Consider the following 57,671-nt stretch of genomic DNA (forward strand, 5'->3'; position numbering starts at 1 on the left):
ATGCGGACCCGCATGTACGGTGGTGTGAGAAGACGGGGGTTAGCCGCCCCCTCTTACTCGATTGTGAAGGACAAGAAGGTTTAGGCATGTTAATTGTCATGTAATTATGAAGAAGGAAGTAAGAGTGCGAACATCAGGGCAGCTAATTCCTGCTTATTCATGGCAGCTTTAGAGTTGAAATCGGTCACGCCGTTCTTGACCGTCACCTCGGGTCCATGAAGCTTCATATCAATGACCGTCTTGACCGCAGACTCTGCCCACTGCGCCGTTCCCGGCGCAAGCTTGACCTTGCTTTCCGAAGCCTGGTGCCCAGAGAGCTGGAGAATACGCGCGATGATTACAGCGGATTCTTCACGGCTGATGGACCGGTCGGGCTCGAATGTGCCTTTGTTCGTTCCGGTAATGACTCCGAGCTCCAGCGCACCTTGGATATCGCCCTTATACGGCGAATCTTCGATATCGCTAAACGCAGCGGGATTCGTGGATGGCGGTAAGCTGAGTTCCACGGCGAGCGCGTGAATGAATTCCCCGCGGGTCACGGATTTAAGCGGTTCGAACGGCTTGCTTGAGTCATCCGTCAGCAGACCAAGCGACTGAAGGTTGTGGATCGGCTTGGCGTAGGGATGGTCGGATGGAATGTCCGGGAACCCTTCCGAAGCCGGCATTTTGGCTGCATAACTGACAGGATTCGCATATTTAAGATATGTTATATTCCCTTGCGCGTTCGCTTGGAAAGCAAGCGGCGCACCCGTGTCGTCGACGAACAGCAGGTCGTCGACCTGTGTTAGCTTATGCTGGCCGGTAAGCCCGTTCTCTATCGTCAAGATACCTTCGGCCGATAGCGCGATACTCGACAGAATCGTTTCGGACCGTAAGTCGGCATACAGGCCTTCGAATTTGGCCAGCTCGGATGCGGCCTGCGGTTTGTAGTCCGCTTCGCCGAACGTGTCCTTTTTGCCGGAGTAGTAGTGGTCCATGAATGCGGTGTACAGATCGTCCCGCAAATTCTGATTCGTATTATAGGTGATGAAGACGCCGGTCTTCTGATCAGGCAGCAGCCAGACGAGCGAGCTGAAGCCGAGGATATCGCCGCCCTTTACAACGACATGCTGTCCGTTCGTTTTGCCCGGAACGAATGGGGCCTCGAAGCCATAGGTGGTGTCCGGCCATTGGCTGTGAATCGACGAATGATACGTGGACATTCCCTTGAGAGCCGCAGGCGACAAAATCACTTCCCCGGTCGGCGCCTTGCCTCCCGTCAAGAATGCGTTCATGAAGCGGGCCATATCACCAGCGGTGGAGATCATGCTTCCCTCGGGAAGATCGCTCGGAGACAACCGGTAGACCGGTATGGCATTACCTGCTGGATCATAAGCGGTCGCCAGGCGTTCCGCGAGCTTATCTGTCATGCTGAAGCTGGAAGAGTCCATGCCCAAGGGCTTGAATATGTGCTTCTCTACATACTCGCTGAACTTCTCACCGCTTACTTGCTGGACAATATAGCCTTGAAGCTCCGAGGCGAAATTATCGTACATGTAAGAGGTTCCCGGTTCGCGGACGACAGGCGGGAAGTTAGCGAATATGGCATCCTTCAAGGCAGTAGGGGTCTGAGAAGGATCGAACAGAAAATTATCCCCGGACGGGTCGCGAACCTCGAACCCGGTTGTATGTGTAAGAAGCATCTCGATCGTGACAGGCTTGTCGAAGGTGCTCTGTACCTTGTAACCGTCCAAATATTTCTCGATGTTGTCCTGCAGCGAAATCTTGCCTTGATCGACGAGCTGCATGATCGCAGCTGCGGTAAACACCTTGGATACCGATGCGATACGGAAAGCAGTCTGCTCATGATCGACTGGCGTATTGGATTCCGTGTCGGTCACGCCGTAGCCCTTGGATGCCAGCACTTTCCCGTCGCGGACGATGTTGACCGCTATTGCGCCGGCTTTGGCTTTCACGTCCGCTTTGGCGAACAGGGCATCGAGGAATGATTCAACTTCCTTCGCATCCTGCGGACCAGTTGTAAGCGCAGGCAGCGATACGGAGGCAGGAGCCTCGTAATTGATGATAGGAGCCTGGAAGGTCGAAAGTGCGGTGGAGCGCGAAAGGGCGGCCGGTGGTTCAGAGGCAAAAACGCTGGCTGGCAGCGTTAGACTCAGGGCGAGTACAGCGGTACAAATACGAGCCGTTCTTCGTGATCGTGTCAATTTCAACATGAAACCTCCTCAAAGTTTGTGAGCCATCCGCCTCCGAAGGGGCGGAATCGAGCAAGACTCTCGTCGAAAGCATAGGCTCAAAGTTTTGTGAGCCATCCGCCTCCGAAGGGGCGGAATCGAGCATGCTTCAATGGCTCATGAAAAGAATTGGCAAGTACAGCCAATTCTATTTTATACGAAGAATAGGCACATGTAACTGGACCTGGGGTTGGGTTTGGTGGCGAATGGTGACGATTGTATGCATCAATGAGGGGGCGCAAGCTAGGCGAACAAGATTGGAAAAGGGCATCCTTTATGATTTCACGATATGATATAGTGAAGTAGAATCGGACATTTACTCATCTTGATATTAGGAGGATATTCAATATGATATCGATAGATTTAACGGGTAAAGTGGCGCTGATCACCGGGGCAACCGGCGATTTGGGACGCGTCATGGTACGGACGCTGGCGAAGGCTGGCGCCGATGTGGTCATCCATTATAATCAGAATGCGGCGAAAGCCGAGGAGCTGCAGGCTGAAGTTGAAGATATGGGCCGGCGCGCGATAATCGTTCAAGCGGACGTGACGAATGGCGAGTCGATCTATGCGATGAAGGATGCTGTAACCGAACAGCTCGGAGCGGTTGATATCGTCGTGGCGAATGCGGTTATTCAATACCAATGGACCTCGATATTGGAGCAGTCTGTGGAGGATTACGCCAGTCAGTTCGAGTCCTGCGTGATGCAAAGCGTCTACTTGTCCAAAGCCTTCGCACCCGCAATGATTGAGCGCAAACGCGGCCGCTTTATCGGCATCAATACGGAATGCGCGATGCAGAACTTCGCGACCCAATCCGCTTACGTGGCGGGCAAACGCGGGATGGACGGGCTGTACCGGGTATTGGCCCGCGAGATCGGGGAGCATGGCATTACCGTTAACCAGGTTGCGCCAGGATGGACGATCAGCGACCGGGACCGCCAGAACAATACGGAGCGCAGCGAAGGATATGAAAGCAAGGTACCGCTGAAGCGCCGCGGCACCGACCAAGAGATCGCTAACGTGGTTGCCTTTTTGGCATCAGACTTGTCCAGCTATATTACGGGCGCGTACATTCCGGTAAGTGGCGGCAACGTGATGCCAACGATTTAAGGATCGCCTGCCACCTGATTAAATAGAATAATCATGCAGAAGCCGCGAATGAAGATCTCCGCGGCTTTTTGTATGTACGATAACGAAATTTACGCCCAAGGTTCACGAAGCGTTCATAGAAACAACCTCCAGCTAGCCCAATCGAGTCATACGGAAAGAGGACGATTGGGGTAAAATACAGATAAGCAGGAATGCAGCAGGAAGGAGCAAGTGCTATGAAAAGCAAGCTTTTGGTCATCGTCACCATGGCGGTGTTGAGTCTAATGACGGGCTGTACGTCCGGAACTGGCGGACAAGGACAAGGACAAGATCCGGCTGCGGTCAAGATCGAGCTGATCAGCGATCCGTCTCCGGCGAGCGCCAAGCAGAATATGAAGCTGATCGCCCAAATTACGGGTCTGGAAACGTATAAGGATGCGAATGTTCAATTGGATGTCCGGAGAGAAAATAACGAGGGACTTCCCGAATTTCTAGAGACGCAGTCCGATGGGAAGGGGCGGTATTCCGCGGACACCATTTTCGAGAAACCGGGGAATTATGCCATCTACATTCATCTGTACCAAGGGGAGCTGCATATTACGAAGCAAAGGCCGCTTGAGGTCAAATAAGGCGATTGAAGCGGGATGTATCGCATTCATGAAGCCATGGCTATTCAGACGGGTCAAGATAAATACGGGATAGTCTGCAGCAGCGCAAGAACGAACAAAGAGACATGTAGCAGGAGGAGATGAAGCTGTTCCTTCTGACGCGTGTCTCTTTGACGTTGCTTTAATATTTCTTCAATATTTCTTCAATGCGTAGGCTGGCGTAGGTGCCAAGTAATTATCCTTCGTTACCTTGCTGACGATGGTCCACGTCCCGCTCTTCGAACGTTCGAGAGTCAGCACGCGATACGTGCCGTCCGGAATCCGGTATGCTTTGATCGCAGTCGCTTTACCGTTCAACATATGCCCAGCTGCTGTGTAGCTGGTGAAGGTTCCGGTTCCCCCCTCGTTCTTCCATACATCCTGCCAAGCTATATCGGAGACAGCCTTCATGTCGGCATCGCTGAGCTGGAAGTAAAACTCCTTCAGTCCGTCCGGCGTTGGTTTCGGCGCATAGTACGTATGGCTGGATGCGAAGACGGCCGGATCGGGATTAAAATAACTCCGCGTTGGCGCCGATGTTTGTTTGCCGTCCGCATATTGCGCCGCATCCCAAGTCGTGTCGAGCACGATCCACTTGCCATCCACATAGGCCTGGTTCCACGCGTGGTAGTAATTCCGGTCGAAGAGCCAAGGGAGCACCTTATCCCATGTGCTGCCGAAACGGGCGATATGGCCGGTTACCACCTGTGTGGGTATTCCGGCTGCCCGCCCGAGCGCGGCGGTCAAATTCGAATAGCCGGCGCAGACCGCTTCTTTGCTGCGCATCACGCTGACAGCGTCCTGCGGCATATTCTTCGTTCCCTGCAAGGTCGCGTAGTCGTACTGAATGTTAGCTGCGACCCAGTCGTGAATCGCCTCCAATTTCTTCATATCCGTCGTGAGCCCGTTGGTGATCTCTTTCGCTAGCGCTTGTATGTCGGCATGATTCGATTGAATGCTCGTGGCGGGCTTCATGTTGTCGCTCACAGAAGGCTTCTCGTACTGAGCTGCATTGAACGTGAATGGCGTCTTCTCGATGTTGACCGTACCGGTTAGCTTATCGTACTTCGCGGATTCGGCGTAGAGCGCGAATACGATCTTTTCCTTCCGGACCTCAGTCGGGCTCATGTATTGATACTTGCCATACGTATCCGCGTACTTGGTGAACAAGTAGCTGTACATGTCACTGTAGGTTTTCGCGTTCTGGAGTGCCGGCGCCTTGATGGTAATCGTCACTTTCTTGCCTGGCTGCTCAAGCGTGGTCTCGGCTGCCTTCACAAGCTCATCGAACGTAGACACTGTTATAGCTGCAGGGTTCGTATAGCCCGGGTTGAAATCTTTATCCGTCAGGCCGCGGTATACGTCACGCAAGGGAGCATAGTTCTTAATCGCATTCCCTTTCAGACGGAGAGTCCTCAATTGGGTTAAATGCTGCAGTGGCGTAATATCCTTGATCTGATTGTTAGAAAAATTGGCCTCGGCCAGCTGCGGCAATAATTCCATGCCGGTCAAATCGCGAATCGACTTGCCGGAAGCGTCCAGAGATAAGATCGCGCCAACGTCGGCTAAGGTCAGATCGCCCTGAGACTTATTCGCCGCCTTACGGACGGCTTCCTCCAGCCCTTTATCCGGGAAGCTTACCGTTTGCGTCAAATCCTTGTCCGTCAAGGTGAAGTCTTTGGTCGTCAGCTTCGATGTCATAGAATAGACGGGCAGCATGGACGCAATTGGGTTGGAGTTCAGGGTGAGCATATACAGGTTCGGAAACTTGGCGAGGAGCGAGATATCCTCGATCTTGTTCCATTCCAGCTGCAAGGCGAACAGCTGCGTCATGTTGGTGAGCGGCGTAATATCCGTAATCTTGTTGCTGCTCAGGTGAAGCGAGCGCAGCGGCAGCTTCGCCAGCGGCGAGATGTCTTCGATTTCATTCCAGCCAGCCTGAAGGAAGGTTAAGCCGGTCATGGTGGACAAGACGGAAATATCCTTCACTTTATTCCCAGTGAAGCTCAAGGAGGTTAGTTTGTTCAGCGGCTTCAGGAACGAAATATCGTCCATGTCGAGGTTGCTTAGAGACAGATCCTCCAGCCAGGTCATTCGCTGAACCTCGTAATAATTGGCCCCTTTGAGATTGGCGAAATAGACGTTCTTGAGCGATTTCATCTTGGTAATGGGGGTAATATCGGTAACGGGATTATCATAGAGCGCGAAGGTGGTAAGGCTCGTCAGCTGCTCGATCCCGTTCAGGCTTCGTATACCGGCATTATTATAGATGCGGAGATGCTGTAAGTTCTTCACATCGTTCTTGCGCAGTACGCCGTCTTTCTTATTGATAGCGCCTCGGACGGAGGCTTCCAAATTGGGATCCGCGAATGTAAGGACCGCATTGTCCGTTTGTGGGGTGGAAGCGGCAGCCGCCTCAGCCGGGAGTGTAATAACGGGACTTGCCAGCAGCGAGGCAATCATTGTGCTGAGAATGATTTTTCGACAGATAAATGTGGTTTTCATCAAATAATTGCTCCTTTTGACTTAAAAGTAATAGTCCAATTGTATCATGTTTTCCATAATTAGGGGTTATTTTTTGTGATTATGCTTTCGATATGGTTGCAGCGGGTAAAGATATATTTGTGCAATAATGACAGTGATGCATCATAACTACTGGGTTATAATGGAATAAGTTTCATGGAAAAGGCGGTATTTGCTTCGTGAGTGATGTCGGTCGGTTTTTAAGCTCTTTCTTTGCCAATATCAGTATTCTGTTTCTGCTTATGTATGCAGCCAGTCTCATTTATAAATATGCCGCTTATCGGCTTTCCCCTCTATGGAAGGAAGTCCTCTTTATCGCACTTGCCATCATTAGCGGATGGACGACGATGCATTACGGATTCCGCTTTTCCGAAACGGTCATCTTCGATCTGCGGTTCCTGGCGGTTATCATTGCGTCCATGATTGTACGGAACCCGTTATCGATCCTGACCATCGGGATCGGTCTTGGTCTTGCGCGCCTCAGTTTCGGCATCAACCAGGCGGCAGTGGTCGGTTGTACGAATGTCATCTTCATGAGTTTGTTATGTACGGCCATCATCGTGTGGGCGAAGCGGAAACAGGTCGGCTTCTATGCAAGAATGACCATCGTAATCCTGGTGGTCAATACGATGAATGTGGTCTATATCGCGGCGTTCGGCGTCATTCCAACGAGAGAATACTTGCTCGAAATGGCGCCGGGCTCCCTGATCATCAGCTTGGTGCTGAGCTTCCTGTACATGTTTATGCTGCGCGAGTTCATGATGGAGGCTAATCGGAAGCAGCAGCTGGAGTTATCGCATATCCGCTTGGAGGAGCAGTACCGTATTTCCGAGGAAAAAGGCGAAGAGCTGCGGCTTGCCAAGCAGAAGCTGGAAGAGAAGAACGAGCAGCTTGTCCTTGCCTCACAGTATAAATCCGAGTTTCTCGCTAACATGTCGCATGAGCTGCGTACCCCGCTGAATGCCATGCTGGTGCTCTCGCAAATATTGGAGGAGAACGCGGAGGGCCGGATGTCTGAAGAAGAAGTCCGTTATGCAGGCCTGATCCATACATCGGGCAAAGGGCTGCTTGGCCTAATTAATGAAGTGCTCGATCTGTCGAAGATCGAAGCCGGCCACATGGATGTCGAGCCGGAGGAGTTTAATGTGCGCGAGCTTCTGCAGCATATGGAGCAGACCTTTATGCCGCTGGCGCTGCAGAAAGGGATCGCACTAAGGGTAACGTATCGCGACGAAATTCCGGAATATATGTATGCGGATCGCGTTCGCTTGCAGCAAATTATTCAGAATATGATGGCGAACGCGCTAAAGTTTACGGAGCAAGGAACGGTACATTTGTCCGCATATCCGGCAAGCAGCCCATCTCATGCCGAACACGGCAGCGATAAGCCGTATGAATGGCTGGCATTCACGGTGGAAGACACGGGGATTGGAATTCCGGCGGAGAAGCAATCCATGATCTTCGAGGCATTCCATCAAGCGGACGGAACAACGAGCCGTAAGTACGGAGGCACAGGACTGGGTCTGTCGATCTCGAAGCAATTCGCTGCGCTGATGGGCGGATTTATTGAGCTGGAGAGTCATGTTGGCCAAGGAAGCCGCTTTACCCTCTACCTGCCTTGGCTGGTTCTGGCTAACGTTAACGACGCGAATAACTCCTAGCCTAAAACATCAGCCCCGGCACGATGCCGGGGCTGATACGCGATATTATGATAATGGCACTACTTGGATAGCTTTTCCTTTGCTTCGCCTACGTTTTCTTGGAATTCGCCTTTAAGCTTGTCTTTCTTTCCCTCGAATTGAAGCGAATGGTTGCCGGTCGCATTGCCGACTTGGTCCTTCACTTCCCCTTTGAGCTTCGACACCTTGCCCTTCACTTTATCACTGAGACCGTCGTTATGTGCTGTCATATGAATCGCTCCTTTGGTAGTAAGGGTGTCCCTCTCTTTACCCTCCCGGGCCTCGCTGTAAACGGGCGGCCGGGGATAGGGGGAGCGGGCAGCAGCTGCAAGACGGTCGCAGCGGTTATGATTTGAGGGCTTGTTTAATGTGATGAATGACATCCGACAGCGCATCCTGCTGCTTGCTCTGCGCCATGCGCCTCACATAGCTCTCCCGATTGCGGTATAGCTGGGATACATTGCTTGCGAGCGTATCCGCAGTCAGATTCTCCTCCTCAAGCACCTGGCAGTAGCCGGAAGTCTCGAACGAACGGGCATTCAATATTTGATCCCCGCGGCTTTGCTCCTTCGTGAGCGGAATGAGCAGCATTGGCTTTCTCAGCGCCAGAAACTCGAAGATGGAGTTTGAGCCCGCCCGCGATATGACGACATCGGTCATCGCGAGTATATCGGGCAGTTCATCGCCGATAAAGGTATATTGCCTGTAGCCGGGTAGATCCAGAGAAGGCTCTAGCTGCCCTTTGCCGCACAGGTGTACGATTTGAAACTCGGCTGTCAGCCTGTTTAAGGCCGCACGTACCGTTTGATTAATTTTACGCGCCCCCAGGCTGCCGCCCATAATAAGCAGTACGGGCTTCGAGCGGGTAAACTGGCAGAAGGCTCTTCCTCGTTCTGCGCTGCCGGCTCCAAGATCATCACGCACGACCGCTCCGACATAGCGGGTTTTGCCGGAACGCAGATGCTTCTCCGTCTCGGGGAAGGTCGTACACACCGCTGCCGAGAACGGAATCGCAATCCGGTTCGCCAGTCCCGGTGTAATATCGGACTCATGAATGAGCACCGGAACTCGGTTCAGCCAAGCGCCGAATACGACGGGGACCGAGACGAAGCCGCCCTTGGAGAAGACGACGTCGGGCTTCTGCTTCCTGATGATCTGATAGGCCTGCATAACGCCGCCGATTACTTTAAAGGGATCCTTCACGTTCTGCCAGTCCATATAGCGTCTGAGCTTCCCGGTAGAGATGCCGAAGTAGCGCACGTCAGGCAGCTCGCCGATCAGCTGCTTCTCGATGCCGTCGTGGGAGCCGATATACGAGACTGCCCAGCCTTCCTTCAGAAAGCGGGGGATTAGAGCCAGGTTAACCGTCACATGGCCGGCCGAGCCGCCGCCGGTAAATAAAATCTTTTTCATCGCGACCTCACCTGTCTATTAATTTCCTGGGATGCCTCTAGTTGCAGCCACCCTGAATGATCCATTACCGCCGCCGCGTCCAGCCGAACACCTTGACGTGGACCAGTCCTTTGCTTGCCCAGTAGGAGGCGATGTACAGCAGGATAAATAGAACGAGCAGGGGCTTGAAGAGCACCCAGCATGCAATCCAGATAATAAGGATATGCCAGCCCTTCAGCTTGCGCAAATAATTCGGAAAAAGCATGATCCGGTAAAACCAGAAGGACTTCTGCAAAATGCCCAAATACTCCTCGCGTATTTGCGCATTGCTTGGATCCAGCCGGATCGCGGAGCCCATGAATTCGGCCGCTTTGCGGTGATCATTCCGGCGCTCGGCGGCCCAAGCGAGATAGAGCAGCGCCTGATCGTCCTCCGGATCCTCGCGCAAGGATGTCCGTTCGGCATCCAAGGATAGTTCATCCTTATTGAGCAGGGCGAGCGTGTAGGCATACACAGCATAATTGAGAGACGAATGATCCAAGGCAATCGCTTGCTCAAGCTGCTCGCATGCCTCCTGCCATTTATTCTTTGTCAGCCAATATTGCCCCTGCATCCGGTAGAGATAGCTATTCTCGGGGAACATCCGCAGCATCTCGGTTATGAGCGTCTCGAAGGCCGGCCAATCCTTGCGTTCATAAGCGATCACAAGGCGGACGCGCCAGGCGCTTTCCAGCTCCGGATCGCGATTCAGCGCCTCGCCGCTCCAGTAAAGGGCTTTGTCGATATCGATAAACTGATAGATGACGGACAGTGCGCCGTATGCGTCTGCGTCGTCCGGATCCTCCTTGAGCCAGGCTTCGGCTTCCTTCAGCGCGTCTTCATAACGATCCCAGTGCAGGAGCTGGTCGATTCTGCTGAGATAGCTTGATTTGAAAGGCAGTGTCGTCGGATTCATTGGTGCAGCCTCCTGATTAACGCAGTCGATGATTCTTCATATAATCGAGCACGCTCTGGTAGTCCTTGTTGGAGTCGCTGAAGGTGGCATAATTCTTCGCCGTTTGAAACCATTCCAATGTGGACGGTCTCCGCTCCTTGGCCGCCGACTGGAGATCGGCCGCCGTCAGCGGCTGGATGCTCCCGGATTGAAGCGAGCGCAGGAGCGCTTTCTCCGAGGCATCCGCGACGAGCTGGTTTAAGTCAGCGCCGGAGAAATTGTCCGTGAGCTCTGCGAGCTTGCGGAAGTTGATTTCTTCCTGAGGCTTGCCGGCCGCCTTCAAGCGGAGAATCGTCTCGCGCTCTTCCTTCTCCGGGGGGGAGACGAACACCAGATGATTGAACCGGCCCGGGCGGCGGAGAGCCGTGTCCAGATACCACAGTGTGTTCGTCGCGCCGATGACGAAGACCTCCTGATTAAAGGAATGCAGGCCGTCCAGCTCAATGAGCAGCTGGTTGACGAGCATCCGCTCGTGATGCTGCCGCATGCTTTGGCGGGCGCCGCCAAGCGCATCGAGCTCATCGATGAAGAGCACGCAGGGCTTCTCGCTGCGTGCCTTCTCGAATAGATCATGCAGATTATGCTCGCTTTCCCCGATATACATCGACAGAATGGCTTGCAGCTCGAGATGGATGAAATTCGCGTTGATTTCGCCGGCGACGGCCCGTGCCAGAAACGTCTTGCCGCAGCCGGGCGGTCCATATAGGAGCAGGCTTCCGCCGGCTTGCTGGCCGAAAGCCTGGAAGATTTCAGGCTGCTGCAGCGGGAGAATGAAGCTCATTCGAACCTTCTGTTTCACGTCTTCCATGCCGCCCACATCGGCGAATGTAACCGAGGGCTGCTCCGCTTCGATGAGCGATTGTTTTTCTTTGTCGAATGAAATGACCTTAAGCTTGGGGCGTTCCCTCTGATCGCGGTCGTCTGGCAATGGGATCTCGTCCTTTCGGTGAAGCCGCGCCTGCGGCTTCTGTGTGCTGTATGTTGTTCTATTCGATTGTATCGGATGAAAAACCTTCTTTAATGATGGTGTTGCGGCCGCAGCCGGCGGAATCGAAAACGAGCGCCGCCGCGATGCTCCTCCATAACGGAGACTGACAATGGGGTTGGAAGGAGGGGGACTTTCGTTTCCATTTGCCGCATGGCCCGAAGCGCTTCCGAAGCGCTCTCCCGTTCAACAGCAACGCGGCATTTATCTTATACATAGCGGTCTTCAGAGTAATCGTATGAGGTGAATGACGAACTATTCTTAAATAAATTTTCAAATTGATGGAAATGAGTTGTGCTTTGATTTTTTTTATGGTATGATTCGGGTAATCGAAATGGAGACCTGAATTCACATATTGTAAAGGGTTAATATTTTTTCGATATTACCTTTTTCAATATGTGAATTTTTGTTTACTGGAGAGGAATAATATTTTTCGGAGGTAATTTACAAATGCAAACAGGTACAGTTAAATGGTTCAACGCAGAAAAAGGTTTTGGCTTCATCGAAGTTGAAGGCGGCAACGACGTATTCGTACACTTCAGCGCAATCACTGGCGATGGCTTCAAGACTCTTGACGAAGGCCAACGCGTTGAATTCAACGTTGTTCAAGGCAACCGTGGTCCACAAGCTGAGAACGTCGTTAAGCTGTAAGACAAACATAAGAGAACTGCCCTTAACTTAACATCAAGTTAGGGGCAGTTTTTTTACCACATAGGAAGACCTGTTTCGTTATGCGGACAGGGCTTCCTATTGTCGAATAACCTGTCTTTAATCTTTCGTCAACCCGAAGCGCTCCATTCCGCGTCACGGTTGATCTAACCAATAATGACTGAGGGGGTTCGTTCCATGTATTCACGAAAAAAACCGTTAGAGGAAATTCCGGAAGAAGTTACCGCAATTTGGTCATGCACCAATGATGGCTGCAACGGTTGGATGAGGGATAATTTTGCATTTGAGACGGAGCCCGCTTGCCCGCTCTGTAGCTCGTCCATGGTGAGTAGTACGAAATCACTCCCCTCGCTAGTCAATCACAACAACCGGCATTAATCCGCAAGCGGTACATTCATGAGGATGATACGGACAAACCGGGGGAACGCGTCACAATGATCATCAATGAAAAAATAAAAGCGTCCGAAGTCCGGTTAACCGGTCCGACCGGCGAAGATATGGGGATCGTCTCGCGTGACGAGGCTCTCGCATTGGCTAAGAAGCTGAAGGTTGATCTAGTCTGCACGTCACTGATGAGCAGTCCTCCTCCCTGCAAGCTTACCCCTCGGGGCGCGGCGAAGCAGGAAGCGCTCCAGGAGAAGCAAGGGGAGCGCCGGAAGGAAAAGCCGGCGGCCGTGAAGGAAATTCGGCTGACTCCGCAAATCGAGGACCATGATTTCGAGACGAAGCGCCGGCAGGCCGAGAAGCTTCTTATCTCTGGCCATGCCGTGCAGCTGGTCGTTCGGCTCCAAGGCTCCAAGGAAGGACAGCAAGCCAAGGAGCTATTGGAACGACTGGTCAAGGAATTATCCGCCGTCGGAACGAAGGAGACGGGAATTCAAGTCAGCGGCAAGCAAGCCGCGGTTAAGCTGCGCACGATATAGAAGGCTGCAGGAGTTCGTTTCTTCCCATGAGGAAGTAATGGGCTCCCGCAGCCTTTATTTGTTATGCCCGCTTATTCATCAGAACCGCTGGGAGCCGGCCAAGCAGACATTTACATTCTCTGAAAAAGAAATTACTCTGAAATTCAGAGTAAATAGGGAGAGTGACCCAATGACCACGGTTATTCAGCTTGAACATGTGCGTAAGCAATACGGCGCTAAGGTCGCGGTTGACGGGATTTCGCTGCAGATTGGCAAAGGCGAAATATTCGGGATCGTAGGCCCCAACGGTGCGGGAAAAACGACGTTAATTGAAATTATCGAGGGGCTGCGGCTCGCAGACAGCGGAATGGCTCTGGTGCTTGGCATGGACATACGCAAGGAAGCGGAAGCCGTCAAGCAGCGGATCGGCGTCCTGCTGCAGTCGACCTCGATTCCCGGGAAAGCGAAAGTGAAGGAAGTGCTCGGCCTGTTTGCTTCTTTCTATGATAAGACCGCGGATATCGATGAGATCTCCCGCATATTCGGGCTGGCAGATAAGCAGAATGTCTATTTCAAGTCCCTGTCCGGCGGATGGAAGCAGCGCGTTTCACTCGCCTTATCCTTGATCAATGATCCGGACATCGTATTTCTCGACGAGCCCAGTATGGGGCTGGATCCGAATGCCCGCAGCGAGATGTGGGCTACGATACAGCGCCTAAGGGATGAAGGGCGTACGATCGTCGTTACAACTCACTATATGGAGGAAGCAGAAGCTCTCTGCGATCGGGTTGCGATTATCGACAGCGGACGCGTCATTGCGCTGGACACCCCCCAGAAGCTGATCACGATGCTGGGCGGAACGAAGGGGATCAGCTTCAGCAATACCGGATCCATTAAGAAAGAAAGTCTGTCTGTGCTGACGTATGTTGTGAATATCGAATGGGAGCCTGCCTTGATTAAGCTGCATTCCACGGACCTGGATCAGACGCTGAAGCAGCTGTTTCAGCTGGCAGCCGATGAGAATTGGATGGTTCGCGGCCTGAAGCTGGAGGAAGCATCGATGAACGATGTCTTTAATAAGTTGACGCTGCAGCAAGGGGTGGGAGTGAGATGAACGCCTATTTAAAACTCATTTCGTTTGATTTACGTCTCTACTTGCGCGATTGGATTACGATATTCTGGGTGCTCATTTATCCCGTTCTCATGCTGCTTATCTTTGGATCCATGTTTGGCGATCAGCCGGGAAGCGCTCCTGGCAGCCGCTACATCGACTACTACGTTCCAGCGCTGTGTGTCATGAACGTGATGTCGGTCTCCGTATTCACGCTTAACATCAATATGATCACCCTGAGGGAGAGCGGTATACTGCGGCGCTTTCGCGTGACGCCCATCCGCAAATCGGCGGTGCTGGCCTCGCATTCGATTCAGGGGCTGCTGCTGGTGCTGGCGGGAGCTGCCGAAGTTATTATCGTGGGGAAGCTGGTATGGGATATTCACATCACGCTTCAAGCGATCCTGCTGCTGGTCGGGTGCATCTTGATCGGGTGCATCGGATTCTTCAGTCTTGGCTTTGCGCTGTCGGGGCTCACGAGTACACCTGGAGCTGCGAGCGGACTGGCCATGGCGATCTTTTTCCCCATGCTGTTCTTATCCGGGATCTCCATGCCGCTTGAATATTTGCCGAAGATTATGCAGGCAATAAGCGAGTGGATTCCAATGACCTATTACGTAGAGCTGGCACAAGGAGTATGGCAGGGCCATTCGATGTTAAACTATGGTCAAGGGCTGGTTGTGCTCGCCATATTCGCAATCGTGTGTGTGTCGCTTGCATTATGGTTATTCCGGTGGGAGAATCGATAGTGTACGCATGACTATTAGGCAGTCTCAGGAGTGGTGTAATTGAGAGAGAATCATGATTTATCAAGATCGTCAAATTCGAACGGACAGATACACACGCAGCAGGAGCCTGGGCAGCAAGGATTGAAGGATATTGAATTTATTAAGCAGCTGATGGCTAAGAACCAGCGGAAGCTGGATCAATCATCCCCTTATTTGTATATATGGGGGACCTACCTGATGGTGGGATATATCGGCATGCAGTTCGATCAGACGCTATGGCCCATATGGTACTGGTCGAGCGGAGCGATCATCGGCGTCATGCTGTCTGCGATCACCGGAATCAGGCAATCCCGCAGCGGCGACGTGCAGGAGGGCGGCTCCTTCGGATGGATGTTCTGGGTGCCCTTCCTGTTCATGATGACATCCGGCGCGTTTATGATGGCGATGGAGATGGTGCAAGCCGAGGATTTATCCGTTTTCTGGTTTCTTCTGCTGGGGATGGCTTACGCGTCCTTAGGCGCCCTGGTGGGGAAAGGACCGGTCATGCTGGGGGCATGGTGCATTCTGCTGGCCATCGTAACCGGACTGTTCTTTCGAGAATATCAGTTCCTCATCTTAGGCTTGCTGGGCGGGGGGAGTAACGTGGCTGCAGGATGGATCCTGCAGCGCAGGAGTAAGCGGCATGAATGAGAATATCTTCGATGCCATCGACGAAACGATACACGCTAAGGCGCGCCTGGGCATCATGAGCCTGCTGACTGTACACCAACAATGCGACTTTGGTTTTCTGCGCAATGAGCTTGGATTGACGGAAGGGAATCTGGGCAGCCATATCCGCGTGCTGGAGCAAGCGGGCTATATCGACGTAGCCAAGACGTTTGCCGGCAAAAGGCCAAGAACCACCTGCAGCGCAACTCAGCTTGGAAGGAGCATGTTTCAGCGTTACATCGAAGGCTTGGAGAAAATCATCCGGATGGCTCAGCTTCCCCCTAAGCAAGAATAAAGGCCGTAAGAGAATTGTGACTTCCGCATATGGAAGCAGGCAATGCTCTTGCGGCTTTTGTTTGTTTCGCGTGCCCAGATGCACGCATCTTCTTTCCGGTGGAATTCCGGTCACGGAAACCTTCGAAATGTCTGAATTGTCTGCTTGCGTAATAATTTTGACCATCCTTTTTTGTAGATATCATTAAAATGAAGAACAAATAAGAGGAGGATGGTAGACATGAATATCGGTTTAATCGGGTGCGGCGCGATGGGAAGAGTATACGTCGATCGATTGATGAGGATGAAGGGAGTTCAGGTAACCGCGATCTGTCATCCCGAGCGGGAGAAAGCAGCCGCATTAGCTGAAGTGCTGCAAGCACGAATCTATGAATCTTACAGCGAAATGATCGCACGTCCGGATATCGATATCATCTGCGTGACTTTACCGACATACTTGCATAAGGAATATGTGCAGCAGGCTCTGGAGGCTGGGAAACATGTCATATGCGAGAAGCCGCTTGCACTGACCGAAGAGGATTGCGCGGAATTAATAAAGACAAGCCGAATAGAAGGGGTTAGATTATGTGTCGCCCATGTGGTTAGATTTTTTCCGGAATATAGGGATGCACGCAGGCGGTTGCTCTCAGGGGAAGTTGGGGCGGTCAAGTCTGTGCGTACAACAAGAGCAAGTCTAATGCCGCTGGAGAACAGCTGGTTTCTGGATAAGCGGAAAAGCGGCGGCGTTGTGTTTGATCTTATGATTCATGATATCGATTACGCGCTTTGGCTTCTAGGCGATCAAATCACGCAGATAAGTGCGGAGATTATCACTCACGAGGGAGTGGAGCAAGTGTTGGCATGGCTCTACTACGCTGACGGAACTACAGTTAGATTAGGGGCTGTTTGGGGTGCGGCTGAATTTCATGCCGGGTTTGATATTACCGGAGATCAGGGGGTTCTTAGTTTCGGCAGCGTCAGAGAGGACATGGAGAGCGGTAATAAGGCGGTTCATGAGAATTTATCGGATCGAGGTGTCATTATCCCTGAGGCATCAGAGCTTGAAGACCCCTATTATTGCCAGTTGTTGAGCTTTATCCGGGCAATCGAAACGAACAGCCCGCTTCCTATAACGGCGGAAGAAGCTTGTTCCGCCGTCAGAATAGCGAATCGGATAGTAGGGGGCATCGGTTCCTAATCCTTTGGAACATCGGACTGAAGGTTGGAGGTTGTTGACTCTCTTGAGTGCTTTAGACGGTATTCGCGGGGCGATAGTCCTTCGATTTTTACGAAAACCCTGGAGAAAGTGCGGAAGGATTGAAAGCCAGTTTCCAAGGCGACATCAAGAATAGACATGTTGGTATTAAGAAGCAGACCGGTTGCTCTTCTGATCCGAAGGCTGTGTAAATAATGAAGGAAAGTTGTTCCCATCACTTCCTTGAACGCTAGACTAATGGCGGAAACGCTGGTATCGAATTGGCTGGACAGTATTTCAAGGGATAAGTCGTTGATATAATGGGTGTTCACGTATTGAATGACATTCCATATCAACTTTTTATTGCGATAATTGGAACTGGGCGGCGTGAGATTATTTCTTCTCTGATGAGCGCGGAAATAGATAATCAGGGCTTCGATCAGCTTGCTGCGAATATACGAATTTTTAGCCAGCTTGTCTTCTAGGTATTCGAACCGCATTTTTTCAAGGCAGGCTCTCATTTCGGCGTAAGGCTGAGGATCGAGATCTACATAGGATGTGGATCCGTCATTCGTGCCCAGAATGATCGTGCCGAAATCCGCCTCCATTGTTGATCCGAACAGCAGGCTTATATCGAACATGCAGCAAATCACTTCTACACCCGTATCATCGCAAAATATTTCGTGCATATCATGGGGGCGTAAAAAAGTGACTGTTCCCGGTTGAAGTTTATGCGGACTCCCATTAATGAATTCGGTCCCGGTTCCGCTAACGACGAGGGAAAGTTCGAGCACGTCATGGTGGTGCAGAGCATAATACTTATGGAGCGTATGCGTTGTAACTACGCAGGAAAACTTGCGGCTTACGGCTCCAGATAAAGATAGAACATCTTCATATTCCGGAAACATAACCATGTCCATTTACCCCCGATTTCTTCTCTGTTTTCTTTCTATTGACCGGGTAAATAAAAAAAATGACCGAATTCTTAGTGGAAATTATTATAACATAGAAATCGGAAGGAGTGATCCTGTGGAGCTTCAATTGAGTGTCGGTACAGCCAAAGTAGATATCACTCCGCCATTCGCCTTGCCGCTGGCGGGTTTTGCCAGCCGGAACAATCGAAAGTTCGAGACCATCAATAGCCGCTTGTACGTACGAACGTTTTATTTCCAACAGTGCCCTTCGGACGGTTCGAAGCTGCTGTCGCTGCTCGTGTCTGCGGATATTTTGTTCTGGTCGGAAGAGCTGGCTGATCAACTGCGCATGCGCATTGAGCGGCAGTGGGGAATCGCGGTAGACGCCATTATTCTACACGCTACTCATACGCACTCCGGTCCGGCCATTTCAATGCGAACAGTTGGGTTAGGAGAGCCTGATCCGGAATATCTCGCTTTTTTGGAGCAGGCGGTAATCCAGAGTGTGGAACAGGCAATAGGCGATGCCGAGCCTGTGAGCATACAGATGGGAAAAGGTGTATCCGAAATCAGCGTGAATCGCAGGAAATGGGATGGAAACCAAATTGTGTTGGCTCCGAACGTCGAAGGAGTGACCGATCCCGAGCTAAGGGTTTACGTCTTTGCTACTTCCGCTGGGAGGAGAAAGGGTGTGCTTACCCATTACGCTTGCCATCCTACGCTATCTGACCGCAATTCGGTATCCTCTGAATTTTGCGGTTATGCGATGGAACAGCTGGAGAGCCGTCATGACCCCTTGACGGTATACGCTTATTTGCAAGGATGCTGCGGCGATATTAATCCTGTTAGGCCGGAATTTGTCGGAGCCAATCAGGATGTCATTTCCATTGTAGGACAAAGGTTTGCAGACGATGTGGAGGCGATCCTATCCGGAGAGCTTGAATGGCTTGAACCCAATGTGCTGACGGGCAGGCGGTCGATTGCAGTACTTCCCTTTGCAGAAATACCGGAGCAGCAAGGCGAGCTCAGGAAGCAAGCCCGATTTGAAATAACCAAGCTAACAATAGCCGATGGGTTAACCTTTATAGCTATGAATGGAGAAATGGTCGTGGAATACGGCTTGTTCTTGAAAAGCTGCTCCCCTGGCCTAGTCCCTCTGGCTTACAGCAATGGAATGATCGGATATATTACAACCGCCAAACAGCTGCAGGAAGGCGGATATGAGCCGATCGAATCCGTCACTTATTTCGGCCTTCCTTGTCCCTTCGACCAAGCTGTTGAGGCGGAAGTAAAAAGACAACTTATGGCTATTATCGACGAACAAACCTAGGAGGAGTAACAGCATGCAGAAGGCAAGATTAGCAGTAGACGGTGGAAGTCCGATAAGAATGCACCCATTTCCCGAGTGGCCGGTTTTCGGAGAACTGGAAGAGAAGCTTATGTTGGAGGCCGTCAGATCGGGGAACTGGGGAGGTGTGGATCCGGATAAAATCAAATTATTCGAGGAAAAGTTTGCCCGCCTGCAGGATGCGAAATACGCCGTAACAGTCAATAATGGCACAGTTGCCATAAGCATTGCCTTACTGGCTGCAGGCGTAGATGCCGGCGATGAGGTCATCATGCCCCCCTATACGTTCATTGCTACGGCTACGGCTGCATTGTTGATCGGAGCTATTCCGGTATTTGCGGACGTAGATGAGTCGATGCTGATCGATCCGGATAAGGTCGAAGCGGCGATCACTCCAGCTACGAAGGCGATTATCGCCGTTCATATTGCGGGCGCTCCGGCCAACATGACCCGGTTACGACAAATTGCGAAAACATACAAACTAGCGTTAATAGAAGATGCCGCACAGGCTGTAGCCGCCAAATGGGAAGACCAGGGGGTAGGAGCTCTAGGTGATCTGGGTACCTTCAGTCTCCAATCCAGTAAAAATCTCAATAGCGGCGAGGGTGGCGTCATTGTGAGCAACGACGAGGAATTGGCCGATCATGTCTGGTCGATTCATAACTGCGGTCGTGTTCGCAATGGTAAATGGTATCAGCACGAGCGTATTGGCTGGAACTTCAGGTTCAGTGAGGTGCAGGCTGCGCTAGCGCTTGCGCAGTTGAGCCGTCTAGAAGAACAGATGGAAGCTCGCCAGCGCAGCGCAAATAATCTGGATGGACTACTGTGCCGAATTGAAGGAATCCATCCCGTTAAGTATGATAGCAGAATTACGAAACATGCGAACCACCTTTATATGTTCAAGCTGGATAGAGACGTTACAGACAGAATTGTTAAAGAGGATTTTATCCGCAAGTTGAATGCGGAGGGGATACCGGTTACGGCAGGTTATGTCCCGCTTAACAAAAACACCGCAATTATCGATCGAATCCACAAGCTGCATGGAGAAGTTAAGTCTAACAGCTGTCCGGTGGCAGAAAGAGCTTCCGAGCATGAATTGCTCTGGTTGCACCAGAACGTTCTTCTTGGATCCGAGAGGGACATGGAAGATATTGCAAACGGTATCAACAAAGTAATTCAATCCTATTTATAGAGCAGTAGATTTAGAAATGAGTGTGGCTTCAATATATTTCGGTTTTAGGGGATTGGCCAAATGCCTTGGAGGATCGCGACCTCAGGCAGATGACCGCCTTGCGAACATAAATCATGAACAACACTAGACGAGAGGGGTATCACAAAATGAAGAAAATTTGGGTTATCGTCATCGCACTCGCACTCATTCTATCCGCGTGTTCTAGTAAGGAGAACACAGGAAACGAGAGCAGTCCGAATAGTGAAGGAAAGTCAACAACTGAAAACAAAAATGAAAGCGGAACCAAAAGCTCGGATTCCGGTAATAAATCCATTGAGGTGCTGCTTTCCCATGCAGAAGCGGAGTATGCCAAAACTGTAAAAGCAGACGATCCCTATATCAAAGAGTTAAACAAGCTATCGGGTTATAATCTCAGTTTTGATTTTCTGGGACATTCCGACTACGATCAACAGCTCTCTCTGCGTTTTGTTTCCGGGGATTTGGCGGATTTGGTCCGGACGCCCAGCATCGATTCCACCATTCACAAGGATGCGGTTGAACAGGGTATCTTCAAAGAATTAGGTCCCTTGATTGATCAGTACGGTCCAAACCTCAAAAAACGCATTCCCGAAACCGCATGGAACAGTCCGCGAGTTCAGAAGGACGGGAAAATTTACGGCATACCAGTTCTTGTCGGAACAGCCAATGACAGGATCGGTTTTATCCGCCAGGATTGGCTCGACAAGCTGAGCCTGAAGCAACCGGAAACGATTGACGAGTGGCTGAACTATTTCGAGCAGGTTAAGGTTCAGGATGTGAACGGCAATGGCGATCCGAACGACGAATACGGCTATACGATGTTTGAAGGAGTGGGTTGGAGCTCGATGTTCTTCGGATCATTCGGCGTTGATCCCGGAACTTGGCACATGCAGGATGGCAAGCTGATTCCTGATATGATCAGCCCCAAGATGAAGGAAGCAATCGCATTTTATCGGATGCTGTACGAGAAGGGGTATGTCAATCGTGATCTGTTCACGAAGAAGGAGGCAGACTTCCGCGCCGATATCTATAACGGCAAGTCGGGAAGCTTTGCTGCCGCCGTCTATCAATACACACCGGACTTCAGTGCAACCAATGCGCCGAAGAAATTCGTTAACGAGCCGGACAAGGTCAAGATCTCGATGGTTGCTCCGCCGGCGGGACCTAGAGGCGAAAGAGGTTTGGGAGCCGTGTCCGATGGCATTTATTTCGTGTGGGTGATTCCAGAAACGGTCAAGAATCCCGAAGAAATCATCAAGTATCTCGATTGGGCATGGAGTGCCCCGGAAGCCGACAAGTTCTTCGCCTATGGGATTGAGGGCTCCAACTATACCGACGAAGGCGGAGAACTCAAATATGATGTTTCGTCTTCCGTTAACGCGGATAAAAATGCATTCCAAATGTTCCAGCTGTCCATCAATCCCCGTGAAATCGGGTTCAACAATGACCTGGTATTAAAGACATTGCCGGAATCGGAAAAGATTATTGCAGGCTATAAGCTCTCGGCGGATATTGCAATGCCGCATGATAGTCTGTATATGCCGCCGCTTGTCACCTTCCAGAATAACCCGGAAATATCTACATGGGGAACGATGTTCGTTGAGATGTTCTCCAAGATCATGACGGGAGATCAACCGATTGATGCCTTCGATAAATTCGCTGCGGACTGGAATAAACGCGGCGGAGATAAAGCAATTGAAGAAGCAACGCAGTGGTACAATGAGTTCCATAAATAACGTTAATTGTGAATTGCGCTGCATGCCGAATACATGCAGCGCAGTTCGCGAATGAAGTAAAGCGGGTCGGTCATCCACAAGAATCGGAAGGTGATGTTATGAACAGGCGATTGGTGTTACGAGACAAGTGGGTACTCATCTTGTTTGCTTTGCCCGGACTGCTCTATTTTTTACTATTCAAATACGTTCCGTTACTTGGAAATGTCATAGCCTTTCAGGACTATAACATCTTCAAAGGGATTTTACACAGCCCATGGGTGGGTTTCGCTCAATTCGAGCGGATGTTCGGATTCGAAGATTTTTATGAAGTGTTTCGCAATTCGATAAAGCTCGGCGTTTATTCGCTGTTGTTCGGCTTCCCTGCGCCGATCATTCTGGCATTGCTGCTGAATGAGCTGAAATCGATGTGGTTTAAGAGAGTCGTGCAAACCGTAGTCTACATGCCTCACTTCCTGTCATGGGTTATCGTCGGCTCCATCCTCATCAATTTGCTTTCCTATGAAGGCATTATTAATACGGTAGCTAGCAAAATGGGTCTGGCAAAGGTTGACTATGTGACGCAAGGAGACACATTTCTTGCCGTACTGATCTCTACGGGGATCTGGAAAGAAGTCGGTTGGGGTACCATTCTCTATCTGGCGGCAATATCCGGCATTAATCCGAACCTCTATGAAGCTGCCATGGTAGACGGTGCAAGCAGATGGAGACAAATGTGGAGCATTACGCTGCCCTCTTTGATGCCGACTATGGTTGTCGTGCTGCTTCTCTCGATCGGACATATTCTGGACGCGAATGTGGAGCAGGTACTGATTTTCCTGAATCCGCTAGTTAGGGATGTGGGTGAAGTATTCGATACGTATGTTTATACTTTCGGTTTGGTAGGCGGACAGTACAGCTATACAACGGCAATTGCCCTGTTCAAAGCCGTGGTAGGCATTATACTCGTATTCGGGCTTAATGCGGTGAGCCGTAAAACAACCGGAGAGAGCCTTTACTAAAATCGGAGGTAGAGTCATGCGCAAACCTATAGCTTTTGAAGCATTTTTGGCAACCATCCTGACGGCTCTAAGCCTGATTATGCTGGCTCCGTTAATTCACGTCCTGTCGGTTTCCCTAAGTTCTCCGCTTTATGCGCAGGCTAAGCTGGTCTATTTCTGGCCGAAGGGACTGCAATTTGCCGTTTACAAAAAAATATTTTCGATGGATGAAATGTGGAGGGCAATGGGCGTCAGTGTTTACATTACCGTCTTTGGCACGCTGATTACATTGGCGCTCACGTCCATGATTGCTTTCGCGCTCTCTAGAACGACCATGCCAGGACGAACATGGATCATGCGGCTCATCGTACTTACTTTTATTTTGCCCGCACCTCTTATACCGGGTTTTCTACTTGTCAAATCCCTTAACATGCTCGATACGCTCTGGTCATTGATGATACCGGGAGCAACAAGCGCATTTTACGTGATTATTATGCGAACCTTTTTCCGGAATGTGTCTGGAGAGCTGTTCGATGCAGCGAAGATGGACGGCTGCAGTGAGGCCGGTATCTATTTCCGTGTTGTGCTGCCCTTATCGACGGCTGTTCTTGCCACCGTTGGTCTATTTCACGCCGTTTATCAATGGAATACTTACTTTTCCGCACTTATTTACATAAGGGAAAAGACTCTTTATCCGTTGCAGGTACTGCTGCAGAACCTGGTCGCCAAGAAGGGACTGAATAACTTCATGGGGGAGGTGCAGTTCGAACTAAACATGCCGGTTACGCCGGAGATGATGAGCGCAGGCATTATTATCTTTGCCACGGTGCCGATTCTGATCGTCTACCCGTTCCTGCAAAGATATTTTGTCAAAGGGGCAATGCTGGGTTCGCTAAAAGAATAAGAAGGAGGCTTTTTAATGCAACGTTATCTTATGCATCTGGCAAAAACGGCGACCGTTCTAGCTATTATAGCAATCGGATTTTTAAGCGCCCCCTCCGAAAGCGCCAATGCGATGATTGCAGATATCGACAAAATCGTTCCAACGCCGCAGCAGGTTAGCTATACGGATGAGTTCCTGACGCTGCACGACGGAACCTCCTATAAAGCAGCAATCGTTATCGGCAGAGAAGCATCCCCCGCGGAGGAGGAAGGCGCGGATTTGCTGCAAAGAGTCCTTGCCCGCAAGAACGGGCAGCAAATTCCGATACTCTACGATGATCAATCCAACTCCGCTTATTCGGTAGTCATTGCCATCGGAACGAAGAATACCAATACCGTTAACGGCAGCCACTCTATCGATGTTCCTGATCATAAGGAGGGTTATGCAATTGAGCGGGCGCTTGCAGCTAACCGGCATATCGTTCTGGTAACCGGTTACGAGGCGATCGGAGCCTATTACGGTTCGACGAGTCTAGCGCAAATGATTGATTCGAGCGGTGCACTGACCCGGTTGCGGGTCATATCGGTTCGCGACTATCCGGATATGGATATGCGGATCATCAAGGATATCAATACACAGTTTCACGTTAATAATGAAGGCGAATTTTCGTATTCCGACGCCAGAGACTGGATGCATATGCTTCCATTGTTGAAGATCAACGTGTTTAGCTTATGTTACAGCCATCTGTTAGAGAATGGATGGAAAAGTCCTACCTTGGAATACTTGAGTACGGTGAAGGAATTAAGCAACTATGAAAGGGATAAAGGGATCATTCAGTTTATGCAGGAGGTCAATCCCGGTTATTCGGGAGGGATGCCAACGGATGAGGAGTTTACTACGCTGCTTGACTTATTTAAGTTATCACTGGATGAAGGCGCTTCCAAAATTATGCTGGCCTTTGACGATCAGGCCTATTCGGATCCGGCGAAACACCGGGATTTGGCAAATAAGCTCCAAAAAAGCTTGTCAGGCCAGGAAGGCTTCTACTTGTTAGCGACTCCGGAGAAGTATAATCTTACGGAATCCACTATCGGTACGTATTTGAATACCTTTACAAGCGGACTGCTTCCGGAGATCGGGGCTGTCTGGACGGGGTATGATGTCTTCTCTACAGCGTTAACGCCAGCCCACGTATCTACTTGGAGAAATTATACGAGTAATCCTTATAAAATTCCGTTTTATTGGCACAATGACTACGAACTATTGGATACCAGATTGAATTTTTCTGATCCAGATGTTCCGAAATGGGAGATAGATAATTATTACTTTACGGATCAAAGAGTTCCGTTTAAAACTAAAACTAAAGTTCCTCCGGCTCAATCGTTGACATTGCCGGGCGGTTACGTATGGAACGATATGCCGCGGAATACTTCCGAAGGCGTTATCGAAAATATTTTCCGGCCGACAACTCCTCACAAAATCTATGCGATATCGATGGCGAACTGGATGTGGAATCCCGATGCCTACATGAACGACGCTACAGAGTTTGCGCGTGCCAAAAAATACTGGGACACGATCGTATCCAACCCGGGATTTAAACAAACCGCTACGGCGTCATCTCAGTTCAGCGCTGCTTATGCTCCCGATAAAGCCGTGGACGGTATTAACAGCAATGACTCTGTTGAGAATACATGGGCTACCGCCAGCGGCGCGGCGCTTCATTCTTCCTGGTGGAAGCTGGACTTGGGTAAGAAGCAGAAGATGGAAGGCGTGCGAGTGAAGTATCGTGAATTAGCAAAAAAAGCATACATGGTTCCGAGCTCGGTAACCGTACAAATAAGCAACGACAACGTCAACTGGACAACGGTCGTGAATCAATCGACGAATGTTCCGCAGGAAAATTCAACGTATGCTTCCGAAGTGTATCTCTATCCTTTCCAAGGGGAGGCCAGATACGTTCAACTGAAGTTTCCGACGGGTGGGCAAAGCACGCTGATCGAGCTGTCGGAGGTTGAAATCGCTCAGGAAAAAGCGGTGACGGCATCAACCAATCTGGCGATTGGAAAGACGGCTTCCGCATCCTCGCAATATGACGGAACCTACGCTGCAGGCAAGGCGAACGACGGGCTGAATAGTCATGGGACCGACAATCCGGATAATGCTTGGTCCAGCGCTTCGGGTACGAGCTTAAACAGTTGGTGGAAGGTCGATCTGGGACAGCAGGAAACGTTCAAGACCATCGAGGTGAAATTCAGGGAACATATCGCGAATGCGGCCTATATGGTTCCGAAGACGATCACCATTCAGACAAGCAACGATAATACGAATTGGACGACGCTGATCGCCCGATCGGCTAACGTTCCTACGAATGGCCAACCCTATGCGTCTTCTGCTTACTCCTATTCCATAAACGGGCAAGGCAGATATGTTCGATTGCTGTTCGAGGATGGTGGCCAGGATACGCTAGTGCAATTGTCGGAGGTCGGCATCTACAACCGCAGCCTTCCTCAGCATCAGCGGCAGACGCTTAATGCGGCATTCAAGAGAAAAGCGACGGCTTCATCGGAGTATTCGACGATGTACCCTGCCTCTAAGGCAAATGACGGCACGAACTCCCGCAGAACGGCGGAGAACGCATGGGCCTCAAGCGCCGCAGGAGCGGTAAATTCTTGGTGGGAGGTAGATTTGGGAGCGCAGACGTCCATACAGGATGTGGCCTTATACTTCCGGGAATATCCTTACGGCATCGCATATACCGTGCCATCCAACATCACCTTTGAGGTTAGCAATGACAAGGTTACCTGGACTAATGTTAAGAGCGCGACTAATGTACCTGCCGAAGGTTTGAGCTACGATTCATCGAAGTATACGTACACCTTGAACGCTTCGGGAAGGTATTTGCGGTTGAAATTTCCAGGAGGCGGCCAGAGCAGTCTTGTGGAACTATCCGAAGTAGAGGTGCGTTCGCCAATGCTTGTCCGATCCGATTTCCATAACGTCATCTCTCAGGATGGCGCAGACCCATGGATGTATAAGCATACAGACGGTTACTATTATTACACCCGGACAACGGGAAATAATGTGACGATCTGGAGATCCAAGACCCTATCCGGCATTGAATCCGGCGAGAAAAAGGTTGTTTGGACCCCGCCAACCAATAACCCCAACGCGGCTAATTGCCGATCAATCTGGGCGCCGGAAATTCACTTTCTAAGCAATGCCTGGTATGTGTATTATTCGGCCACGACATGCGCTGATACGAAAGATGTCAACCATCGCATGTTCGTACTGGAAAATACAAGCGCCGATCCGTTCCAAGGAACCTTTACTGACAAAGGGAAAATAACCGACTCGACGGATTTGTGGGCAATCGACGGTACCGTGTTGAATCTTGCGGGTCAGCTGTATTGGTTCTGGTCCGGATGGGATTCTCCGTATCAGAATCGCCAGAACATCTATGTGGCATCGATGAGTAATCCATATACGCTGTCCAGCGCCAGAACGTTAATTTCATCGCCTACTCTCAGTTGGGAGATGAGTCAGTTTCCTTATATCAATGAAGCGCCGCAGCCTATCGTCAAAGACAATAAGGTTAATCTTGTATACTCGGCGGATGGCAGCTGGAGCAATAATTACAACTTGGGGCTGCTGACGGCAAGCACCACGTCCAACTTATTGTCGGCAGCTTCCTGGACAAAGAACAACGCTTCGGTTTTCAGCAGTGGAAGCGGCATCTTCGGACCGGGGCACAATAGCTTCACCAAATCGCCTGACGGCACGGAGGATTGGTTAATCTATCATGCCGCTCGATGGTCAGGCGCAGGTTGGACGCGAAATGTAAGGGCGCAGCCTTTTACCTGGAATGCCGATAACACACCTAACCTCAGCGTTCCGGTTTCTCCGAACTTTCCGATTCGCGCGCCGTCCGGAGAGCCCGAGAGAAAGAGATATGAAGCTGAGGAGGCGACGATTGCGAACGGGGCTAAGAGGGTTCAGGACGAAACGGCCTCAGGCCGCAAAAAGGTTGGCTACATTGACAATACGAACAGCTACGTGGAATTCGATGTAACCGTCGAGTCGGCCGGTACTTATATTCTGTTGGCAAGAACGGCTAACGGAACGAACGGCAGTTTATCCTCTGCCTATAACATGTCCGTTAATGGGGGGGCGAGCCAGGTGGTCGACATTGTGTATTCCGGTTGGGGAAACTGGGGAACAACCGTAGTCGAGAAGACCTTAACGGCCGGACATAATAAAATCCGCTTTACCAAAGGCGCTAATTACGCAGAGATTGACTATTTGGACATTATGCTTAAACCTCAATGAAGTCATATGCCGTCAGTACAGATATTCATGGCAACTTGAAGGATTATTCAATAATTAAGCTTTATTCTGACTGGTCTTAAAGGCTCCCGACTCGTAAACAGATGAATCAGCCCGGCAAAGCGGTCAACAGCCGCCCTAAGCAAGATTAAAAGGCCGTAAGAGAATCGCGACTTCCGTTTATGGAAGCAGGTGATGCTCTTGCGGCTTTTGTTTGTTTCATTAGCCCTGGCGACCAAAGTTAAGGAAAGGTTAAGGATTTCGACGGATTTCGGTTAAGAACTCCCCGGTAAACTAAACGCGATACCATACAGAAAAGGGGCCTATCAGATGACAGAGGCATTCAGAAAAATTCGGTTCAAGTTTCTTTATGTATGCGCGGGAAGCGCCCTGCTCAGCGCCTTGCTGATGTATGTGCTCTATCGAACGAGCGCGTATGTCTACGCTTCGGATCTTCCGGGAAGTGCGTTATTCGCGAAGCTCGTCAACTGGTTGATTAATCATATCGGCAAAATACCTGTAGGCCTTCTTGTCGGGGGAATGCTGTTCCTGCTCGGCTTCTACTACCGCTCATCCAAAATTAAAGACGACGTCGTGCGGCTGCTGAATGCATCGATAGTGGAGCCTTGCGAGACTGATGCCAAGAAGGAAGAGAACTAGGCGCATGGGATCGCGAAGAATCGGCTATGCCGTCTTCGATCTGGCTGTCGTGGGCGTATTGGCTGCGCTGGCGGTCGTATGCTATGTCCATATAGCCGGAGAAGCGATAGCGGGACGTCAGATGGATAAGCTGCATGTGGGCAGCAACAGTATAATCGTAGACCGGGAGGGCCATGTGATTGCGACGATGGCCGTAACGGATATCGGCTATCGTGAGGAGGCGGCACTATCCGAGATGCCGAAGCTGCTGCTGGATGCCTTCGTAGCGACGGAGGACCGCCGGTTCTATACGCATACAGGCATCGATTGGATCGGGATCTTAAGATCCATTCGAAGCAATGTGATGGAGAACCGCTTATCTCAAGGGGGCAGCAGCATTACACAGCAGCTCGCCCGCACCGTATATCTGACGAATCGCAAAAGCTTCATCCGAAAGCTGAACGAAGCGGGCATTGCGATGGCATTGGAGAAACGCTTCTCGAAGCAGCAGCTGCTGGAGCTGTATCTGAACCATATTTATTTTGGCCGCCAGCAGGTAGGAGTGAAGTCGGCGGCCCGGCGATATTTTGGGATAAGCGACCTGCATCAATTGCAGCTGTGGCAGATCGCGACATTGGCCGCGATCCCGAAGGCACCTTCCCGCTATAATCCGGTTGATGACTACGTGAAGAGCAAGGAGCGGCGCAAGGTCGTTCTTGACTTGATGCATGAGCAGGGATTGATCAGTCAGCGGCAGCTGCTGGAAGCGGAGGCTGTTGACTACGTGCCTCCTCAGCCAAGCAGCCGAAGCAACCGCTATGCGGCATATACCGATTATGTCGTCCGTGAAGCCGTGCAGCTGACGGGAATCGCACAAGATGATCTGCTTACAGGCGGCTATACCATAGTAACGGGACTGGATCAGAGCCATCAGCAAACAGCGGAAGCCGCATTCGCCGATAAAAGGCGTTTTCCCAAGGATGGGAAGGATCAGATCGTACAAGGAAGCGCGGTTATTCTGGATCATCGGACGGGGGAGATCCGGGCGATCGTAGGAGGCCGGGATTATACGGCAGGCGATTATAATCGGGCGACCCGCAGCTCGCGCCAGCCGGGTTCGGCGTTTAAGCCGATTATCGTATATGGTCCTGCGCTGGAATCAGGAAAATTCAAGGCAAACACGATTGTTCCTGACAAGAAGACGGCGTATCAATCGTACCGGCCGGAGAATGGGGGAGACCGGTATCGCGGTGCTGTTACGATAGCTGAAGCGATACGGTTATCCATTAATTCGCCGGCCGTCTGGGTGCTTAACCAAGTCGGCCTGGCTTCCGCTATACAGTTTGCCGGTAGTCTAGGGGTTGAGCTGGACGATCAGGAAGCAAGCTTAGCCATGGCACTTGGAGGATTGCATCAGGGCGTTTCGCCGCTTACCATGGCGCAGGCTTACGGTGCTTTTGCTAATAACGGTGCGCTCGTGAACGCCCATGCGATTCGTATGATCAAGGATTCGCATGGGCGGGTCATCTATGAGCATCCCATGACCGCCAAGCAGGTTATGTCACAGGGGACGGCTGCCGCTATGACCGCCATGCTCAGGAGCGTGGTGGAGACGGGGACGGGAAAGCAGGCCAAGCTCAACGGCAGATGGGCAGCGGGCAAGACGGGAACGACTCAGCTTGGGCTTGACGGTGTGACGAAGAAGGCCAACCGCGACCTCTGGTTCGTCGGCTATACCTCCGAATTGACCGCCGCGGTATGGATGGGCTTTGACCAAAGCAATCGGGATAATTATATGAGGGAAACCAGCGGCATCGCGGCCCGGATGTTCGCGGCAATCATGAACGGAAGCCGGTAGCTGGTATTTTTCACTGCTTGGCTGGGCTGTTTGAGCTTAACGGTATACAATAAGAGGGAAGCAAGATAGGGACAAGCTGCTGGCAATTGAAGAATGTGTAAGGGAAGGGACGCCCCCATGAGTTACGAGACCATTCTATTGGTGGACGATGAGCCGGAAATTATCCAGCTGATGAAGATTTATTTGTTGAATGAGGGCTATAAGCTGCATGCTGCAAGCAGCGGTGCAGAGGCGCTGCGCATTCTCAACAAGGAAGCGATCGATCTGATCGTCATGGATATCATGATGCCGGAGATGGATGGCTTTGACGCATGTATGAAGATTAGGGAAAGCAACCAGATGCCGATCATCTTTCTGTCCGCTAAAGGACAGGAGGTCGATAAAATCAAAGGGTTGAGCATCGGCGCTGACGATTATGTCACCAAACCGTTCAGCCCGTTGGAGCTGGTTGCGCGGATCAAATCTCATCTGCGAAGATATTATAAGTACGCCCCGTCAGACCGACCGCAGGATGAGGACATCGTGGAAATCGACGATTTGGTCATTAATGTCTCGACGCACGAGGTTACGGTCGATGAGCGGCCGGTCAAATTGACACCACGGGAATTCGCGATCCTGCTGCTGCTTGCCCGGAATCAAGGGTTTGTACTCAGCATGGAGCATATCTACGAGAAGATATGGAAGGATACCTTCATGGACTCGAACAATACGGTCATGGTGCATATCCGCAAAATACGAGAGAAGATCGAATCGGACTCCAGAAAACCGAAATATATTAAGACCGTCTGGGGCGTTGGTTACAAAATGGATAAGTGACCGCAGGGATTAGGGATATATGGATCCGAGATTATAGAAATACGACTTAGATACGTCATTAAAGAGATAGAACTAAGATACGTCATTCTAGAGAGATAACTGTGATAAGTCATTCGAGAGATAGGACTGAGATACGTCATTTTGAGTGTTGTAACTGTGATAAAGATAACTGCGATAAGTCACTCTAGAGATTTGATTGAGACAAGTCATTCTAGAGAGATAACTGTGATAAGTCATTTAATAAATAAAACTGAGACACGTTATTCAAGAGATACCACTGCGATAAGTTATTCGAGAAATACAACTGGGATAAGTCATTCCGCGGAAGGGGTTTGAGGGTTGAAAAGAAAACTGGCGCGCACCTTTTTGTGGAAAGTGCTGCTTGCCTTCCTGGCCAGCTTGGCGGCTCTGGGTCTAGTTCTGTTGGCCGGCTATTACCTGGCAGGGCTGATTCTGTTCTTTAATCCGTCCTCCTCGTCGTTCATCACTTCCCTGCTGCGGTGGGTAATTAACAACATCGGCTCGATCCCGGTGATGTCGGTCACGGGTGTGATCTTGTTTTTGGTGTTCTTTTTTCTTTTTTCCAGAAGCATTATTACCTATATCGAGGAGATCACGCTGGGCCTGCGCGAGATTGCGGACGGCCGGCTGACGCACCGGATTCCGGTAAAGTCCTCGGACGAGCTGGGAGTCGTGGCGGATAATATCAACCGTATGGCGGAACGCTTGAAGCATTCCATCGAGGAGGAACGCAGTGCGGTTAAGGCTAAGAATGATCTGATCACGGGCGTATCTCACGATCTGCGGACACCGCTTACGTCAATCATCGGATTTCTGGAGTATATGGAGAATGACCGGTGCCGGGATGAAGTGGAGTATCGCTATTACGTGAATATCGTCTACGGGAAATCGCTTGGCTTAAAGAAGCTAATCGATGATTTGTTCGAGTATACGAGGGTGACGAGCAATGAAATTCCGCTGCAGTTCGAGCGATTGGATATGAATAGTTTTCTGCGGCAGCTCGCCGATGAATTCGTGCCGGTCTTCGAGCAGGCGGACATGACGTATCATATTGAGGCGGGAGGAGAGCCGCTCTACATTATGGCGGACTCCGACGAGCTGGTCCGGGTCTACGAGAATTTGTTCTCGAACACGATCCGTTACGCCAAGGAAGGGAAGCAGCTCGATATCGAGATCGCATCCGATGAGCGCGATGTCATCGTGACCTTCCGCAACTACGGGGCCCCGATATCGGCCGTGGATCTGCCGCATCTGTTCGAGCGGTTCTACAGAGTGGACAAGTCCCGTTCGAAGGAAACCGGCGGAAGCGGTCTGGGGCTTGCCATCACTAAGAGCATCGTGGAGCTGCATGGCGGAACGATTGCTGTGTTCAGCAGCAAGCGGCAGACGGAGTTTGTGACCCGTTTTCCGAGGGTGGGCGAGAGTGGGGAGATGCGCCGCCCAGCTGCAGGCGCCGGTGTAGATGCAGGCAGTGGGGCTCGGCTGCAGCAGACAGGTGAAGCGCGTGGTTGATGCACGCACCATCTATGATGGGATAGCTGCGAATTGACCGCAGCAGCTGCGGCATCAATCCCGCAGCAGCAGCTGTAAAGCCTAATAACCGGAGAGAGCAGCGGTGTTTCGGAGAACCCGCGAGTCCGCCAAAAGGGCATTACCGGCTAAACGAAACCCAGTTCGCGGAAGTGCTCCCGCAGCTGTAACGCCCAAAAGTGGCCTAACAGAAAGAGAAACGGTGGTTAGGAGGCCCTGTAAGTCCAGAAAAGGGCGTTACAGCGAAGGAAACCCAGCCCATAGTGGTGCTCTTTGCAGCTGTAACGCCCAAAAGTGGCCTAACAGAGAGAGAAGCGGTGGTTAGGAGGCCCTGTAAGTCCAGAAAAGGGCGTTACAGCGAAGGAAACCCAGCCCATGGTGGTGCTCCCTGCAGCTGTAACGCCCAAAAGTGGCCTAACAGAGAGAGAAGCGGTGGTTCCGAGGCCCTGTAAGACCAAAAAAGGCGTTACAGCGAAGGAAACCCAGCCCATAGTGGTGCTCTTTGCAGCTGTAACGCCCAAAAGTGGCCTAACAGAGAGAGAAGCGGTGGTTCGGAGGCCCTGTAAGACCAGAAAAGGGCGTTACAGCGAAGGAAACCCAGCCCATAGTGGTGCTCTTTGCAGCTGTAACGCCCAAAAGTGTCCTAACAGAAAGTGAAGCGGTGGTTCGGAGGCCCTGTGAGACCAAAAAAGGGCGTTACAGCGAAGGAAACCCAGCCCGTGGTGGTGCTCCCGCAGTTGTAACGCCCAAAAACGGTCTAACAGAGAAAGCTCAGCGCTGCCGAGAGCCCTGTAAGACCAAAAAAGGGCGTTACAGCGTAGGAAACGCGGACCGCAGCTGCAGATCGGCAGCCGGTCCATATTTTTTAAGAAAATGTTAAGAATAGTAGAGTCTAATGATTAAGAACTCCCGCGTACAGTAAGAATATCTAATACAGATACTTACGAACGGGGGAATCCTATCATGCTGCAGGGAGCATTTCTTGTTGGTAGCAGTTTGTTTCTAGGATGCGTGCTTTATTGCGCAGATAAGCGGGTCATTCGTGGCCGATTCGTTGTTCTATGGGTCACAGTCGCTCTCGTTAACGTGGGGGCAGCGATTATGCCATTATTGTCTTCCGTAATCTAGCCAGCGTTAGGGTTGATCCGCAGCGTCTCTCCCAAAGGAAAAGCGGGATACCGCCTCGTACATGGGCGGACGATTCAGATGACTCCTATATAGTACGAGATCCGTTACTGTCCAGCGGAGAGGAGCTCCATCTGCGGTCACGGGAACTTCGCAGCGTTCAAGCATCCAGGGCTCGAACGGCACGGAGCTCCTGTATTCGCGGGCCAGCGTCAGATGGGGATGGTAAGGCCTGCTCTCAGGCTCGTAACCGAGTGGTGTTAAAGCCATTGAGATGCGCTTACTTAGCTGATGCAGCGTTTCTAGCTCGCCGCCGACTCCAGCCCATAGGACGGATGGCTTGCCGGGGCGGCCGAAGGTGCCCGGTGCTTCAATGGATAAGGCAAAGGGTTCGGACAAGTCCGCAGCTTGGCGGAGCTCTCGTTCGATTGCCGCTATCCTTTCGCCTGAGGTGTCTCCAAGAAACTGAAGGGTAATGTGAAGATCATCGGCATGGGCCCATCTCTTGAATGGAAGCTCACGTAATTTAGCCTCACACCATGCGGAGACGGCGGCTTTGAAATGGGATGGCAATGAGACTGCGACAAACAGACGTTGTGTGGTATCGGCCATATGGGTGTTGTAACGCTCCTTCTCTTCAACAGTGTGCAAAACAGGTGCACCGAAGCACTGAATTCTAATGTACCCCATTTTCCATTACCATATCATGGATCCGTCAGGTTGTGACAGAGCAGGAGTGCCTAGGCGTGTTGAGGCGAGTCATTCACTGTGTTTTTAATTCATAGTTGACAGATGGGAATACTTTATTTATACTCAGATTATCAACAATCAGGTATGCGGGAAAATGTTGCTGAGCGATAAGAAGGAAGCCGGCTGTACCGATACTTTCGCAAGAAAGATCGTATACGTGGCGGCTTCCTCCGCATTCCGCAGAAGGCAAGTGGACCAACCAGTTGCAAAAGAACAAAGAACGATGAGGGATACGCGACTCAACGCGATCTCAACTACACATAATCACCTATACGAACAATAGGCAGGACGGACGTCTGGACAACCGGAGACCTTCCCCATTCCTTAACACGGAGCGGCGGGAGGTCTCTTTTTATTTTTATAAAATCATATTGGAGTGTGGAATGTATGCCCAAAGCTGTCATCATCTCAGGAAACCCCAATGCCGTGTCGCGTTTGAATGGCATTCTGGAACATGTCACCGGTACACTCGCGTCCCTCGGCTGGAGCGTCACGCAGCTACCCGTAGCGAACCTTCCGGCAGAGGATTTGATTTTAGCCCGCTGGGATTCTCCGGCTATTGTGGAAGCCAACCGGACCGTCGCCGATGCCGACGCGATCATTATTGCCAGCCCGGTTTATAAAGCGTCGTATACAGGCGTGTTGAAAACCTATTTGGATCTCCTCCCGCAAAAAGGTCTCGAGGGCAAGGTCATCCTTCCCTTGTTCATCGGCGGTACGATTGCCCACCTGCTATCCATCGATTATGCGCTGAAGCCTGTCTTGTCTGCCCTTTATGCCCGTCATATCGAGGCTGGAGTATTCGCAGTCGATTCGCAAATTACGAAGGCGGACGATGGCGGTTTCGTCCTACAAGAGGAATTATCGAATCGGCTGGATGCGGCAGTGGGCGCTTTTGTTCAAGCGGCGGTGCTGTTCACTCCGCAGACAGTGCCGGAAGAGGCGGTAATTTAACAAACAGCCAATACTTCCGAAGCAAGCTTGCTCTAACCGTTCCTTCGGCAGCAGAAATCCCACAAACCTATGGCTTATGCTTCTGAAGCAAGCTTGCTCTAACCGTTCCTTTGGAAACGGAAATCCCACAAACTTTTGGTTTATGCTTCTGAAGCAAGTCAGCTCTAACCGCTCCTTCGGCAGCGGAAATCCCACAAACTTTTGGCTTATGCTTCCGAAGCAAGCTTGCTCAAACCGCTCCTTCGGAAGCGGAAAACCCACAAACTTTTGGCTTATGCTTCCGAAGCAAGTTTGCTCTAACCGCTCCTTCGGAAGCGGAAAACCCACAAACTTTTAGGAGGTTAATGACGATGACAGACCGGTCGCATCGCACGCTGTATGTAACGTTGATGGCTATTATTGCTTTTACCATGCTGCTGGCGGGCTGCGCTTCAACCAAGGAAGCAGATAAACCGGGTGAACCCGTAAGCGCTAATGCCGACAAGGACGAATCCGCCGGCCAATCGAAGAATGTCCGCATCGGGTTCCAAAAATACGGCACGGTCAACATTCTGAAGGCGCAAGAAACGCTGGAGAAGCGCTTGGAGTCAGATGGCTATAAAGTGACGTGGACGGAGTTCCCGGGCGGGCCGCAGCTGCTCGAGGCTCTCAACATCGGCAGCATTGATATCGGCCATACGGGCGAGGCGCCTCCGATCTTCGCTCAAGCCGCGGGCGCGCCGCTTGTCTATCTCGCGCACGAGCCGGCCAGTCCGGCCAGCGAAGGCATTCTTGTTCCCAAGGACTCCGTGATCAAATCCGTCGCGGATTTGAAAGGAAAGAAAGTCGCTCTGAACAAGGGCTCCAACGTGCATTATTTGCTCGTGAAGGCCTTGGAGAAAGCAGGCGTCCAATACGAGGACATCACGACCGTCTTCCTGCCTCCGGGCGATGCACGCGTTGCCTTCGAGAATGGAAGCGTGGATGCCTGGGTCATCTGGGATCCGTTCCTCGCGGCAGCACAGACGGCAACGGGCGGGACCTTGTTGACGGATGGCAAGGATCTGGTTGCCAACCATGAGTTTTATTTGGCCTCCCGGTCTTACGCGGAGAACAACCAGTCTGTCATTGACGCACTGAAGGAAGAGCTTAACAACGTGGATGAGTGGGCGAAGACGCATCAGAAGGAAGTGGCGGAGATTCTATCGCCGCAGCTTGGTATCGATATCCCTTCTCTAGAGCTCGCCTCGGGCCGCCGCGCTTATGGCTTGCAGCCGATTGACGATGCCGTCATCGAGGCACAGCAGAAGATTGCCGATGCTTTCTTTGCGCTCGAGCTTATTCCAACAGAAATCCAAGTGAAGGATGCCACGTTAAAATAACGCTTCGCCTCATGAATCATTAAGCCGATTAACGAAATAACGGGAGGATGAAAGGCTATGGAAGTATTTTGGTTTATTCCGACGCATGGAGACGGAAGGTACCTCGGCAGCAGCAAGGGCGCCCGCGCCGTAGATGACGCTTATACCAGACAGATTGCGCAGGCGGCCGACAGGCTGGGCTTCGGCGGGGTTCTCATTCCGACAGGCAGCTCCTGCGAGGATGCTTGGGTCGTGGCTTCTTCTCTCATACCTGTGACGACGAAGCTGAAATTTCTGGTTGCGGTCCGGCCGGGCTTGATGTCCCCGACGCTGGCTGCCCGGATGGCCTCGACGTTCGACCGTTTATCCGGCGGGCGTCTGCTCGTCAACGTCGTGACCGGAGGCGATCCTGTTGAACTGGCGGCCGACGGCTTGTTCTTGGATCATGATGCGCGCTATGACCTGACCTCGGAGTTTCTGGAGGTATGGAGGAGAGAGCTTGCGGGTGAGACGGTTGATTATGACGGACAGCATATCCGGGTGGAGGGCGGCAAGGTGCTCTATCCGCCCGTACAAGGACCATATCCGCCACTATACTTTGGCGGATCGTCTGCAGCAGCGCATGATGTGGCGGCCGATCATATCGACGTTTATCTGACGTGGGGAGAGCCTCCCGCCGAGGTCGCGGCCAAAATCGCAAAAGTACGCAAGCTGGCCGCAGAACGGGGCAGGGAGGTCCGCTTTGGCATCCGGCTGCATGTCATTGTGCGGGAGACCGAGGAGGAAGCGTGGGCAGCTGCCGATGACTTGATCAAGTATGTGGATGACGAGACGATCGCCGCAGCACAGAAGGTATTCGCGCGGTTTGATTCGGTAGGCCAGAAACGGATGGCCAATCTGCACCGCGGCGACCGCTCCGCGCTTGAGATCTCGCCGAATCTGTGGTCGGGCATCGGGCTCGTTCGCGGCGGTGCTGGAACCGCCTTGGTCGGCGATCCAGGGACCGTGGCCGAGCGGATGCGCGAATATGCCGACCTCGGGATCGAGACGTTCATCTTCTCGGGTTATCCGCATCTGGAGGAAGCCTACCGCGTGGCTGATCTGCTGTTTCCTCATTTGCCTCTCGAGCACAAACAGTCGACGGGACCGACGTCAACGAGCCCGTTTGGCGAGCTGATCGCGAATCAAATCAAACCGTCCGAGCGGACACCAGTCAGTTAATCGCAGGGAGGTGCCTGTTATGAGCGAAGGAAACAAGACGGCCTTCTGGTCCCGGTACGGCTTACCATGGCTGCTGCCTGTGCTGCTGATTGTCCTCTGGCAGCTGCTTGGCAGCGCAGGGATGATTGCGGACCGCATCCTGCCAACTCCGTTATCGATAGCGAAGGCGGCTGTACGCTTGAGCGAGAGCGGCCAGCTGCTGCAGTATGTCGGTGTCAGCACGCAGCGGGCTTTGATCGGATTCATCATTGGAGGCGGCATTGGGTTCGTGCTCGGGTTCCTGAACGGGATCGTGCCGCTGGCAGAGAAGCTGACCGATACAAGCGTGCAGATGATTCGCAACATTCCGCATTTGGCGCTCATTCCGCTCGTCATTCTCTGGTTCGGCATCGGTGAGGAAGCCAAAATCTTTATCGTGGCGCTTGGCGTCGCATTCCCGATTTACTTGAATACCCTGCACGGGATAAGGTCTGTCGATTCGGGTCTCGTAGAGATGGGGCGAACCTATGGCTTAAACGGGTGGGAGCTGTTTCGCAAAATTATTCTGCCCGGAGCGCTGCCCTCCATCTTGGTCGGCGTGCGCTTCGCGCTCGGCATTATGTGGATATCCTTGATCGTAGCTGAGACGATATCATCCGATGCAGGGATCGGCTATATGGCGATGAACGCCCGTGAGTTTATGCAGATGGATGTCGTCGTCCTAAGTATTCTGCTGTATGCGCTGCTCGGCAAGCTGTCCGATTGGCTTGCCAAACGTATGGAAAGGAGCTGGCTGAAATGGCATCCTCATTACCGGCACAATCCGTAGACGAATCTGCAGACGACCCGAGGCGTGCTGCGAAGGCGGCCGCGAAGCCGGCTGCGCCCAGCCGGAATAGCGCAGAAGACGTGATCCATCGCAAAGTGACCAGAAAACCGGAAGATGCAGAAAGCTTGGAGCGAGTGTCAGAGGAGCAGGAGAGTGCTTCTAGATCGGCCTCGGGATCAACGGTGACGGTGCGCGGCGGTACTGTACGCTTCGGTGAGAAGATCGTACTGGAAAGCTTGGAGCTATCGATCCGTTCTGGTGAATTCCTGGTCGTAGTCGGTCGAAGCGGCTGCGGAAAGAGCACGCTTCTTCGGCTGATTGCCGGGCTGGAGAAGCCTGTTTCCGGTTCGGTCAGCTTCGACGGCAAGCCATCCTCCGGACTGCGCTCCGATGTTCGGATCATGTTCCAGGACGCAAGGCTGCTGCCGTGGAAGTCCGTATTGGACAACGTGCGCATCGGCGTTCCTGACGGTGACCGGGATAAGGCGCTGGAAGCGCTGCAGCTCGTTGGCCTTGCTGAACGTGCAAGCGAGTGGCCATCCGTGCTCTCCGGCGGGCAGCGTCAACGTGTGGCGCTGGCCAGAGCGCTAGCAAGCAGCCCGAGGCTGCTGCTTCTGGATGAACCGCTCGGTGCGCTGGACGCCCTGACACGGATCGAGATGCAGCAGCTCATCGAGCGGCTGTGGCGGGAGCGGGGGTTTACCGCCGTATTGGTTACTCATGACGTCAGTGAAGCGGTGGCGCTCGCCGACCGGGTGATACTGGTGGAACAGGGCGGAATTACGCTGGATACGGATATTGCGCTTTCCCGCCCGCGAGAGCATGACAGCGGCTTTGCCCACTACGAGAAGCTTATTCTGGATCGTGTCTTGACGACTCGGACGGATACAGGGGGAACGGACGGTAGCTACACGATATAAGCTGCAAATCCCTTTATTGAGTGTGCATTGGCCCATGCAGGAGAAGAGGCAGACATGGGAAACTTATTCAATTACAAGAAGGCTGCGACGGTTATTCCGCGCAGCCTCTTTGTCATGGGCTCATCAGGCCGGCATGGCGATCTCTATAGATTCGCGCCCTTTCTTCATCTGGTACGTAGAACGTACTAGTGCCGATAAACGCTTCCCCGTGGAAGATAAGACGATAAAAAATATCAAAAATGACGGAATAAAGGCTGTTACGCTAGTAACAAGCCAAAGTAAGCAACCAATGAACAAGCGAAGGGTGAACGAAGTGAGCTACAGCCAGTACGTTGCCATGATACGCAGATCGCTCGATTACATCGAGAGGCATATGACCCAGCGGATCACGTTGAAGGAGCTATCCAAGCAGGCCGTGTTTTCGAACGCCCAGTTTTACCGCATTTTCAACAGCATGGTGGGATTCACGGTGGCGGACTATACACGGCGGAGACGATTAACGCGTGCCGCGCTGGATCTCATTCATACGGATAAGCGGATCCTTGACATCGCCTTCGAATACCGCTTTCAGTCTCAAGAAGCGTTCACCCGCGCATTCAAAAAATTGTTCACGATGACCCCTGGTGAGTACCGCAAGTATTCAACAACATTAATTCATGAAGGAGGAACGCAGATGTTCATGAAATCAGTGCCCCAGGGCTGGACGGTTACAGGGCAGAACCCCGAAGCTTACGAGGTGGCCACCGATCGTAAGGTCGTCCATCACGGCCGTGCAGCCGGGCGCTTGCGGTCGAAGAATGGAGATAACCAAGGGTTCGTCACCTTGATGCAGATGTTCAATGCGCAAGAATACCGGAGTAAGCGGCTCAAATGTACAGCATTCATCAAATCCGATCAAGTATGCGGATGGGCGGGATTGTGGATGCGTGTCGATCATGAGAATGGGGACATGCTGCGGTTCGATAACATGCAAAGCCGCCCCATCCAAGGAACGTTGGATTGGAATCAGTACGAGGTGATCTTGGACATTCCCGCAGACAGCGGGGCAATTGCGTTCGGCATTCTGCTTAGCGGCGGCGGAAGTGTATGGGTGGACGGATTCCGGTTCGACATCGTGGATGAACGGGTGCCGACAACGGACAGCAAGGCCGAAGAGGCGCTTCCCTTGCATCCGATGAATTTGGATTTTGAAGCATAAAGATACGAGGCTTGCCTAAATGGAATGGAACGAATTCCTGCGGACCGAGCGATAGAAGGAAGAAGGGGACCCGGTAAACGGGTTCTTCTTGTATCTATACGAACGCGTATGTAAGGTCAATGGGCCTGCTACAACACGGCAAAATAAGCGCGAGAGATGCGAAAGAGACGATCCACATCTTGCCCGGAGCCCGTACCGTATCGTACGCCTAGCTGCGTGCCCAGCACGGTCGGTTGTGCTTGAACGCTCGATGATTCGTACCCGCCTGCCGGGTGATTGCCGTGGTCATAGCTGTGAGAGCTGGCGGGCAGGATGCCGGAACCGATGGCAACCGGGAAGGAAGCCCCGAATTGAGCCGTCCCCATCAACATCTTGCTCTGCAGCCGGGATCTCAAATCCGACAACGTCAGCGATGTCAGCTCGATCTGGGACGCTTCCCATGATAATTGACGATGGCTCAGCATCGTAAGTGCTTCGGTAATGGGCATTCTTCTTAGCGTATATAGAAAAGAAGCCCAATGCATAAAATCGAAATGAGGGTCGCCGACTGACATGATGCCCTCGCCCCAGCCGGTTTGTCCACCGCATGTAAGCTTGAGCAGACCATAGCGACAGTCCTCCAGCACGCCTCTCTCCTCATGCTCGCAGAGCTGAATATCGAATTGAAACAGCTCAATTCCACATAATCGATTGTTCATCAGGCCATTCTCTCCTCATTCCGGTATCCCCCGCGCCTTCTCGCGTTGGGGTCGTAGCATATTCCGAATATTACGCTACCGCATAAGGTTTGTAAAACAACGGTATCGTGAATTTGAGCCGAAATATGAAAGTTAAGGCGATTATCACGGATTGGACTGGCAAAAAGGTGGTTTTTCTTGGTTGCAGCGGGTCCGCCCGCAATCGCACGAGCTCATTTGAACAATATACCATAATGATTGTAGAGGGAGAAAGAACGAGAATAAGTGAGATTTTGGAAGCGATGGACGGAGCAGTGCAGAAAATATATCAGAAATCGTCCGATTGCATCTTTACAACGATATTCAGCGGGCGTACGATACGAGTATTGATTGGTCTTACAACATTAGATTCAAATCGCTGAGTTTCCGTAAGGGAAACGGGGGAACCGATACAGTGAGGATGGCTCGCGTTGCACAGCTATTCCTCATGAGGGGTGAATTCCGAAGAGACGCGTCATGCGTCGTACATCTTCAGATAGGGCGACTCTCGCGCCCGAATCCGTCAGCTAACCTCGTAAGCGTATGAAGAGAGGCGGACAGAACTGTGAATAAGGATGAAATGGTACTCGTGTCGGCACCGAATGCAGCCGGAGAAGCTTTTATCCAGCTGTTGAAGTGGAAGGGGATTCGGTATGCCGCGATCGTCAATAACCGGAATGAATATGAACGGATGCTTGCGATCGGGGTGTCGCAGATCGTAACGGTCAACACGAACGAGGAGAAAACGTGGATCGTGCCGGAGATGCCAATCGGCAATATCTACTTATTCGAGAAAAGTCTTAATTTATGCTGCCGCTACCTTCAAATTTGCCGTAGCTGGACGTCGGATCCGGTATACGTAGTGACGCATAGCATGCAGCCACGGCTCGTCTATAAAGGGCTCGGCGCCAACTACATTATCCACTCGCACGGCCGGGATTTATCCCTTCTGCTTAAAGAAAGCTAGAGCTCCGATTGCAAGCAAGAACAAACCCGGCCCAGGTAACCCTGGGCCGGGTTTGTCGCATCGAGCGGAAATCACGGCTTATAGAAATGACGAATGATTAAATTGGTTAATGGTTTATGTACCGCTCGAATACGGTTGCGAAGTCTTTCACCTGATACTGCTTATGGGCGTCGACGAGCCAATTAAAGGCGGACTGGTTAAGCTCGTTAAACTGCTGGGCCAAATGAAATTCGGCTCTATCAATGCTGCTTAAGTTGGAACGGGCGAGCTCCAGGCTTTGCATGGCATACTGATGCGAAGTCTCGTTCTCCTGTGCAATCTCGGCGATGCGGATGATCGCCTTGTACAAGTCCTTCACCTCCTCGATGTGCTTCTTGTGCACATCGATCGAGAAAGGCGTATTTCCAATCGTGAATTTGATTTCGACGTCTAGGTCTACGGTCCCTGCGGTTTCCAGCGCGACGTTGGAAATTCGATTGGTCCTGTAGCTGTAGCGGCTCAGCGTGCGCTTCTTGCTGACCGCGCTCGTTCCATTCAGATGAATGAGCGCTTGGTTGGTGAAGCAGTACTCATCAGCCTTGGATTTGATGAGGAAGTAAATCTTCTCATTATCCTCATGCATCACATAGTCGTCTGCATCCACTTTGTCGTAATTTTCCGGTCGGATGACCGCGCCGACATCGCTCAAGCCGAGCAGATCGGCTGCCACTTTTCCAAACATGCCATCAAGCCTCCAGGTAGGATCGATTATGAACCTCTACCATAATAGCCTTGGAGTATGCCGAATATGTCAGGTGCGCAGCAGTCTTATTTGAAATCGTCGCCTGTCAAGTAATTATGGAACGGGCGGTCGACCCAGAATGTATAAGTGCTGATTTTGATCTCCGGATCGATTTTCTTGAAGCCGGCTACGATCGCCTCGGAATCCTTGTTCAGCGAGAACGATTGCGCATAGTACGATCCGCTGCCGGTAATCTTGTTATTGGTAATGACGTCATAGTTCTTCAGCTCGCTGAGGGAATAGTACAGCGGCTGCCACCAGGAACCGGCGATTAATCCGGATACATCGTCGCTGTTCTTCTTCGCGTATTTCAGAACGACGGGCTGGAACCGTTCTTTATCGGCTGTGTTCTTAAATTCGAAGGCGATGTCATATTCTTTCGCAGAGGCGATAAAGTTGCCGTTCGCCAGCTTCTTGTACTGGTAGTCACTTGATGGCGTTGGCTCGCCCCATTCGCGCAGGTGCACGAAGGCGGATGTCTTGGGCTCGAATTGCACGTTTGCTTCAATGCCCTCACTGCGAAGCAGTCCAATGAGTTGGATGGCATGCTTGAGGTCGGAATGGCCATATGTGATGGTTAAGGAATCGACGAAATTGGAATCGAAACGGCGATCCTTCAAGTTATAGCCGGTGACGAGCCCTTGCTCCAAAGCGCCGTTCACAACCGCTTCCAGCTCGGGAGCGACGATGATGTCAGAAGTTTGATACGCGTCGGTAAGCTTGGCGTAGATCGTGTGATCTGAGGTCTTCCCGATATAATGCTTGTATTGACCCTTGGCCTCCAGCACCCGACCGAGCAGCTGCTCGGCAAATGCCTTCGACGCAGGCTGGTTCAGCTTTAATTCCCCATATAGGGCTGGATCGATGAGTCCCGCATCCTTGGCTGCAGCAATTTCCTGCGCGGCCGCAAGCGATGTAAAATCCTCCACGCGAAGCGCAAGCGAAGCAAGCGACTGGCTTACTTTTTCCTTCGGATAAGAGTAAGCGAGTTCCTTCAGATCCGCTGCTTTAACGGCAATAAAGACAGCTTGCAGCGCGGTAAGCGGTTGTTCCGCCGCTACGCTCTTGGAGGTTAGAATGCCCTGTTGGTATAAGGCGACGGCTGCTGTATAGGAAGGGCTGGATGATGTGAGATCATGGAATGTAACGGCTGCTTTATCACCATCTGGCGCAAAGACCAGAATGCGCGCAACGGCTTGGATGAAATCGCCTCTAGTAGGAGAGTCCGTGAGCAGGAGCCCGAACTTCTCTTGAAGAAAAAGCGTATAATCGTCCTTCGTTTGATGAAGAGCGACTGGAGAGGCTGATGCCTGCTCAGATGCCCCGAATATGGCCGGAGCCGGCGCTGCAAGAAGTAAAGAGACGGATAAGGCGGCTGCGAGCAGTCCTTTTGGTGCGGAAATGAGTTTGAACATAAGTAGTATCCCTCCGATAAAAGTTGTTCTAATTCCGAGTGAATATGTATGAATTGTTTAGTGAATTCTACCATCAGGCAAATTGAGCTGTCAATAGGATGTTAACTTGCCGTATGTAAGCGCAGGAATATGAATGTCTCCTATTAATGAGGGATATAATGAAGCATACTTGTTAGGGTAATGAGGGATCGTCTAAGATAAGGGAGATGGATGAATTCCTTGTTGACATACCCACGGGGGGTATTGTATATTTAATGCATGAGGTGAGCACCCTATGACAATGGATAATGTCCACGAACAACCGGAGCCCCATTGCTGTGACAGCTCTGACACCGGCGCCGGTGTTAGAACGAGTCACCATTCCGATAAGACGAAGGCTAATCTCATATCCCGTCTGAATCGGATTGAAGGTCAGATTAGAGGGGTAAAGGGGCTTATTGAAAGAGATACCTACTGTGATGATGTGCTCAATCAGATCGCCGCGATTCAATCCGCACTGAATGGCGTGGGCAAGCTGCTTCTGGAAGGCCACATGAAGAGCTGCGTGATTGAACGGATTCAGTCGGGCGATGAAGAAGTGATCGACGAGCTGCTAATAACGGTCAAGAAATTAATGAAATAAACAGGAGGATGAAGACAATGGAAAACCAAACACTCAAAGTAGAGGGCATGTCCTGCGGGCACTGCGTTACATCGATTGAAGGAGCGGTTAAGAAGCTTGGCGCTTCCGCCAAAGTCGACCTGGCCAGCAAAGCGGTATCAGTTCAGTATGACAATTCGAAGGTATCCCTGAATGCGATTAAAGAAGCCATCGAGGATCAAGGCTACAATATTGTGTAACGTAACGGCTGCAGCCGTTATGGCGATCAGCTCATCTTTGGGCGTGTTGAATGTGCCGCGTCTTCAGCGAATAAAACGTGCGGTACACCGAATTCGAACGCAGCCGTACGCTTAAGAAGACAGCCTCACCGCAGCTAATGCCGCGGTGAGGCTGTCTTGGTTCAAGGATAGGAACGTATATGCCAGGAGAAGAATTGAGTTTTTTCTCCCGGTATACCGTCGCCTTTCCTTGCCGTTATTCTGATGGCATCCGTTTGCGAAGCTGCTCCAGCTGCTCGGCAATCAGCTGTTCCTTAGCCGGGTCGGCAGGAGCGGCGGATTGCGGCGCTGCACCATAGGAAGGATAAGCCGACGAAGATCCGTAGGGCTTTGAATTCGCATGCCCTGCAAGATCGAGACGGGCTTCCCATTGCATAATTTTCTCTTCCATACGCTGGAAGCCGCGTGAAGCCAAACCGCCGTCCAGCGTATGACCGCTGCTGAAGTTAGGCATGGAGGTTTTGGATTTTGCCTCCGCTTGCTGCACGCGGTTTATCAGCTCATTGCGTTTCTTCTGCATGGACTCGAATTCGGCTTTGGCTGCTTCGAGCTTGCTCACCAGCTCTGCAGAGCGGATAACCGCACTGTTGTACCACTCCTGATGGGTCGCTGCTTTCTCGGCATGATGCAGCTTCACTGCCAAAGCCTCGCGGGCTTCGGCTTCACGGCCGCCAGCCAGTGCCTCGAATGCCTTCGTCTCATACAGCTCAGCCAATCTTGCGCTTTCGTCAGATTGCAGCTTTAACCCTCTAACTGCTGCATCCTGCTTGACGATTTCCTGCTGCAGCTCTTCAATCTCATTCTGCATGTTGCGGACGTATTGATTCATCATCATAACCGGGTCTTCAAGCTTCTCCAACAATTCGTGTGCGGCCGCTTTCGTTATGTTCATCATTCTGGCTAGTATGCTCATTATCAAACATCTCCTCGATATGGTTTATGGATTTCGTATACCCGTTAGTAGTGGTTGCTTCTTGTTAATAGTGATAAGGATTATCCTTGTAGAACCCTTCAATCCCAGGCTCCTTCGGAATGACGATTGCGGCGATAATATAGATCATCAGCACGGTCCCAAGGCTGAACACTCCGCCGATAACCATTGCCAACCGGACGATGGTCGAATCAATGCCGAAGTAGGCAGCCAATCCCCCGCATAAACCAGTCAATTTACTATCAGTTCGTGAGCGGTATAATTTATTCATATCCAATCTCTCCTTTGTAGGCTGAACGTTTATTTCGAAATTCCCCGGGTGCATCTCGCCTTGTCTATGTCTTTATTGTATAGGGTGCTGAAGGTTGTCGAAACAGTCCCGCGACTGTTCTTGACGCTAGGCTTAAGGCGGGGAGGGGGTAAGACCTCAGTCCCCACGGCCTGTCGCCAGGCGCGTTGATCAAGGGAATAAGAGCAGCGCAAAACACAAAAAAGACCGCAGCCGCGGGTCACAGCGGACCGTAAGCATGCAGCCTCTCCATCGGAATGCGGAAAGCAGTTGTTGCCCTGTGATCAGGTTGCTTTGTTCTGCAGTTTGTCGCGCATGGCGTCCCTCTGCTCTGCAGTCAGCTTCGGGCAGGTGTAGCAATAGACGCCGTCTACCTGGCAGTAATACATGCAGCAGGAGGAGCGGATAATGACTTTCTTGTCCGGATAGTAGGGACTATCCACATAACGGGGATTGTGGCTGAACGGATTTTTTCGCCGGTCAAATACTTCCGGGCCGTCGAGCTCCGTCTGTACCTTGTAGTCACGATTGAACCGGTCTTGTACAGACGAACTTGGAACATTATCGCGCACATAGTCCAGCAGACTGCAAGTGCGGGCGCCATACTGGTTCCACAGCAAGCTGGGCATGACTCCCGCGCTCTTGGCGGCAGTGTGGATGACAGGCAGAACGGTTGTCTTATAAAAGGCGGTTAGCTCCTGTTGTACGAACGCTTCTCTGCGCTCGTCGTCGGCAGGTACATCGATCCAACGAATCTCATGAATGCGGAAATGGGAAAGCGGATACTTGCCGGAAAGCTCGATCTGGAACGTCAAGTTGGAGAGGGACAGGTCAAGCAGCCGGTTATGCTGGGCGAGCACGACTTGTACAGCCGCACACAAATTGTATATCGACAAGCCGATGAAGGAGGCTGGCAGCTCCTGTGAGGTGGCTCGCAGCAATTCGCCGCTAAGCGCAAGTGTTCGTTTCATATGCCCAGGCATGAGCAGGTCCGCGGCCGGTATTGCATAGACAGGATTTGCGGCACCACTCAGAGATACGTGGCAATAGGATTCTATAAGCGATAAGTCCATTGAGGGATCCAAAGAGGTAAGCCTCCTTATATACAGCCTGCAGGCGCACCTCGGGCTGCTGTAATAAGCTGTCATAAACCTATACCATCATGTTTGCGTCGCGCCGATGCGCCTGCAAGGGCGCTAGTCGAATAGATAAGGATGGTGAGGAGGTTGAACTTTAATGAGAATGATTATCATAGTTGCATGGAACATCATAAGTGAATCATGGTGCAATGTCAATGGGTGGTCTCAGAGTATGACACGGGCCCACCACCTAACCGATACGTAAGACATCCCCTACTCCGCCCGAACATGAAGTCTGCAAGTTAAACACGGGGCACGGACTACGAACTAGAATTCTAACCGCAGCTGTAACGCCAGAAAAGGGCGTTATAGCAGGAGGGAGCAGCGCAGGAATAGTCTGTAACGCCGCTTTTGGGCGTTACAGAATGTGAATCCAAGCCCAGCACCTCCGGTCAGCAGCTGTAAGACCAGAAAAGGGCGTTACAGCAGGAAGGAGCAGCGCAGGGATAGTCTGTAACGCCGCTTATGGGCGTTACAGAATATGAAACCCAAGCCCAGCATCTCCGGTCAGCAGCTGTAAGACCAGAAAAGGGCGTTACAGCAGGAGGGATCAGCGCAGGGAAGCCTGTAACGCCGCTTTTGGGCGTTACAGAATGTGAATCCAAGCCCAGCACCTCCAGTCAGCAGCTGTAAGACCAGAAAAGGGCGTTACAGCAGGAGGGAGCAGCGCAGGGGTAGTCTGTAACGCCGCTTATGGGCGTTACAGAATGTGAATCCAAGCCCAGCACCTCTGGTCAACAGCTGTAAGACCAGAAAAGGGCGTTACAGCAGGAGGGATCAGCGCAGGGATAGTCTGTAACGCCGCTTATGGGCGTTACAGAATGTGAATCCAAGCCCAGCACCTCCGGTCAGCAGCTGTAAGACCAGAAAAGGGCGTTACAGCAGGAGGGATCAGCGCAGAGATAGCCTGTAACGCCGCTTTTGGGCGTTACAGAATATGAAACCCAAGCCCAGCACCTCAGGTCAGCAGCTGTAAGACCAGAAAAGGGCGTTACAGCAGGAAGGAGCATCGCAGGGGTAGTCTGTAACGCCGCTTTTGGGTGTTACAGAATATGAAACCCAAGCCCAGCACCTCCGGTCAGCAGCTGTAAGACCAGAAAAGGGCGTTACAGCAGGGGGGACCATCGCAAGGGTATTCTGTAACGCCGCTTTTGGGCGTTACAGAATGTGAATCCAAGCCCAGCACCGTCTACCACAAATACAAATATATGTTCACGCGGACGACCTGCAGAACCCATTGATTATTTTAACAACGCCAGATCCATCATCATTGGGGATTGAAGATGAAGGAATGCGCCGCGGATGCCGTAGAATCATTCTCCTGCAAGGTACCCGTAATAAGCTGGTTTATCAGGTCAGAAGCTGCGCCGACTCTCAAGGTCGGCGTAATTTGCATGAAATTAATCGGTATTGGGCGGTAATTGGCGAAATTAGGCGATATGTATAGTGATATTTATTTTTACTCATAAATATGGCCGAATATTGACGATTTTGCTTTATTTTAAGTATAATGATGGTATACTCGTGTTCCCATATAACCCCTCTTCTTGCTTAGCGGAACGCTCAAGGAGGTTGTGCGAATGGTTGAGCTTAACGATCGCGAACTGATCTTCGTGTTCACCGGGCCTGACGGATCTGGCCGCAAGACCGTAGCGGACAGCGTCGGTACGACATTCGGGATGCCGAAGGTGCTGTCTTACGCGACGCGAACGCCAAGACCTGGAGAAGTGAACGGGCAGGATTATCACTTTATCACCCCCGAGCTGTACGATCTGATGGAGGATGGCGGCGAGTTTATTGAGAGTGTTACCCTCCAGAACAACCGCTACGGACTGCGGGGTATCGACATTGAGCAGAGCTTTCAGAAGGAAGGATGCATCTACCTGGTCCTGAATCCCGAAGGCGCGGAGCTGTTAAAAGAGATGTACGGGGATCATGTCGTTCGGATCTTCATCTATGCCGACCGTAAGACGGTCGAGAGCCGGGAACGCGAACAGGGGATTAACGAGGAGATCATCGCCGATCATCTGGACAATTACGAGATAGCGATGGCGTATCAATCCTCATGTGAGCATGTGTTTGAGAATTACGATCTGGCGCACACGGTATTCGATATTACGAATACATTGGAAGATTACCTGCAGCGGGATCTGGTGGAGAGAGACTAAACATGATACGGATGCATACCGATTGAAAGCCCGCCCCCGGTTAGAGGAGCGGGCTTTTGCATGTTGTTCGGAGCAGCTGCTCTTCGTATCATCCGGTTGGAGCGGCAATGCCCGGAAGCCGCCAGCTTGCTCAGGAGCCAATGATCCGCTGCGGCTGGGTGTACACATTCATCTTCTCTCCCCGCACGAATCCGGCGCAGGTAATGCCCAGATCGTGCGCCAGCTGAAGAGCCAGATCGGTTGGTGCCGATTTGGAGAGTATGATGCCGACGCCGATCTTAGCCGCCTTCAGCACAACCTCGGAAGAGAGGCGGCCGCTGAAGGCGATGATGAGATCGGTGGTGCGGATCCGGTTCTGCAAGCAGTAGCCAAGCAGCTTGTCGAGCGCATTGTGGCGGCCGATATCGGCGCGTACGGCCAAGAGAGACTCTGTCGTACAGATGGCGGCGTTATGCAGACCGCCGGTCGCTTGGAATTCCGCAGAGCTCTGCTGCAGCAGCCGCATAAGTCGAATGGCTTGGCCTGCGGACATCTTCATCTGGGAGGTGGAGGTGCGGGCGGTACGGACATCGTTCATGAAATAGAACTGACGGCTCTTCCCGCAGCAAGAGCCAATGAACCGCTTGGATACGTCGGTCTTGGCGGTGGACTGCTTATGCTTCAGCTCTGCATAGATATAGCCCCGATCCTCATCGATCTTCAGTGAGGCGATATCGTCGATCGTCCGAATGATGCCTTCCGAAGCGAGAAAGCCAATCGCCATTTCTTCCAATGCGGACGGCGAGCATACGATGGTTGCAAATTCTTCCCCATCCAGCTGGAAGGTCAGCGGATATTCAGCTGCAATTTCGTCATCGGTCTCAACTGCTGCATCACCGTCAATCTTCCATATGCGCCAATTTGTCGTCGATTCTAGCATCACCGGTTACCCTCCGATCAGATCCGTCTCCAGCTCATCGATTCGTTTCTCCACATACCGATTATCCTTCAGTGCATGGAACGCTTCCGCCTTCTCCAGCACGACCGCCGAATTATATTCGGGTATGCCGGCCATCGGCTCGTAGACGCCCTTCTGGAAGAGGACATTACCCTCCGGCCAGAACAATTCCAGATTGCCCGGCGCTACATCGCCCGTCTTCGCCCGGCCATGGAAGATGCCGTGACGGTTGTAGACCACGATCGCATCGCCATCGGCAATACCGAGCGCCCGCGTATCCGTCTCGCTGACAATAACATCATAGCGGTCAGCGTCCGTAAAGGGGTCCGTATCGCTGTAGATCATGGAATTGAACTGCTTGCCGCGCCGTGTCGTCGCATAGAAGTGGCCCTCCGGCTTGCGCAGGTCGGGCAGCTCGACGGGAATCAGCGTACCCCGCCCATCCGGCGTCGGACAAAGGCCGTCCTCGCAAAGCCAAGCGCCTCCCCATTGAAACACGTCTCCCTTCTCGCGCAAATGTTGAATGCCGTCATAATTCGGTGCAGTACGGGCGATCTCGTCACGGATGGCTTGCGCATCCGGGAAGGCGATGATCTGCCGCTGCTCCGGAAAGACGCGGGCGGCCAAATCGCAATAAATCTGCCATTCTGCACGCGCTTCGGGCATTCGAGGACCTTCGATCTCCGGAGAGAAATAGACCATCCGCTCCGTCGAGGTGGATGTGCCGCCGCCGGGCTGCTCGTAGCGGGTCATCGCCGGCAGGACAATCACGGCTTCGCGGGCGTCCGCCAGTGTGGAGGTGTTGAGAACGATATCCTGATGCACGCGAATATCGACGGACTCCAAGCAGCTGCGCACAAAGTCAGGCTCTGGCATCGTCTCCAGAAAATTGCCGCCGGATGTATAGAAGAGCTTTAGCTTTCGTTCATGCTCCTCCGGAAGCAGCGCATTCTCCAGCGATACGCCGATAATGTCGCCTTGCCATCGCGGCAGCTCGAAGCCCCATTCACGCTCGATACGAGGGATATCCTCGCCCTTGAACTCGCCGCCGGGCAGGCTGAACGGATCCGCGCCCATCTCGCCCGAGCCTTGTACGCCGCTATGGCCGCGGATCGGCATGAGTCCGCAATATTCACGGCCAAGAAAGCCGCGGAGCAGGGCCAGATTGGCGACCTGCGAAATATTGTCCGTACCGAACCGGTGCTGCGTCAGCCCCATGCTCCAGACAAATACCCCCGATTTGGCATGGGCCAGCATCTCGGCGAATTCCGCATTCCGCGCTCTGGACATGCCGGAGGACTTCTCCAGCTGTTCCCATTCCTGAAGCTCCACATGTGCCTTAAGCGTCTCATAGCCGTTCACATGCGCTTCGACGAACGCATGATCCACGGCGGAGCCCGGCTGCTCGGCTTCCATTGCAAACCAATGCTTCATGACGCCGTGCATGAACGCAATGTCGCCGCCGATGTTCACTTGATAGAAATCATCGGCGATGCGCGTGCCGAATAGAGCGGATTCCGGTATAGAAGGCACCCAATACCCGTCCATCGCGGGTTCCCGATAAGGATTGATGACGATAATCTTGGTTCCTTTGCGTTTGGCTGCGTACATATATTTGGTGGACACCGGCTGATTGTTAGCGGCAACGCTGCCCCAGAAGACGAGGACATCGGTGCCGATCCAATCCTTGTAGCTGCAGCTGGAAGCGCCGATACCGACTGAACGCTTCAGTCCGGTCTTGGAGGGCGAATGGCAAATGCGCGAAGCATTATCGATATTGTTCGTGCCAAGAAACCGGGCGGTCTTGGCCGCGACGTAATAGGACTCATTCGTAATTCCGCGTGCCGTCAAGTAGAAAGCAAGCTGCTTGGGGTGGATGCTGCGGATTTTGCCCGCGATCAGATTCAGCGCCTCGTCCCAAGAAAGCCGGCTGAAGCGGCGTTCGCCTGTGCGGCGGATAAGCGGATAAGGGAGGCGGCCAAGCTTGCGCAGCTGCGTGCTGTTCATCTGCTGCAGCTCATCGATATCCGCATGAAGGATCTCCGGCTTGATGGCCGGCATCGTGTTCAGCCGAAGCAGGTTCAGCCGGGTAGTGCACAGATGCGGTCCTTCCAGCGTCTGGTCATACAGCCCGGACACGCCGAGCGCGCAGCCGTCGCAAACGCCTTGCGTCAGGATCCGATAGGCATAGGGCAGATTATCGCGGTTCTCGGCCATGACTTTCAACGTGTCGCGGATGTGATGCGGTTTGATGCGTCCGAGTCCGAACGGTACTTTGCTGACCCACAGCTTCGGATCCGGTTTGCCGGGCAGCTTGATGCGCCCGGAATGCTTGGTTGTGCCCATGATATGACCCTCCTATAATTCCAATAAAAAAACCGTCCGGTACAACAATTTTTCGGGAAGGAAAAATTATCGTGTCCAAACGGTTAGTCTCTTGCAGGTGCGCTGCTAAGTTCCAACATATATGATAGCCATTTCATGATTCATCCGTAGATAAGAGAACTTGAATGTCTCGGTCGAATACGAAGATGGACATGCCGAAGTCCTTGTCGATATCAATATCGACGAACAGCTCGACGAATTTGGCTCCGAGCAATTCCTCCAGCTCGATGGGAGGGTTGCTGCGGTACATGTCCTTCACCATCTGCGTCCGTGCTTCGCGAAGCATCTGCTTCCCGTCGCTTGCAGAGGCAATGAATTTCTCTACCGGGGAGAGGTTGCCCTCCATCTCACAGATGGCCCAATTCTTGCAAAAGGTGGCCGTGATCCGTGCAGGGCCTTTACCCATGTGGCGTTTCCGGTAGGCCTTGACCAGGTTGCAAAATTCGGCTTCAAGTTTGTTCATGATTGTCGTACCTCACATCCACAGAACCGGTGACAGGAGCACTGTCCCGTGTCATACGGCGGGGAACCTTTTCTTTTGTTCATCTTAACAAGAAAGCGAATTCATGGCAAGGTGAGTTTCTTCGGGCAATTGTTCAAATGACAACGAATTGTTTACAATGGAATAGCGTCTATGAATAGGTGAGGTGAGTCCTAATGAATGTGTACGATTTCCATGTGCGAACGATACGGGGCGACGAAGTTTCTTTAGCGGACTACCGGGGCCAGGTGCTTCTCATCGTGAATACGGCTACCAAATGCGGCTTTGCGCCGCAATTCAATGAAATGCAGCAGTTATACGATACGTATAAGGAACAGGGCTTTACGGTGCTGGGCTTCCCGTGCAACCAATTCCGTGAGCAGGAGCCCGGAAACGATAGCCAAGTGGAGCAGGCGTGTCAGTTGAACTTCGGCGTCAATTTTCCCTTGTTTGCCAAGATCGACGTGAACGGGAAAGAAGCGGATCCGTTGTATGTCTACTTAAAGAAAGAGACATCGGGGCTGTTCGGCTCGTCGATTAAGTGGAACTTCACGAAATTCCTGATCGACCGGAAGGGTCAGGTTGTGAAACGGTACTCACCGACGACCAGACCGCTCAAATTCGAGGACCGGATTGTGAAGCTGCTCGGTACGCATTGATTGAACTGCTCGGTACGCATTGATTGAACCCCGTTAAGGAGTGGACTAACCGAAAATGAATGCTTTATCCTACGCCTTGCTCAGTATGCTGTTCCGGAAGTCATGCTCAGGCTATGAGCTGATGAAGATGATGGGCGTGTTCTGGCAGGCGAAGCACAGTCAGATTTACCCGCTTCTGGCGAAGCTGGAGCAGAAAGAACTGGTTACCTACGAGCATGTGGGACAGACGGGCAAGCCGGATAAGAAGCTGTACTCCATTACTGACCTGGGAACAGCGGCACTCAAGGAATGGATCGATCACAGTCCGGCTGCCGTACCTGTACAGCGCGATGAATTTCTCATTAAGGTCTACGCCATCGGCTTGTCCGATCCGAACACCGCCATACAGTTATTCGAGGAAAGAATCGCAATGTTAATGGAGAAGGCAGCCTATCTACAATCTCAGGTAAGCGAAATGGATGAGCTTATGAACGGCATGCTGCCGGGCATGAACGACAAGCATTTTGGCCGTTACTTGCTCTATCAGCGGAGAGTGTTGACCGGACGCGAAGAAATCGAATGGTGCAAGTGGGCCATGTCCTTAATTGCCAAGCCATCCGGGCAGGCGCGTCCGGCAGCGGAAGAATAAGGTGGTTAACACGCCATGCCGTCTATGCTATAATGCAACAAGCTCCGCATGGGGGCCGCGGTTCGAAAACTCCCGCGTTATCAAAACTAGGAGGATTAATGTAATATGTTTAACTTTTCATGGGGCGTATTGTTCGTTATTGTGAACTTTGCGCTGTTTCTCGTGTGCTATCGCGCATTCGGGAAGCAAGGGCTTTATGCATGGGTAGGGATCGCGACCGTGCTCGCCAACATTCAAGTGGTGAAGACGATCGAGATGTTCGGCTTCGTCATGACGCTTGGCAACACGATGTACGGGACGATTTACTTGACCTCCGATCTGCTAAACGAGAAATATGGCGAGAAGGAAGCCAAGAAGGCCGTTTGGTTCGGCTTCTTCACACTCCTCATGACGATGATCGTTATGCAGATGGCGTTGAAGTTTCAGCCGCAGGCGTCGGATTTCGGGCAGAAGCCGATGGAGGACATCTTCGGCCTTATGCCGTGGATTGCGCTCGGCAGCTTGTCGGCTTATTTTGTAAGCCAGTTCCTCGATGTAAGGATTTACACCTTCCTCAAGAAAGTGTTTCCTGCACCCAATCAGCTGTGGATTCGTAACAATGGCAGCACAGGGATCAGCCAGTTGGTCGACTCGCTCGTCTTCTGCACGATTGCTTTCGGGAGAGCGGGCTATACCTGGGAGGTTTGGTTCGAAATTTTCCTGACGACGTATGCCATTAAGTTTGTGATCTCCATGGCATCGACGCCGGTTCTTTATATCGCGCGAAGCTTCAAATTCAAATCCGAATAAAGCGGTGCATGGTTAGTTACGTGACCGGCACGGAAGAAAGCGGCAGGAGTGAACGGCACTCCTGCCGCTTTTTGTTGTGATCCCGCCTTATGCGGTACGCGTTACAGGTCGGTATACCATCCGCCGCCTTGCAGCATGCATGTTGTAAATCGCTGTAATTATAAGTAAGCTTTATGGAAATGAAGTGTGAAACGGGGAGGCGAATCTGTGTACGCCAGCAGCTTCAGCAACGTTAGAGGGATCATTTTTGATATGGACAATACGCTGCTTCAGTCGAATATCGATTTTGGGGCGATGAAAAGTGATATTTATGAGTATTTGATGCAGAACGCCGTACTAGAGAGCGGCTTTCCAGTGAAGGAGCATACGACTGCGACTTTGATCGAGCACGTCAGGCAGACGGGCAAGCTGACCGATTCGCTGTACTATGCGGTCATGGATATCGCAGCGGAGCATGAGCTTCGAGGGATGGAGGGCGCGGGTCTCGAACCGGGAGCAGAGGAGCTTCTGGCTGTTCTGCACCAGAGGTACCAGCTTGCTATCGTGACGAATAATTCAATTGCCGCGGCCCGCGAGGCGCTTGAACGCACCGGGATCATCTCTGTCTTCGACCTGGTCGTCGGCCGGGAACAGATGGCGTCAATGAAACCCAATCCGGCTGGCTTTGTTGTGGTGAAGGAGACGCTTCGTTTTGTGGGCAATGATCAATGGCTGTCGGTGGGCGATGCGTGGATCGATGGTAAGGCGTCAGCCGATGCGGGCATCCCCTTCATTAGTTATCGGACGGGGCTGGATGTCATGCATGCT

The 57,671-nt window shown here is 51.9% G+C and carries 53 protein-coding genes and 1 riboswitch (1 of these 54 running past the window's edge); of the genes, 36 read left to right on the forward strand and 17 right to left on the reverse strand.

Annotated elements, in window-relative coordinates:
• Nucleotides 1–104: 104 nt before the first annotated feature.
• Nucleotides 105–2,213, reverse strand: coding sequence for a serine hydrolase domain-containing protein (locus tag NNL21_RS27020; protein ID WP_204820461.1), 2,109 nt, complete (start codon nucleotides 2,211–2,213; stop codon nucleotides 105–107).
• Nucleotides 2,214–2,579: 366 nt separating this feature from the next.
• On the opposite strand from NNL21_RS27020, the gene NNL21_RS27025 reads away from it, so the two are divergent.
• Entirely contained in the window at nucleotides 2,580–3,344 is a 765-nt protein-coding gene (locus tag NNL21_RS27025; RefSeq protein ID WP_305880984.1) for an SDR family NAD(P)-dependent oxidoreductase, read from the forward strand.
• 215 nt (nucleotides 3,345–3,559) lie between these two features.
• Nucleotides 3,560–3,952: a FixH family protein gene (locus NNL21_RS27030; RefSeq protein ID WP_204820462.1), complete on the forward strand. Its 393-nt coding sequence runs from the start codon at nucleotides 3,560–3,562 to the stop codon at nucleotides 3,950–3,952.
• 171 nt (nucleotides 3,953–4,123) lie between these two features.
• Here NNL21_RS27030 and NNL21_RS27035 read toward each other — a convergent pair whose 3' ends face one another.
• Complete coding sequence (locus tag NNL21_RS27035; protein WP_204820463.1) at nucleotides 4,124–6,475, reverse strand: leucine-rich repeat domain-containing protein; 2,352 nt, start codon at nucleotides 6,473–6,475, stop codon at nucleotides 4,124–4,126.
• A gap of 197 nt (nucleotides 6,476–6,672) precedes the next feature.
• Here NNL21_RS27035 and NNL21_RS36635 point away from each other — a divergent pair, with 197 nt between their 5' ends.
• Nucleotides 6,673–8,154, forward strand: a complete 1,482-nt coding sequence (locus tag NNL21_RS36635; protein WP_204820465.1) for a sensor histidine kinase — start codon at nucleotides 6,673–6,675, stop codon at nucleotides 8,152–8,154.
• A gap of 59 nt (nucleotides 8,155–8,213) precedes the next feature.
• On the opposite strand, the gene NNL21_RS27045 is transcribed toward NNL21_RS36635, so the two are convergent.
• From NNL21_RS27045 to NNL21_RS27060, 4 genes are all read right to left on the reverse strand, one after another.
• Nucleotides 8,214–8,402 carry a CsbD family protein gene (locus tag NNL21_RS27045; RefSeq protein WP_204820466.1) on the reverse strand — a complete coding sequence of 63 codons (189 nt, stop codon included), beginning with the start codon at nucleotides 8,400–8,402 and terminating at the stop codon, nucleotides 8,214–8,216.
• A gap of 115 nt (nucleotides 8,403–8,517) precedes the next feature.
• Complete coding sequence (gene murG, locus NNL21_RS27050) at nucleotides 8,518–9,585, reverse strand: undecaprenyldiphospho-muramoylpentapeptide beta-N-acetylglucosaminyltransferase (RefSeq protein WP_204820468.1); 1,068 nt, start codon at nucleotides 9,583–9,585, stop codon at nucleotides 8,518–8,520.
• A 64-nt stretch (nucleotides 9,586–9,649) separates the two neighbouring features.
• A complete protein-coding gene (locus NNL21_RS27055; protein ID WP_204820470.1) occupies nucleotides 9,650–10,519 on the reverse strand; it encodes a tetratricopeptide repeat protein in 870 nt (289 codons plus the stop codon).
• A gap of 16 nt (nucleotides 10,520–10,535) precedes the next feature.
• Nucleotides 10,536–11,486, reverse strand: coding sequence for an ATP-binding protein (locus NNL21_RS27060; RefSeq protein WP_305880985.1), 951 nt, complete (start codon nucleotides 11,484–11,486; stop codon nucleotides 10,536–10,538).
• 507 nt (nucleotides 11,487–11,993) lie between these two features.
• Between NNL21_RS27060 and NNL21_RS27065 the strand changes: the two genes are divergently transcribed.
• From NNL21_RS27065 to NNL21_RS27100, 8 genes are all read left to right on the forward strand, one after another.
• Nucleotides 11,994–12,194: a cold-shock protein gene (locus NNL21_RS27065; protein ID WP_204820473.1), complete on the forward strand. Its 201-nt coding sequence runs from the start codon at nucleotides 11,994–11,996 to the stop codon at nucleotides 12,192–12,194.
• 195 nt (nucleotides 12,195–12,389) lie between these two features.
• On the forward strand, nucleotides 12,390–12,590 hold the full coding sequence (locus tag NNL21_RS27070) for a cold-shock protein (protein ID WP_204820476.1): 201 nt from the start codon (nucleotides 12,390–12,392) through the stop codon (nucleotides 12,588–12,590).
• Nucleotides 12,591–12,646: 56 nt separating this feature from the next.
• Nucleotides 12,647–13,135, forward strand: coding sequence for a translation initiation factor IF-3 (infC, locus tag NNL21_RS27075; RefSeq protein WP_204820477.1), 489 nt, complete (start codon nucleotides 12,647–12,649; stop codon nucleotides 13,133–13,135).
• A gap of 169 nt (nucleotides 13,136–13,304) precedes the next feature.
• The gene (locus tag NNL21_RS27080; protein WP_204820479.1) at nucleotides 13,305–14,228 is read left to right on the forward strand and encodes an ABC transporter ATP-binding protein; all 924 of its coding nucleotides are present in this window, start codon (nucleotides 13,305–13,307) and stop codon (nucleotides 14,226–14,228) included.
• On the forward strand, nucleotides 14,225–14,974 hold the full coding sequence (locus tag NNL21_RS27085; protein WP_204820481.1) for an ABC transporter permease: 750 nt from the start codon (nucleotides 14,225–14,227) through the stop codon (nucleotides 14,972–14,974). Before NNL21_RS27080 ends, NNL21_RS27085 begins: the two co-directional genes overlap by 4 nt.
• 39 nt (nucleotides 14,975–15,013) lie before the next feature.
• Nucleotides 15,014–15,643, forward strand: coding sequence for a hypothetical protein (locus NNL21_RS27090; RefSeq protein ID WP_204820482.1), 630 nt, complete (start codon nucleotides 15,014–15,016; stop codon nucleotides 15,641–15,643).
• Nucleotides 15,636–15,956: a winged helix-turn-helix domain-containing protein gene (locus NNL21_RS27095; RefSeq protein WP_204820484.1), complete on the forward strand. Its 321-nt coding sequence runs from the start codon at nucleotides 15,636–15,638 to the stop codon at nucleotides 15,954–15,956. The genes NNL21_RS27090 and NNL21_RS27095 overlap by 8 nt, the downstream gene beginning before the upstream one ends.
• Before the next feature lie 219 nt (nucleotides 15,957–16,175).
• Nucleotides 16,176–17,132: a Gfo/Idh/MocA family protein gene (locus tag NNL21_RS27100; protein ID WP_204820485.1), complete on the forward strand. Its 957-nt coding sequence runs from the start codon at nucleotides 16,176–16,178 to the stop codon at nucleotides 17,130–17,132.
• Here the strand turns inward: NNL21_RS27100 and NNL21_RS27105 are convergent.
• Complete coding sequence (locus NNL21_RS27105; RefSeq protein ID WP_204820486.1) at nucleotides 17,129–18,043, reverse strand: AraC family transcriptional regulator; 915 nt, start codon at nucleotides 18,041–18,043, stop codon at nucleotides 17,129–17,131. The genes NNL21_RS27100 and NNL21_RS27105 overlap by 4 nt on opposite strands.
• Nucleotides 18,044–18,158: 115 nt before the next feature.
• On the opposite strand from NNL21_RS27105, the gene NNL21_RS27110 reads away from it, so the two are divergent.
• The 10 genes from NNL21_RS27110 (at nucleotide 18,159) to NNL21_RS27155 (ending at nucleotide 33,366) form a co-directional block, all read left to right on the forward strand.
• The gene (locus tag NNL21_RS27110; RefSeq protein WP_204820488.1) at nucleotides 18,159–19,373 is read left to right on the forward strand and encodes a neutral/alkaline non-lysosomal ceramidase N-terminal domain-containing protein; all 1,215 of its coding nucleotides are present in this window, start codon (nucleotides 18,159–18,161) and stop codon (nucleotides 19,371–19,373) included.
• Between the two features lie 13 nt (nucleotides 19,374–19,386).
• Nucleotides 19,387–20,583 carry a DegT/DnrJ/EryC1/StrS family aminotransferase gene (locus NNL21_RS27115; RefSeq protein WP_204820490.1) on the forward strand — a complete coding sequence of 399 codons (1,197 nt, stop codon included), beginning with the start codon at nucleotides 19,387–19,389 and terminating at the stop codon, nucleotides 20,581–20,583.
• Nucleotides 20,584–20,729: 146 nt separating this feature from the next.
• Complete coding sequence (locus NNL21_RS27120; RefSeq protein ID WP_204820491.1) at nucleotides 20,730–22,337, forward strand: type 2 periplasmic-binding domain-containing protein; 1,608 nt, start codon at nucleotides 20,730–20,732, stop codon at nucleotides 22,335–22,337.
• 98 nt (nucleotides 22,338–22,435) lie between these two features.
• Nucleotides 22,436–23,335 (forward strand): ABC transporter permease, encoded by a 900-nt coding sequence (locus NNL21_RS27125; RefSeq protein WP_204820492.1) that lies wholly within the window; start codon nucleotides 22,436–22,438, stop codon nucleotides 23,333–23,335.
• A gap of 16 nt (nucleotides 23,336–23,351) precedes the next feature.
• A complete protein-coding gene (locus tag NNL21_RS27130; protein ID WP_204820493.1) occupies nucleotides 23,352–24,218 on the forward strand; it encodes a carbohydrate ABC transporter permease in 867 nt (288 codons plus the stop codon).
• 15 nt (nucleotides 24,219–24,233) lie between these two features.
• Nucleotides 24,234–28,523 (forward strand): family 43 glycosylhydrolase, encoded by a 4,290-nt coding sequence (locus NNL21_RS27135; protein WP_204820494.1) that lies wholly within the window; start codon nucleotides 24,234–24,236, stop codon nucleotides 28,521–28,523.
• Between the two features lie 327 nt (nucleotides 28,524–28,850).
• The gene (locus tag NNL21_RS27140) at nucleotides 28,851–29,180 is read left to right on the forward strand and encodes a hypothetical protein (protein WP_204820495.1); all 330 of its coding nucleotides are present in this window, start codon (nucleotides 28,851–28,853) and stop codon (nucleotides 29,178–29,180) included.
• A 4-nt stretch (nucleotides 29,181–29,184) separates the two neighbouring features.
• A complete protein-coding gene (locus tag NNL21_RS27145) occupies nucleotides 29,185–31,017 on the forward strand; it encodes a transglycosylase domain-containing protein (RefSeq protein WP_256555508.1) in 1,833 nt (610 codons plus the stop codon).
• A 117-nt stretch (nucleotides 31,018–31,134) separates the two neighbouring features.
• A complete protein-coding gene (locus NNL21_RS27150; RefSeq protein WP_204820497.1) occupies nucleotides 31,135–31,833 on the forward strand; it encodes a response regulator transcription factor in 699 nt (232 codons plus the stop codon).
• A 339-nt stretch (nucleotides 31,834–32,172) separates the two neighbouring features.
• Nucleotides 32,173–33,366 (forward strand): sensor histidine kinase, encoded by a 1,194-nt coding sequence (locus NNL21_RS27155; protein ID WP_204820498.1) that lies wholly within the window; start codon nucleotides 32,173–32,175, stop codon nucleotides 33,364–33,366.
• 1,152 nt (nucleotides 33,367–34,518) lie between these two features.
• On the opposite strand, the gene thpR is transcribed toward NNL21_RS27155, so the two are convergent.
• A complete protein-coding gene (thpR, locus tag NNL21_RS27160) occupies nucleotides 34,519–35,160 on the reverse strand; it encodes an RNA 2',3'-cyclic phosphodiesterase (protein WP_204820499.1) in 642 nt (213 codons plus the stop codon).
• A gap of 486 nt (nucleotides 35,161–35,646) precedes the next feature.
• On the opposite strand from thpR, the gene ssuE reads away from it, so the two are divergent.
• The 7 genes from ssuE (at nucleotide 35,647) to NNL21_RS27195 (ending at nucleotide 41,700) form a co-directional block, all read left to right on the forward strand.
• Nucleotides 35,647–36,213, forward strand: a complete 567-nt coding sequence (gene ssuE / locus NNL21_RS27165; protein ID WP_204820500.1) for an NADPH-dependent FMN reductase — start codon at nucleotides 35,647–35,649, stop codon at nucleotides 36,211–36,213.
• Between the two features lie 350 nt (nucleotides 36,214–36,563).
• A complete protein-coding gene (locus tag NNL21_RS27170) occupies nucleotides 36,564–37,574 on the forward strand; it encodes a sulfonate ABC transporter substrate-binding protein (protein ID WP_204820501.1) in 1,011 nt (336 codons plus the stop codon).
• 57 nt (nucleotides 37,575–37,631) lie between these two features.
• A complete protein-coding gene (gene ssuD / locus NNL21_RS27175) occupies nucleotides 37,632–38,774 on the forward strand; it encodes an FMNH2-dependent alkanesulfonate monooxygenase (RefSeq protein WP_204820502.1) in 1,143 nt (380 codons plus the stop codon).
• Nucleotides 38,775–38,793: 19 nt separating this feature from the next.
• Complete coding sequence (gene ssuC, locus NNL21_RS27180) at nucleotides 38,794–39,582, forward strand: aliphatic sulfonate ABC transporter permease SsuC (protein WP_204820503.1); 789 nt, start codon at nucleotides 38,794–38,796, stop codon at nucleotides 39,580–39,582.
• On the forward strand, nucleotides 39,552–40,502 hold the full coding sequence (locus NNL21_RS27185) for an ATP-binding cassette domain-containing protein (RefSeq protein ID WP_204820504.1): 951 nt from the start codon (nucleotides 39,552–39,554) through the stop codon (nucleotides 40,500–40,502). The genes ssuC and NNL21_RS27185 overlap by 31 nt, the downstream gene beginning before the upstream one ends.
• A gap of 54 nt (nucleotides 40,503–40,556) precedes the next feature.
• Nucleotides 40,557–40,691 (forward strand): hypothetical protein, encoded by a 135-nt coding sequence (locus NNL21_RS27190; protein WP_256555509.1) that lies wholly within the window; start codon nucleotides 40,557–40,559, stop codon nucleotides 40,689–40,691.
• Nucleotides 40,692–40,791: 100 nt separating this feature from the next.
• Entirely contained in the window at nucleotides 40,792–41,700 is a 909-nt protein-coding gene (locus NNL21_RS27195) for a helix-turn-helix transcriptional regulator (RefSeq protein ID WP_256555510.1), read from the forward strand.
• 128 nt (nucleotides 41,701–41,828) lie between these two features.
• Here the strand turns inward: NNL21_RS27195 and NNL21_RS27200 are convergent, their stop codons facing one another.
• On the reverse strand, nucleotides 41,829–42,398 hold the full coding sequence (locus NNL21_RS27200) for a hypothetical protein (protein ID WP_204820505.1): 570 nt from the start codon (nucleotides 42,396–42,398) through the stop codon (nucleotides 41,829–41,831).
• A 385-nt stretch (nucleotides 42,399–42,783) separates the two neighbouring features.
• Nucleotides 42,784–42,974, forward strand: a riboswitch (cyclic di-AMP (ydaO/yuaA leader).
• 7 nt (nucleotides 42,975–42,981) lie between these two features.
• Here NNL21_RS27200 and NNL21_RS27205 point away from each other — a divergent pair.
• The gene (locus NNL21_RS27205) at nucleotides 42,982–43,383 is read left to right on the forward strand and encodes a hypothetical protein (protein ID WP_256555511.1); all 402 of its coding nucleotides are present in this window, start codon (nucleotides 42,982–42,984) and stop codon (nucleotides 43,381–43,383) included.
• Between the two features lie 106 nt (nucleotides 43,384–43,489).
• On the opposite strand, the gene NNL21_RS27210 is transcribed toward NNL21_RS27205, so the two are convergent.
• Nucleotides 43,490–44,104: a PH domain-containing protein gene (locus NNL21_RS27210; RefSeq protein ID WP_204820506.1), complete on the reverse strand. Its 615-nt coding sequence runs from the start codon at nucleotides 44,102–44,104 to the stop codon at nucleotides 43,490–43,492.
• 86 nt (nucleotides 44,105–44,190) lie between these two features.
• Entirely contained in the window at nucleotides 44,191–45,579 is a 1,389-nt protein-coding gene (locus tag NNL21_RS27215) for a hypothetical protein (RefSeq protein WP_204820507.1), read from the reverse strand.
• 274 nt (nucleotides 45,580–45,853) lie between these two features.
• Between NNL21_RS27215 and NNL21_RS27220 the strand changes: the two genes are divergently transcribed.
• Together NNL21_RS27220 and copZ are read left to right on the forward strand one after the other, a co-directional pair.
• Nucleotides 45,854–46,201, forward strand: coding sequence for a metal-sensitive transcriptional regulator (locus tag NNL21_RS27220; RefSeq protein ID WP_373567604.1), 348 nt, complete (start codon nucleotides 45,854–45,856; stop codon nucleotides 46,199–46,201).
• A 17-nt stretch (nucleotides 46,202–46,218) separates the two neighbouring features.
• Nucleotides 46,219–46,419, forward strand: coding sequence for a copper chaperone CopZ (gene copZ, locus NNL21_RS27225; protein ID WP_204820508.1), 201 nt, complete (start codon nucleotides 46,219–46,221; stop codon nucleotides 46,417–46,419).
• Nucleotides 46,420–46,654: 235 nt separating this feature from the next.
• On the opposite strand, the gene NNL21_RS27230 is transcribed toward copZ, so the two are convergent.
• From NNL21_RS27230 to NNL21_RS27240, 3 genes are all read right to left on the reverse strand, one after another.
• Entirely contained in the window at nucleotides 46,655–47,371 is a 717-nt protein-coding gene (locus NNL21_RS27230) for a PspA/IM30 family protein (RefSeq protein WP_204820509.1), read from the reverse strand.
• Nucleotides 47,372–47,435: 64 nt separating this feature from the next.
• Nucleotides 47,436–47,660, reverse strand: coding sequence for a PspC domain-containing protein (locus tag NNL21_RS27235; protein WP_204820510.1), 225 nt, complete (start codon nucleotides 47,658–47,660; stop codon nucleotides 47,436–47,438).
• A gap of 302 nt (nucleotides 47,661–47,962) precedes the next feature.
• A complete protein-coding gene (locus NNL21_RS27240; RefSeq protein WP_204820511.1) occupies nucleotides 47,963–48,763 on the reverse strand; it encodes a hypothetical protein in 801 nt (266 codons plus the stop codon).
• Between the two features lie 1,634 nt (nucleotides 48,764–50,397).
• On the opposite strand from NNL21_RS27240, the gene NNL21_RS27245 reads away from it, so the two are divergent.
• Nucleotides 50,398–50,985, forward strand: a complete 588-nt coding sequence (locus NNL21_RS27245; RefSeq protein ID WP_204820512.1) for a guanylate kinase — start codon at nucleotides 50,398–50,400, stop codon at nucleotides 50,983–50,985.
• A gap of 130 nt (nucleotides 50,986–51,115) precedes the next feature.
• Here NNL21_RS27245 and fdhD read toward each other — a convergent pair whose 3' ends face one another.
• The 3 genes from fdhD to NNL21_RS27260 form a co-directional block, all read right to left on the reverse strand.
• A complete protein-coding gene (gene fdhD / locus NNL21_RS27250; RefSeq protein ID WP_204820699.1) occupies nucleotides 51,116–51,904 on the reverse strand; it encodes a formate dehydrogenase accessory sulfurtransferase FdhD in 789 nt (262 codons plus the stop codon).
• A 6-nt stretch (nucleotides 51,905–51,910) separates the two neighbouring features.
• Nucleotides 51,911–54,268: an FdhF/YdeP family oxidoreductase gene (locus NNL21_RS27255; protein WP_204820513.1), complete on the reverse strand. Its 2,358-nt coding sequence runs from the start codon at nucleotides 54,266–54,268 to the stop codon at nucleotides 51,911–51,913.
• 133 nt (nucleotides 54,269–54,401) lie between these two features.
• Nucleotides 54,402–54,770 (reverse strand): Na-translocating system protein MpsC family protein, encoded by a 369-nt coding sequence (locus tag NNL21_RS27260; protein ID WP_204820514.1) that lies wholly within the window; start codon nucleotides 54,768–54,770, stop codon nucleotides 54,402–54,404.
• Nucleotides 54,771–54,964: 194 nt separating this feature from the next.
• Here NNL21_RS27260 and NNL21_RS27265 point away from each other — a divergent pair, with 194 nt between their 5' ends.
• From NNL21_RS27265 to NNL21_RS27280, 4 genes are all read left to right on the forward strand, one after another.
• Nucleotides 54,965–55,447 carry a glutathione peroxidase gene (locus tag NNL21_RS27265; protein WP_204820515.1) on the forward strand — a complete coding sequence of 161 codons (483 nt, stop codon included), beginning with the start codon at nucleotides 54,965–54,967 and terminating at the stop codon, nucleotides 55,445–55,447.
• A gap of 55 nt (nucleotides 55,448–55,502) precedes the next feature.
• Complete coding sequence (locus NNL21_RS27270) at nucleotides 55,503–56,075, forward strand: PadR family transcriptional regulator (protein WP_204820516.1); 573 nt, start codon at nucleotides 55,503–55,505, stop codon at nucleotides 56,073–56,075.
• Between the two features lie 105 nt (nucleotides 56,076–56,180).
• Nucleotides 56,181–56,864 (forward strand): queuosine precursor transporter, encoded by a 684-nt coding sequence (locus NNL21_RS27275; protein WP_204820517.1) that lies wholly within the window; start codon nucleotides 56,181–56,183, stop codon nucleotides 56,862–56,864.
• Between the two features lie 207 nt (nucleotides 56,865–57,071).
• A protein-coding gene (locus NNL21_RS27280) for an HAD family hydrolase (protein WP_256555512.1) crosses the window boundary here: on the forward strand, nucleotides 57,072–57,671 show its 5' portion. Its footprint extends 129 nt past the window's final position; only the first 600 of its 729 coding nucleotides appear in the window; the start codon lies at nucleotides 57,072–57,074; its stop codon lies off the right edge, out of view.

It is taken from the genome of Paenibacillus mendelii (assembly GCF_024498075.1).
GTDB lineage: Bacteria > Bacillota > Bacilli > Paenibacillales > Paenibacillaceae > Paenibacillus_Z > Paenibacillus_Z mendelii.

Excerpts from the sequence above, each read along its gene's own strand:
- NNL21_RS27020 (WP_204820461.1), bottom strand. The coding sequence starts at position 2,213 with ATGTTGAAATTGACACGATCACGAAGAACGGCTCGTATTTGTACCGCT.
- NNL21_RS27025 (WP_305880984.1), top strand. The coding sequence starts at position 2,580 with ATGATATCGATAGATTTAACGGGTAAAGTGGCGCTGATCACCGGGGCA.
- NNL21_RS27030 (WP_204820462.1), top strand. The coding sequence starts at position 3,560 with ATGAAAAGCAAGCTTTTGGTCATCGTCACCATGGCGGTGTTGAGTCTA.
- NNL21_RS27035 (WP_204820463.1), bottom strand. The coding sequence starts at position 6,475 with ATGAAAACCACATTTATCTGTCGAAAAATCATTCTCAGCACAATGATT.
- NNL21_RS27045 (WP_204820466.1), bottom strand. The coding sequence starts at position 8,402 with ATGACAGCACATAACGACGGTCTCAGTGATAAAGTGAAGGGCAAGGTG.
- murG (WP_204820468.1), bottom strand. The coding sequence starts at position 9,585 with ATGAAAAAGATTTTATTTACCGGCGGCGGCTCGGCCGGCCATGTGACG.
- NNL21_RS27055 (WP_204820470.1), bottom strand. The coding sequence starts at position 10,519 with ATGAATCCGACGACACTGCCTTTCAAATCAAGCTATCTCAGCAGAATC.
- NNL21_RS27065 (WP_204820473.1), top strand. The coding sequence starts at position 11,994 with ATGCAAACAGGTACAGTTAAATGGTTCAACGCAGAAAAAGGTTTTGGC.
- NNL21_RS27070 (WP_204820476.1), top strand. The coding sequence starts at position 12,390 with ATGTATTCACGAAAAAAACCGTTAGAGGAAATTCCGGAAGAAGTTACC.
- infC (WP_204820477.1), top strand. The coding sequence starts at position 12,647 with ATGATCATCAATGAAAAAATAAAAGCGTCCGAAGTCCGGTTAACCGGT.
- NNL21_RS27080 (WP_204820479.1), top strand. The coding sequence starts at position 13,305 with ATGACCACGGTTATTCAGCTTGAACATGTGCGTAAGCAATACGGCGCT.
- NNL21_RS27085 (WP_204820481.1), top strand. The coding sequence starts at position 14,225 with ATGAACGCCTATTTAAAACTCATTTCGTTTGATTTACGTCTCTACTTG.
- NNL21_RS27095 (WP_204820484.1), top strand. The coding sequence starts at position 15,636 with ATGAATGAGAATATCTTCGATGCCATCGACGAAACGATACACGCTAAG.
- NNL21_RS27100 (WP_204820485.1), top strand. The coding sequence starts at position 16,176 with ATGAATATCGGTTTAATCGGGTGCGGCGCGATGGGAAGAGTATACGTC.
- NNL21_RS27105 (WP_204820486.1), bottom strand. The coding sequence starts at position 18,043 with ATGGTTATGTTTCCGGAATATGAAGATGTTCTATCTTTATCTGGAGCC.
- NNL21_RS27115 (WP_204820490.1), top strand. The coding sequence starts at position 19,387 with ATGCAGAAGGCAAGATTAGCAGTAGACGGTGGAAGTCCGATAAGAATG.
- NNL21_RS27120 (WP_204820491.1), top strand. The coding sequence starts at position 20,730 with ATGAAGAAAATTTGGGTTATCGTCATCGCACTCGCACTCATTCTATCC.
- NNL21_RS27125 (WP_204820492.1), top strand. The coding sequence starts at position 22,436 with ATGAACAGGCGATTGGTGTTACGAGACAAGTGGGTACTCATCTTGTTT.
- NNL21_RS27130 (WP_204820493.1), top strand. The coding sequence starts at position 23,352 with ATGCGCAAACCTATAGCTTTTGAAGCATTTTTGGCAACCATCCTGACG.
- NNL21_RS27135 (WP_204820494.1), top strand. The coding sequence starts at position 24,234 with ATGCAACGTTATCTTATGCATCTGGCAAAAACGGCGACCGTTCTAGCT.
- NNL21_RS27140 (WP_204820495.1), top strand. The coding sequence starts at position 28,851 with ATGACAGAGGCATTCAGAAAAATTCGGTTCAAGTTTCTTTATGTATGC.
- NNL21_RS27145 (WP_256555508.1), top strand. The coding sequence starts at position 29,185 with ATGGGATCGCGAAGAATCGGCTATGCCGTCTTCGATCTGGCTGTCGTG.
- NNL21_RS27150 (WP_204820497.1), top strand. The coding sequence starts at position 31,135 with ATGAGTTACGAGACCATTCTATTGGTGGACGATGAGCCGGAAATTATC.
- ssuE (WP_204820500.1), top strand. The coding sequence starts at position 35,647 with ATGCCCAAAGCTGTCATCATCTCAGGAAACCCCAATGCCGTGTCGCGT.
- NNL21_RS27170 (WP_204820501.1), top strand. The coding sequence starts at position 36,564 with ATGACAGACCGGTCGCATCGCACGCTGTATGTAACGTTGATGGCTATT.
- ssuD (WP_204820502.1), top strand. The coding sequence starts at position 37,632 with ATGGAAGTATTTTGGTTTATTCCGACGCATGGAGACGGAAGGTACCTC.
- ssuC (WP_204820503.1), top strand. The coding sequence starts at position 38,794 with ATGAGCGAAGGAAACAAGACGGCCTTCTGGTCCCGGTACGGCTTACCA.
- NNL21_RS27185 (WP_204820504.1), top strand. The coding sequence starts at position 39,552 with ATGGCATCCTCATTACCGGCACAATCCGTAGACGAATCTGCAGACGAC.
- NNL21_RS27190 (WP_256555509.1), top strand. The coding sequence starts at position 40,557 with ATGGGAAACTTATTCAATTACAAGAAGGCTGCGACGGTTATTCCGCGC.
- NNL21_RS27195 (WP_256555510.1), top strand. The coding sequence starts at position 40,792 with ATGAACAAGCGAAGGGTGAACGAAGTGAGCTACAGCCAGTACGTTGCC.
- NNL21_RS27200 (WP_204820505.1), bottom strand. The coding sequence starts at position 42,398 with ATGAACAATCGATTATGTGGAATTGAGCTGTTTCAATTCGATATTCAG.
- NNL21_RS27210 (WP_204820506.1), bottom strand. The coding sequence starts at position 44,104 with ATGTTTGGAAAAGTGGCAGCCGATCTGCTCGGCTTGAGCGATGTCGGC.
- NNL21_RS27215 (WP_204820507.1), bottom strand. The coding sequence starts at position 45,579 with ATGTTCAAACTCATTTCCGCACCAAAAGGACTGCTCGCAGCCGCCTTA.
- NNL21_RS27220 (WP_373567604.1), top strand. The coding sequence starts at position 45,854 with ATGACAATGGATAATGTCCACGAACAACCGGAGCCCCATTGCTGTGAC.
- copZ (WP_204820508.1), top strand. The coding sequence starts at position 46,219 with ATGGAAAACCAAACACTCAAAGTAGAGGGCATGTCCTGCGGGCACTGC.
- NNL21_RS27230 (WP_204820509.1), bottom strand. The coding sequence starts at position 47,371 with ATGAGCATACTAGCCAGAATGATGAACATAACGAAAGCGGCCGCACAC.
- NNL21_RS27235 (WP_204820510.1), bottom strand. The coding sequence starts at position 47,660 with ATGAATAAATTATACCGCTCACGAACTGATAGTAAATTGACTGGTTTA.
- NNL21_RS27245 (WP_204820512.1), top strand. The coding sequence starts at position 50,398 with ATGGTTGAGCTTAACGATCGCGAACTGATCTTCGTGTTCACCGGGCCT.
- fdhD (WP_204820699.1), bottom strand. The coding sequence starts at position 51,904 with ATGCTAGAATCGACGACAAATTGGCGCATATGGAAGATTGACGGTGAT.
- NNL21_RS27255 (WP_204820513.1), bottom strand. The coding sequence starts at position 54,268 with ATGGGCACAACCAAGCATTCCGGGCGCATCAAGCTGCCCGGCAAACCG.
- NNL21_RS27260 (WP_204820514.1), bottom strand. The coding sequence starts at position 54,770 with ATGAACAAACTTGAAGCCGAATTTTGCAACCTGGTCAAGGCCTACCGG.
- NNL21_RS27265 (WP_204820515.1), top strand. The coding sequence starts at position 54,965 with ATGAATGTGTACGATTTCCATGTGCGAACGATACGGGGCGACGAAGTT.
- NNL21_RS27270 (WP_204820516.1), top strand. The coding sequence starts at position 55,503 with ATGAATGCTTTATCCTACGCCTTGCTCAGTATGCTGTTCCGGAAGTCA.
- NNL21_RS27275 (WP_204820517.1), top strand. The coding sequence starts at position 56,181 with ATGTTTAACTTTTCATGGGGCGTATTGTTCGTTATTGTGAACTTTGCG.